This window comes from Streptomyces sp. NPDC053432, assembly GCF_055585365.1.
On the sequence record NZ_JBVJKF010000030.1, the window covers coordinates 1 to 55,155 of the forward strand.

At 73.6% G+C, this 55,155-nt stretch carries 53 protein-coding genes (1 of these 53 only partly in view); 32 read left to right on the forward strand and 21 right to left on the reverse strand.

Annotation, left to right across the window (positions count from 1 at the left end):
• Positions 1–102: 102 nt before the first annotated feature.
• Positions 103–1,191: an enoyl-CoA hydratase/isomerase family protein gene (locus ACZ6Y1_RS33800; RefSeq protein ID WP_469639056.1), complete on the reverse strand. Its 1,089-nt coding sequence runs from the start codon at positions 1,189–1,191 to the stop codon at positions 103–105.
• A gap of 27 nt (positions 1,192–1,218) precedes the next feature.
• Between ACZ6Y1_RS33800 and ACZ6Y1_RS33805 the strand changes: the two genes are divergently transcribed.
• Complete coding sequence (locus tag ACZ6Y1_RS33805) at positions 1,219–1,791, forward strand: dihydrofolate reductase family protein (RefSeq protein WP_469639060.1); 573 nt, start codon at positions 1,219–1,221, stop codon at positions 1,789–1,791.
• A gap of 56 nt (positions 1,792–1,847) precedes the next feature.
• Here the strand turns inward: ACZ6Y1_RS33805 and ACZ6Y1_RS33810 are convergent, their stop codons facing one another.
• Entirely contained in the window at positions 1,848–2,420 is a 573-nt protein-coding gene (locus tag ACZ6Y1_RS33810) for a DUF6434 domain-containing protein (protein WP_469639063.1), read from the reverse strand.
• A 105-nt stretch (positions 2,421–2,525) separates the two neighbouring features.
• Here ACZ6Y1_RS33810 and ACZ6Y1_RS33815 point away from each other — a divergent pair, with 105 nt between their 5' ends.
• The 3 genes from ACZ6Y1_RS33815 (at position 2,526) to ACZ6Y1_RS33825 (ending at position 3,966) form a co-directional block, all read left to right on the forward strand.
• Entirely contained in the window at positions 2,526–2,984 is a 459-nt protein-coding gene (locus ACZ6Y1_RS33815) for a MarR family winged helix-turn-helix transcriptional regulator (RefSeq protein WP_469639066.1), read from the forward strand.
• Between the two features lie 92 nt (positions 2,985–3,076).
• The gene (locus ACZ6Y1_RS33820) at positions 3,077–3,661 is read left to right on the forward strand and encodes a hydrolase (protein WP_469639069.1); all 585 of its coding nucleotides are present in this window, start codon (positions 3,077–3,079) and stop codon (positions 3,659–3,661) included.
• Positions 3,662–3,771: 110 nt separating this feature from the next.
• Positions 3,772–3,966, forward strand: coding sequence for a DUF6126 family protein (locus tag ACZ6Y1_RS33825; RefSeq protein WP_469639072.1), 195 nt, complete (start codon positions 3,772–3,774; stop codon positions 3,964–3,966).
• Between the two features lie 10 nt (positions 3,967–3,976).
• Here the strand turns inward: ACZ6Y1_RS33825 and ACZ6Y1_RS33830 are convergent, their stop codons facing one another.
• From ACZ6Y1_RS33830 to ACZ6Y1_RS33860, 7 genes are all read right to left on the reverse strand, one after another.
• Positions 3,977–4,234 carry a hypothetical protein gene (locus tag ACZ6Y1_RS33830; protein WP_469639075.1) on the reverse strand — a complete coding sequence of 86 codons (258 nt, stop codon included), beginning with the start codon at positions 4,232–4,234 and terminating at the stop codon, positions 3,977–3,979.
• Between the two features lie 126 nt (positions 4,235–4,360).
• Entirely contained in the window at positions 4,361–6,181 is a 1,821-nt protein-coding gene (locus tag ACZ6Y1_RS33835; protein ID WP_469639078.1) for an ABC transporter ATP-binding protein, read from the reverse strand.
• Positions 6,182–6,262: 81 nt separating this feature from the next.
• Positions 6,263–7,585: a cytochrome P450 gene (locus ACZ6Y1_RS33840; protein ID WP_469639082.1), complete on the reverse strand. Its 1,323-nt coding sequence runs from the start codon at positions 7,583–7,585 to the stop codon at positions 6,263–6,265.
• A gap of 90 nt (positions 7,586–7,675) precedes the next feature.
• Positions 7,676–9,022: a TfuA-like protein gene (locus ACZ6Y1_RS33845; RefSeq protein ID WP_469639085.1), complete on the reverse strand. Its 1,347-nt coding sequence runs from the start codon at positions 9,020–9,022 to the stop codon at positions 7,676–7,678.
• Positions 9,022–10,197, reverse strand: a complete 1,176-nt coding sequence (locus ACZ6Y1_RS33850; RefSeq protein ID WP_469639088.1) for a YcaO-like family protein — start codon at positions 10,195–10,197, stop codon at positions 9,022–9,024. Before ACZ6Y1_RS33850 ends, ACZ6Y1_RS33845 begins: the two co-directional genes overlap by 1 nt.
• A gap of 20 nt (positions 10,198–10,217) precedes the next feature.
• Complete coding sequence (locus tag ACZ6Y1_RS33855) at positions 10,218–11,027, reverse strand: ABC transporter permease (protein WP_469639091.1); 810 nt, start codon at positions 11,025–11,027, stop codon at positions 10,218–10,220.
• A gap of 4 nt (positions 11,028–11,031) precedes the next feature.
• Positions 11,032–11,973, reverse strand: a complete 942-nt coding sequence (locus ACZ6Y1_RS33860) for an ABC transporter ATP-binding protein (RefSeq protein ID WP_469639094.1) — start codon at positions 11,971–11,973, stop codon at positions 11,032–11,034.
• Positions 11,974–12,149: 176 nt separating this feature from the next.
• Between ACZ6Y1_RS33860 and ACZ6Y1_RS33865 the strand changes: the two genes are divergently transcribed.
• The 6 genes from ACZ6Y1_RS33865 to ACZ6Y1_RS33890 all read left to right on the forward strand — a co-directional run bounded on the left by ACZ6Y1_RS33865 (position 12,150) and on the right by ACZ6Y1_RS33890 (position 19,484).
• Positions 12,150–13,118, forward strand: a complete 969-nt coding sequence (locus tag ACZ6Y1_RS33865) for an MvdC/MvdD family ATP grasp protein (RefSeq protein WP_469639097.1) — start codon at positions 12,150–12,152, stop codon at positions 13,116–13,118.
• A gap of 13 nt (positions 13,119–13,131) precedes the next feature.
• Positions 13,132–13,581: an aroma-sacti cluster domain-containing protein gene (locus ACZ6Y1_RS33870; protein WP_469639100.1), complete on the forward strand. Its 450-nt coding sequence runs from the start codon at positions 13,132–13,134 to the stop codon at positions 13,579–13,581.
• Positions 13,582–13,633: 52 nt separating this feature from the next.
• On the forward strand, positions 13,634–16,570 hold the full coding sequence (locus ACZ6Y1_RS33875; RefSeq protein WP_469639103.1) for an AAA family ATPase: 2,937 nt from the start codon (positions 13,634–13,636) through the stop codon (positions 16,568–16,570).
• Positions 16,561–17,430: a S8 family serine peptidase gene (locus ACZ6Y1_RS33880; protein WP_469639106.1), complete on the forward strand. Its 870-nt coding sequence runs from the start codon at positions 16,561–16,563 to the stop codon at positions 17,428–17,430. The genes ACZ6Y1_RS33875 and ACZ6Y1_RS33880 overlap by 10 nt, the downstream gene beginning before the upstream one ends.
• Positions 17,427–18,065, forward strand: a complete 639-nt coding sequence (locus tag ACZ6Y1_RS33885; protein WP_469639109.1) for a GAF domain-containing protein — start codon at positions 17,427–17,429, stop codon at positions 18,063–18,065. Before ACZ6Y1_RS33880 ends, ACZ6Y1_RS33885 begins: the two co-directional genes overlap by 4 nt.
• An 81-nt stretch (positions 18,066–18,146) precedes the next feature.
• The gene (locus tag ACZ6Y1_RS33890) at positions 18,147–19,484 is read left to right on the forward strand and encodes a helix-turn-helix domain-containing protein (RefSeq protein WP_469639112.1); all 1,338 of its coding nucleotides are present in this window, start codon (positions 18,147–18,149) and stop codon (positions 19,482–19,484) included.
• 22 nt (positions 19,485–19,506) lie between these two features.
• On the opposite strand, the gene ACZ6Y1_RS33895 is transcribed toward ACZ6Y1_RS33890, so the two are convergent.
• The 5 genes from ACZ6Y1_RS33895 to ACZ6Y1_RS33915 form a co-directional block, all read right to left on the reverse strand.
• Entirely contained in the window at positions 19,507–21,354 is a 1,848-nt protein-coding gene (locus ACZ6Y1_RS33895; RefSeq protein WP_469639117.1) for a S9 family peptidase, read from the reverse strand.
• A complete protein-coding gene (locus ACZ6Y1_RS33900; RefSeq protein WP_469639120.1) occupies positions 21,344–22,807 on the reverse strand; it encodes an NAD(P)/FAD-dependent oxidoreductase in 1,464 nt (487 codons plus the stop codon). The genes ACZ6Y1_RS33895 and ACZ6Y1_RS33900 overlap by 11 nt, the downstream gene beginning before the upstream one ends.
• Positions 22,804–23,097, reverse strand: coding sequence for a PqqD family protein (locus ACZ6Y1_RS33905; RefSeq protein WP_469639123.1), 294 nt, complete (start codon positions 23,095–23,097; stop codon positions 22,804–22,806). Before ACZ6Y1_RS33905 ends, ACZ6Y1_RS33900 begins: the two co-directional genes overlap by 4 nt.
• Positions 23,078–24,571: a StsB family radical SAM/SPASM domain sactipeptide maturase gene (stsB, locus tag ACZ6Y1_RS33910; RefSeq protein WP_469639127.1), complete on the reverse strand. Its 1,494-nt coding sequence runs from the start codon at positions 24,569–24,571 to the stop codon at positions 23,078–23,080. Before stsB ends, ACZ6Y1_RS33905 begins: the two co-directional genes overlap by 20 nt.
• A 75-nt stretch (positions 24,572–24,646) precedes the next feature.
• The gene (locus ACZ6Y1_RS33915) at positions 24,647–24,913 is read right to left on the reverse strand and encodes a StsA-related sactipeptide RiPP (protein WP_469639130.1); all 267 of its coding nucleotides are present in this window, start codon (positions 24,911–24,913) and stop codon (positions 24,647–24,649) included.
• Positions 24,914–25,248: 335 nt separating this feature from the next.
• Between ACZ6Y1_RS33915 and ACZ6Y1_RS33920 the strand changes: the two genes are divergently transcribed.
• Together ACZ6Y1_RS33920 and ACZ6Y1_RS33925 are read left to right on the forward strand one after the other, a co-directional pair.
• Positions 25,249–26,001: an AfsR/SARP family transcriptional regulator gene (locus ACZ6Y1_RS33920; RefSeq protein WP_469639133.1), complete on the forward strand. Its 753-nt coding sequence runs from the start codon at positions 25,249–25,251 to the stop codon at positions 25,999–26,001.
• 238 nt (positions 26,002–26,239) lie between these two features.
• Positions 26,240–27,727, forward strand: a complete 1,488-nt coding sequence (locus tag ACZ6Y1_RS33925) for a phosphatase PAP2 family protein (protein WP_469639137.1) — start codon at positions 26,240–26,242, stop codon at positions 27,725–27,727.
• A 59-nt stretch (positions 27,728–27,786) separates the two neighbouring features.
• Here the strand turns inward: ACZ6Y1_RS33925 and ACZ6Y1_RS33930 are convergent, their stop codons facing one another.
• Positions 27,787–27,942, reverse strand: coding sequence for a DUF6131 family protein (locus ACZ6Y1_RS33930; RefSeq protein ID WP_469639140.1), 156 nt, complete (start codon positions 27,940–27,942; stop codon positions 27,787–27,789).
• A 204-nt stretch (positions 27,943–28,146) separates the two neighbouring features.
• Between ACZ6Y1_RS33930 and ACZ6Y1_RS33935 the strand changes: the two genes are divergently transcribed.
• The 15 genes from ACZ6Y1_RS33935 (at position 28,147) to hypE (ending at position 43,276) form a co-directional block, all read left to right on the forward strand.
• Positions 28,147–29,916 (forward strand): enoyl-CoA hydratase-related protein, encoded by a 1,770-nt coding sequence (locus ACZ6Y1_RS33935; RefSeq protein WP_469639143.1) that lies wholly within the window; start codon positions 28,147–28,149, stop codon positions 29,914–29,916.
• Between the two features lie 91 nt (positions 29,917–30,007).
• On the forward strand, positions 30,008–31,063 hold the full coding sequence (locus tag ACZ6Y1_RS33940) for an NADH-quinone oxidoreductase subunit B family protein (protein ID WP_469639146.1): 1,056 nt from the start codon (positions 30,008–30,010) through the stop codon (positions 31,061–31,063).
• Between the two features lie 74 nt (positions 31,064–31,137).
• Positions 31,138–32,922, forward strand: a complete 1,785-nt coding sequence (locus tag ACZ6Y1_RS33945) for a nickel-dependent hydrogenase large subunit (protein ID WP_469639149.1) — start codon at positions 31,138–31,140, stop codon at positions 32,920–32,922.
• Entirely contained in the window at positions 32,919–33,458 is a 540-nt protein-coding gene (locus tag ACZ6Y1_RS33950) for a hypothetical protein (protein ID WP_469639152.1), read from the forward strand. The genes ACZ6Y1_RS33945 and ACZ6Y1_RS33950 overlap by 4 nt, the downstream gene beginning before the upstream one ends.
• Complete coding sequence (locus ACZ6Y1_RS33955) at positions 33,455–34,111, forward strand: DUF5947 family protein (protein WP_469639155.1); 657 nt, start codon at positions 33,455–33,457, stop codon at positions 34,109–34,111. Before ACZ6Y1_RS33950 ends, ACZ6Y1_RS33955 begins: the two co-directional genes overlap by 4 nt.
• On the forward strand, positions 34,108–34,836 hold the full coding sequence (locus ACZ6Y1_RS33960; protein WP_469639160.1) for a DUF6084 family protein: 729 nt from the start codon (positions 34,108–34,110) through the stop codon (positions 34,834–34,836). Before ACZ6Y1_RS33955 ends, ACZ6Y1_RS33960 begins: the two co-directional genes overlap by 4 nt.
• Positions 34,833–36,302: a hypothetical protein gene (locus tag ACZ6Y1_RS33965; RefSeq protein ID WP_469639163.1), complete on the forward strand. Its 1,470-nt coding sequence runs from the start codon at positions 34,833–34,835 to the stop codon at positions 36,300–36,302. Before ACZ6Y1_RS33960 ends, ACZ6Y1_RS33965 begins: the two co-directional genes overlap by 4 nt.
• Positions 36,299–36,805 (forward strand): hydrogenase maturation protease, encoded by a 507-nt coding sequence (locus ACZ6Y1_RS33970; RefSeq protein ID WP_469639166.1) that lies wholly within the window; start codon positions 36,299–36,301, stop codon positions 36,803–36,805. Before ACZ6Y1_RS33965 ends, ACZ6Y1_RS33970 begins: the two co-directional genes overlap by 4 nt.
• Before the next feature lie 10 nt (positions 36,806–36,815).
• Positions 36,816–36,917, forward strand: coding sequence for a DUF6893 family small protein (locus ACZ6Y1_RS33975; RefSeq protein WP_469639171.1), 102 nt, complete (start codon positions 36,816–36,818; stop codon positions 36,915–36,917).
• Between the two features lie 185 nt (positions 36,918–37,102).
• Positions 37,103–37,516 carry a hydrogenase maturation nickel metallochaperone HypA/HybF gene (locus ACZ6Y1_RS33980; RefSeq protein WP_469639173.1) on the forward strand — a complete coding sequence of 138 codons (414 nt, stop codon included), beginning with the start codon at positions 37,103–37,105 and terminating at the stop codon, positions 37,514–37,516.
• Between the two features lie 3 nt (positions 37,517–37,519).
• On the forward strand, positions 37,520–38,368 hold the full coding sequence (hypB, locus tag ACZ6Y1_RS33985) for a hydrogenase nickel incorporation protein HypB (protein ID WP_469639176.1): 849 nt from the start codon (positions 37,520–37,522) through the stop codon (positions 38,366–38,368).
• A complete protein-coding gene (gene hypF / locus ACZ6Y1_RS33990; RefSeq protein ID WP_469639181.1) occupies positions 38,368–40,788 on the forward strand; it encodes a carbamoyltransferase HypF in 2,421 nt (806 codons plus the stop codon). Before hypB ends, hypF begins: the two co-directional genes overlap by 1 nt.
• Positions 40,757–41,092 carry a HypC/HybG/HupF family hydrogenase formation chaperone gene (locus ACZ6Y1_RS33995; RefSeq protein ID WP_469639184.1) on the forward strand — a complete coding sequence of 112 codons (336 nt, stop codon included), beginning with the start codon at positions 40,757–40,759 and terminating at the stop codon, positions 41,090–41,092. Before hypF ends, ACZ6Y1_RS33995 begins: the two co-directional genes overlap by 32 nt.
• Positions 41,089–42,222: a hydrogenase formation protein HypD gene (hypD, locus tag ACZ6Y1_RS34000; RefSeq protein WP_469639187.1), complete on the forward strand. Its 1,134-nt coding sequence runs from the start codon at positions 41,089–41,091 to the stop codon at positions 42,220–42,222. Before ACZ6Y1_RS33995 ends, hypD begins: the two co-directional genes overlap by 4 nt.
• Positions 42,215–43,276 carry a hydrogenase expression/formation protein HypE gene (gene hypE / locus ACZ6Y1_RS34005; protein ID WP_469639189.1) on the forward strand — a complete coding sequence of 354 codons (1,062 nt, stop codon included), beginning with the start codon at positions 42,215–42,217 and terminating at the stop codon, positions 43,274–43,276. The genes hypD and hypE overlap by 8 nt, the downstream gene beginning before the upstream one ends.
• A gap of 355 nt (positions 43,277–43,631) precedes the next feature.
• Here hypE and ACZ6Y1_RS34010 read toward each other — a convergent pair whose 3' ends face one another.
• From ACZ6Y1_RS34010 to ACZ6Y1_RS34020, 3 genes are read right to left on the reverse strand one after another with little or no spacing between them, the layout of a single operon-like run.
• The gene (locus ACZ6Y1_RS34010; protein WP_469639192.1) at positions 43,632–44,831 is read right to left on the reverse strand and encodes an NAD(P)/FAD-dependent oxidoreductase; all 1,200 of its coding nucleotides are present in this window, start codon (positions 44,829–44,831) and stop codon (positions 43,632–43,634) included.
• Positions 44,828–46,228 carry an FAD-dependent oxidoreductase gene (locus ACZ6Y1_RS34015; protein ID WP_469639195.1) on the reverse strand — a complete coding sequence of 467 codons (1,401 nt, stop codon included), beginning with the start codon at positions 46,226–46,228 and terminating at the stop codon, positions 44,828–44,830. Before ACZ6Y1_RS34015 ends, ACZ6Y1_RS34010 begins: the two co-directional genes overlap by 4 nt.
• Positions 46,225–47,661, reverse strand: a complete 1,437-nt coding sequence (locus ACZ6Y1_RS34020) for an FGGY family carbohydrate kinase (protein WP_469639198.1) — start codon at positions 47,659–47,661, stop codon at positions 46,225–46,227. Before ACZ6Y1_RS34020 ends, ACZ6Y1_RS34015 begins: the two co-directional genes overlap by 4 nt.
• Positions 47,662–47,975: 314 nt before the next feature.
• Here ACZ6Y1_RS34020 and ACZ6Y1_RS34025 point away from each other — a divergent pair, with 314 nt between their 5' ends.
• From ACZ6Y1_RS34025 to ACZ6Y1_RS34035, 3 genes are all read left to right on the forward strand, one after another.
• Positions 47,976–48,956 (forward strand): hypothetical protein, encoded by a 981-nt coding sequence (locus tag ACZ6Y1_RS34025; RefSeq protein ID WP_469639200.1) that lies wholly within the window; start codon positions 47,976–47,978, stop codon positions 48,954–48,956.
• A 105-nt stretch (positions 48,957–49,061) separates the two neighbouring features.
• Positions 49,062–50,594: an amino acid permease gene (locus ACZ6Y1_RS34030; protein ID WP_469639202.1), complete on the forward strand. Its 1,533-nt coding sequence runs from the start codon at positions 49,062–49,064 to the stop codon at positions 50,592–50,594.
• Positions 50,595–50,758: 164 nt separating this feature from the next.
• Positions 50,759–51,097, forward strand: coding sequence for a carboxymuconolactone decarboxylase family protein (locus ACZ6Y1_RS34035; RefSeq protein ID WP_469639205.1), 339 nt, complete (start codon positions 50,759–50,761; stop codon positions 51,095–51,097).
• A gap of 13 nt (positions 51,098–51,110) precedes the next feature.
• On the opposite strand, the gene ACZ6Y1_RS34040 is transcribed toward ACZ6Y1_RS34035, so the two are convergent.
• The 3 genes from ACZ6Y1_RS34040 to ACZ6Y1_RS34050 form a co-directional block, all read right to left on the reverse strand.
• Positions 51,111–52,388, reverse strand: a complete 1,278-nt coding sequence (locus ACZ6Y1_RS34040) for a SpoIIE family protein phosphatase (protein WP_469639208.1) — start codon at positions 52,386–52,388, stop codon at positions 51,111–51,113.
• 155 nt (positions 52,389–52,543) lie between these two features.
• Positions 52,544–53,374 carry a siderophore-interacting protein gene (locus tag ACZ6Y1_RS34045; RefSeq protein ID WP_469639211.1) on the reverse strand — a complete coding sequence of 277 codons (831 nt, stop codon included), beginning with the start codon at positions 53,372–53,374 and terminating at the stop codon, positions 52,544–52,546.
• A gap of 61 nt (positions 53,375–53,435) precedes the next feature.
• The gene (locus tag ACZ6Y1_RS34050) at positions 53,436–53,594 is read right to left on the reverse strand and encodes a hypothetical protein (protein ID WP_469639214.1); all 159 of its coding nucleotides are present in this window, start codon (positions 53,592–53,594) and stop codon (positions 53,436–53,438) included.
• 401 nt (positions 53,595–53,995) lie between these two features.
• On the opposite strand from ACZ6Y1_RS34050, the gene ACZ6Y1_RS34055 reads away from it, so the two are divergent.
• The gene (locus tag ACZ6Y1_RS34055; RefSeq protein ID WP_469639217.1) at positions 53,996–54,811 is read left to right on the forward strand and encodes a DUF6202 family protein; all 816 of its coding nucleotides are present in this window, start codon (positions 53,996–53,998) and stop codon (positions 54,809–54,811) included.
• Positions 54,808–55,155, forward strand: partial view of a DUF6421 family protein gene (locus ACZ6Y1_RS34060; RefSeq protein ID WP_469639220.1) — the beginning only. 825 nt of this gene lie beyond the right edge of the window; the window shows 348 of its 1,173 coding nt (coding positions 1–348); the start codon lies at positions 54,808–54,810; its stop codon lies off the right edge, out of view. The genes ACZ6Y1_RS34055 and ACZ6Y1_RS34060 overlap by 4 nt, the downstream gene beginning before the upstream one ends.

Below are 55,155 nucleotides of genomic sequence, written 5' to 3' on the forward strand. Positions count from 1 at the left end.
GACCCGAAGCCCTACGTCTGGACGAAGACCGCGGACGAGATCCTTGAACGCCTCGCCTCATATCTGAACAGAATTCCTGACTCAGAAGACTAGGGCCCGTCGTCAAACTCCCGTCCGGCCCGGGAAGGTGAGCTCGCGGCCGGCGCCGAGCGGGGCGAAGAAGCGCTCGACGTCGGCCGCGGCGACCTCCTCCAGCCGGGCCGGAGACCAGCGGGGGTCGCGGTCCTTGTCGACGACCTGGGCCCGGATGCCCTCCACCAGGTCGGGTGAGGCCAGCGCGTTGCAGGACACGCGGAACTCCTGCGCCAGCACCTGGGGCAGGGTCGTCAGGCCGGCGGCCCGGCGCAGTGCGGCGAGGGTGGCCTTGAGCGCGGTCGGGGACTTGGCGAGGATCGTCTCGGCGGTCTCCTTGGCGGCCGGGTCCCCTTCGGCGTACAGCCGCTCGACGATTTCCTCGACGGTGTCCGCCGCGTAGCAGCGGTCGATCCAGGCGCGCCGCCCGGCGAGTTCGCCGGGCGGGGCCGCGGCCGCGTGGCGCCGGAGGACCTCGGCGGCCGGGGCCCCGGCGAGGCCGTCCGTCAGCTCCGCCAGCGCGGCGGCCGGTACGAAGTGGTCGGCGAGCCCGCACAGGATCGCGTCGGCGGCGCCCACCGCGGCTCCGGTGAGGGCGAGATGGGTGCCGAGCAGGCCGGGGGCGCGGCCGAGCAGCCAGGTGCCGCCGACGTCCGGCACGAAGCCGATGCCGGTCTCGGGCATGGCGACGCGGGAGCGTTCGGTGACGACCCGGACGGAGCCGTGCGCCGAGACGCCGACACCGCCGCCCATGACGATGCCGTCCATGAGGGCCACGTACGGCTTCGGGTAGCGGGCGATGTGCGCGTTGAGCCGGTACTCGTCGCGCCAGAAGCCGGCGGAGGCGGCGGTCCCGGCCTTGGCGTCGTCGTGGATGGCGCGGATGTCCCCGCCCGCGCACAGCCCGCGGTCGCCGGCCCCGCGGATCAGCACCTGTTGGACGGCGGGGTCGTCCTCCCAGGCGGTGAGTGCCTCGTCGATCCGCAGCACCATGGGGTGGGTGAGGGCGTTGAGCGCCCTGGGGCGGTTGAGGGTGACCACCCCCGTCCGGCCGCGGACGTCGAACAGGACGGTGTCGCCGGTGTTCCCGGTGTTCCCGGTGTCGTCTGAGCTCTTCACACCGGAAAGTATGTAGCGTGGAGCGGTATGCGGAAGATCATTCTGATGGGCGGCGTCTCCCTCGAAGGTTTCTTCGAAGGGCCCGAGCGGCAGATCGACTGGCACTGCGTCGACGAAGAGCTGCACCAGCACATGAACGACGTGATCCGCCCGATGGGCGGCCTGCTCAGCGGCCGGGTCACGCACGAGCTGATGACCGGCTTCTGGCCCACGGCCGACGCCGACCCCGCCAACGCGGGGGCGGTGGCCGAGTTCGCCGGGATCTGGCGGTCCATCCCGAAGTACGTGTACTCGCGCACCCTCCCGGCGGGCGAGGCCGACTGGAACACCACCGTCCTGCGTGACGTGGTCCCGGAGGAGGTCGCCGCGCTCAAGGCGGCGCCCGGGGGCGACCTGATCCTGGGCGGGGCCGACCTCGCCGCCACCTTCCTGCGGCTCGGCCTCGTGGACGCGTACCGGATCTACGTGCACCCGGTACGCATCGGCCGCGGCCGGCCGTTCTTCCGGCCCGCCGACGCCGACGCCCGCGTGCCGCTGCGTCTGACGGGCACGCACGCTTTCGGCAACGGCGTGGTGCTGCTGACCTACGAACGGCAGTAGGTGCCACCGGCCGTGCCCGCCGCCGGGCCGGATCCGGCCCGGCGAGGTCGCCGCGGTCAGTCCCGCGGGCGGGCCCGGTGCGCCTTCCAGGCCTCCAGGGCCCCGGCGCGGGTGCCGCCGGGGTGGTCGGCGTGCCAGGTGCGCAGGAAGCGGTTGAACTCGAACTGGGCCGCCACTTCCCGGGGTTCGGCCGCCCGGGCCCGCGTGGCGTGCCAGTGGGCGACGGCCTCGGCCAGCGTGTGTCCCGCGTGCTGGGCGACGTACTCGCGCATGAAGGCGTCGAAGTGGAAACCGGGGCCGATCTCCCGCGTGAAGTACTCCCTGAGCACCTGGCTGCACCGCTGCCCCGGCGGGATCACGGTCGTGCCGTCGACGGGGGCGGCGAGCTGGCGTGCCGCCCGGCGTGCGGAGGGCCGGGCGGGCGCGGCCGGGGCGGCCGCCGGTCCGGGCAGGCCGTCGAGTGCGGCGGCGAGCCGGGTGGTGACGGCGGCCTTGCCGCCCCCGGCCGACAGCCCCATCTCCCGCGCCAGCGCGCTCAGCTCGGCCAGCGTCCAGTACCACCGCAGGAGTTCGGCTCCGGTCAGCCGCGGCGTCAGGGCCGGACGGCATTCTTCCTTATTCGTACTCACGTTCGTATCGTAGCCAGGGGCGAGGATCCCCGGAGACCGGGACGGACCGGCCCCACTAGTAAGTCTGACTTGTAAGTTTAACTGTATGGCCCCTAGGTTCTGATCATGCCCGCAGAACTCCCGCCGCCTCCCCACTCGCCTCCGCCTCCGCCGCGCGACCTCGCGGAGGAGCTCCAGCTGACGATCGGCATGCTGGTCCGGCAGATACGGGCCGCCACGGGCGGCGGCGTGAGTCTGTCGCAGATGTCCGTACTCAAACGGCTCGACCGGCTCGGGCCCTCCACCGCCACCGACCTGGCCCAGGCCGAGAGGATCCGGCCGCAGTCGGTGATCGCCACGGTGAACAGCCTCCAGGCCGACGGCTACGTCACCCGGAGCCCCCACCCCACCGACGGCCGCCGGCTGGTCATCGCCCTCACCCCGGAGGGCGAGGCCCTCGTCCGCGAACGCCGCGAGGCCGGACAGGGGCGGATCGCCGAGCTGATCGCCGAGCGGCTGAGCCCCGCCGAACAGCGCCTGCTCGCCGAGGCCGTACCGCTGCTGCGCCGCCTCGCCGGGGAGTGAACCGGTCCCGGGACGACCCGGGCCACCGGCCGCCCACCCACCGCCCGCCATGCGCCGCCCGACCCCCCCGCCACCCGTTCGAAGGAGCCCGTATGACCGCCACCGACCCGAACCGTCTCGCCCTCGGCGACGACACCGCCCTGGTCCTCATCGACCTCCAGACCGGGATCCTCGGCCTGCCCACCGCCAGGCCCTCCGCCGAGATCCTCGCGAAGGGCGTCGAGCTCGCCGGGGCGTTCCGGGCCCGCAAGCTGCCCGTGGTCCTGGTCAGGGTGGCCTGGTCCCCCGACGGCGGCGACCTGCCCACCGCCAACGTGGACCGGCCGGGCCCGGCCACCGCCCCGCCCGCCGCGTTCTCCGAGATCCCCGCCGACCTCGCCGCCCTCGGCGACGTGGTCGTGACCAAGCGGCACTGGGGCGCCTTCACCGGCACCGAGCTCGACCTCCAGCTGCGCCGGCGCGGCATCCACCGCATCGTGCTGGCCGGGATCTCCACCAGCGTCGGCGTCGAGTCCACCGCCCGTACGGCCTGGGAGCTCAGCTACGAGCTGGTCTTCGCCGAGGACGCGACCGCCGACCTGGACGCCGAATCCCACGCCCACACCTTCGGCAAGATCTTCCCGCGCATCGGCAAGGTCAGCAGCACCGCCGAGATCCTCGCGGCGCTGGATTCCTGAGGACCCCGAGGGGGACGGCCCGGGGTCGGGGGGCGGCGGCTACAATTGCAGAGTTATGCAATTCATCAGGTGCTGCGAGGCCGCGCCGGACCGCCCTTGGAGACTTCACGATGACCGACCCCGCACCCGACCCCGCCCCCGACTCGGCCGCACGGGACCGCGCGGGCGGGTCCGGGGCCCGGACCGAGGCCAGGTGGCTGGAGCGCGGCGTGGCGCTGCGGGCCTTCTTCTACATCTTCGGCACCCACGTGTTCGCGGGCTTCGTCTACCTGCTGTTCTTCCTCGGGGAACACGCCAAGAAGTAGCCCGCCCGTTTCAGCCGCCCACGGCGTCGTCGCAGGCCGGGCAGACCAGGCCCGCGTACCGCTCGCCGTACCACGCGGCCCCCGGATGGTCGGCGGGCTTCCACGGGGACACCGTCATGGCGAAGGTGTCGTGGCCGCAAAAGGTACGGGGGCCGGCGACGCCCGCCGTCCCGGGGGCGGCGGGCACCGCGTGCACGCGGCGCACGGACGGTTCGGCGTCGGCCGCAGTCGCCTTGTCGAGTTCGTACACGACGACAATCTCGCTCATACCTCGACCGTAGGCCGCCCCGGGCGGACCCGCGCCCCCGCTCGGCCGGTCAGCCGGTCGGCCGGTCAGCCGGTCAGCCGGTCAGCCGGGTGACCGCTGCGCGGCCACGGGCCGGACACCGGGGTGTCAGTGCACGTCGGCTCCGGCGGGGGTCTCGTCGAGGAAGCCGCCGGACTGGTGCTGCCAGAGCTTCGCATAGGCGCCCTCCGCGGCCAGCAGTTGCTGGTGGGTGCCCTGTTCGACGATCCGTCCGCGGTCGAGGACGACGAGCCGGTCCATGCCCGCGACCGTGCTCAGCCGGTGCGCCACCACGAGCGCGGTCCGGCCCTCCATGAGGCGCCACAGGGCGTCCTGGACGAGGATCTCGCTCTCCGAGTCCAGGGCGCTGGTCGCCTCGTCGAGCAGCAGGATCGGCGCGTCGCGCAGGATCGCCCGGGCGAGGGCCACCCGCTGGCGCTGGCCGCCGGAGAGCTTCACCCCGCGCTCGCCGACCATGGTGTCGAAGCCCTCCGGGAGCCCGTCGGCGAACTCGGTGACGTGCGCCGCCTCGGCGGCACGGCGGATCTCGGCCTCGGTGGCGTCGGGCCGGGCGAAGGCGATGTTCTCGCGCAGGGTGCGGTGGAACATGGCCGGGTCCTGGGGCACGTACGCGATCAGGCTGCGCAGGTCGGCCTGGGACATCCGGGTGATGTCCTGCCCGCCGATGAGGATCCGGCCGGCGTGGATGTCCGTCATGCGCAGCAGCAAGCGGGTCAGGGTGGTCTTGCCGCCGCCGGACCGGCCGACGAGGCCGATCTTCGTCCCGCTGGGCACGGCCAGGTCGATGCCCTCGAAGAGCGGGCCTCCGTTCGCGCCCGCGTGGGCGAAGGTCACCTGCTCGAAGCGGACGTCGGACCCCTCGCAGCGGAGCGGCTCCGGCGCGACCGGGTCGAGCACGGTCGACGGGGTCAGCAGCAGCTCCGTGAACTGCGCCGCCTCCGTCATGGAGCTTTCCAGGCGCCGGTAGATCTGGTTGAACTCGAACATGATGCGGGTCGCGCTCGCGTAGTAGGTGAAGGCGACGATGACCGCTTCCACACCGTGCTCCCGCGCCCCGAGCGAGACGGCGAGCACCAGGCCCAGCGCGTTGGTGAGCACGGACATCGGTGCGACCACCGTGTCGATGCGCAGGTTGCCGTAGTCCCACGAGCGCAATGTGAGCCGCCGCGACTCGGCGACCCGGGAACGGTGTTCGGCGGCCTCGCGGCCCTCCGCCGCGAAGGCCCGTACGGTGTCCATGTTCATCAGGCTGTCGGCGACGTGGCCCGACACCCTGGCGATGGCCTCCTCGCGCTGGGCGACGAGCACCTGGCGGCGCCGGATGAGCGGGGCGACGCACAGGGCCGTCACCAGGATCATCACCAACAGGCCTACCACCAGCTGCGGTTCGTACTGCCACAGGACCACCGACGCGAACACCAGCGGCACGAGGCTGCCCATGACCGAGAAGGTCAGCGTGTCGACGAACTCCTCGAAGCGGGAGGCGAAGCTCAGGACCCGCTTGGTGAGCGATCCGGCGAAGTTGTCGTGGAAGAACGCGGCGTCCTTGGCGAACAGTTCGTCCATGCCGATGACGTAGAGGTTCTCGATGCCGCGGGCGTCGAGCCGGTTCAGGCAGTGCAGCCCGACGCGCCACAGGCCCTCCCCGACCAGCAGGACGCCGGTGAAGGCGAGGAGGTAGGGCAGCATCGTGTCCATGCCGGTGCCGCCGCCCCCGGTCAGGTGACCGACCAGCTTCGCGACGATCAGCGGCGCCATGTAGTTGATGCCGATGTTGCCCAGCGCCGGGCACAGCATCGCGGGTAACGTCACCCGGCGCAGCCGGGCCAACTCCCGTCCGTAGTAGCGAAGTGCGAGGAGCACCGGACCGCTGCCCGGCGAACCTTTGCTCGATTCAGGCGAATCCATGCCAACCCTGCTTTGTCGGACCTCCGAGGACAAGGCTCGCAGTGTCCCGTGACGGCACCCGCGGCGTCCAAGCGTTTTTCGTCAGCCCTCCAGCGTCGCGGGGGTCGGCCCGTCGGGGCGGACGGTGATGCTGTAGGCGGCCCCGGCCGGAAGCGAGTGGAAGCGCGGGGTGTGGGCCGGCAGGAGGAGTTCGAGGAGGGCGGTCGACTCCCGGAGGGCGAACTGGAGGCCCAGACAGGCCCGGGGCCCGATACCGAAGGGGTAGTAGCTCCCGGGGTGGGCGGGCCTGCGGCCGGGAGTGGTGAAGCGGCCCGGATCGAAGCGTCCGGGCTCCTCCCAGAGTCCGGCGTCCCGGTGGGTGAGGTAGGGGCAGACCAGCACGTCGGTGCCGGCCTCGATCCGGTATCCGGCGAGGTCGTCGTCCTCGGCCGCGCAGCGCGGCAGGATCCAGGCGGACGGGTAGAGGCGCAGCGTTTCCTGGACGAGCGCCTGGACGGCCCGCCTGCGCTCCGCGGAGCCTTCGGGCCCCGCGGCGAGGGCCTGGCGGCGCGCGTCGGGGTTGCGGTCCAGCAGCAGGTACAGCCAGGTCAGCGTGGACGCGGTCGTCTCGTGGCCGGCGACGAGCAGCGTCACCAGCTCGTCGCGGATCAGCCGGTCGGTGTACTCGGGGCGGGTGGCGGCCGCCTCGGTGAGGACGTGCAGCAGCCCGGGCCCGTCGGGTCCGGCCGCGCCGTCCCGGGCGGCGGCGACTGCGCGGTCCGCCACGGCGTCGATCCTGGCCAGGTCCGCGGCGACGGCTCCCCGGGCGGCGCTCCCGTCGGCGGGGAGGCTGGGCAGGGCGGCCACCACGGCGGGGACGGAGGCCAGTTCGCGTTCCGTGCCGGGGTCGAGCGGGTGCCCGGTCAGGGAGCGCCAGATGGTGTCCAGCGCGAAGCGGCGCATCTCCGCGCCGACGTCGAAGACCTCCCCGGTCCGGGCGTACGAGGCCCAGCGCGCGGCCGCGGTCCGGGCGGCCCCGGCGATCCGCTGTTCGTGGCGGCGCATGCCCGTCCCGGTGAACCGGGACTGCAGCAGCCGTCGTTGCCGCTGCCATGCCTCGCCCGTGGCGGCCAGGAGCCCGTCGCCGATGAGCAGCCGGGCGCGGTGGGAGCGCTTGACGTACCGGTCGGGGTGGTGCGCGAGCACGTGCTGCACGGCCGTGGGGTCGGTGACCAGCACGGTGGGGCGGGGGCCGAGCCGGAACGCGGCGATCCCGCCGAGCCGTTGACGGGCCAGGGCGAAGAGCTCGACGGGTTCCCCTCCCCCGCCCCGCCACGGTTCGACGAGGGCGGGGTCCAGCTCGGGGACCGGGCGGCCGGCCGGGGCCGGGCTCGGGAGGGGGCCGGGGCGGGCGTGGGTGGCCACAGGCGTGCTCCTGTACGGGGTGAGCGACCGGGCGTGCAGTCGTCACGCACTGTAGGCGAGCGGCGGCCGTGTGCGACACCCCGCCCGGCGTCAGCCCCCGGGGGTGGTGCGGCGTTCCCGTCCGCGGCGGATGTCGTAGGCGAAGAACCTGCGGACCGCCGCGCCGAGTTCGTCGGGGCCGGTGAAGCCCCGTCGGGCCATCTCGACGAGGGGGGAGGTTGCGCTGCCGTGCCAGTGGCGCAGGAAGAGGTTCGCGCACATCGCGGGCGGGGGGACGGCGAGCCGGGGGCCGGCCTCCTCCGTGGCCTCGTCGGCGCGGGCGACGAGGGCGCACCATTCGTCCCAGCGGTCGGACGCGCGCAGCCGGTCCAGGACCGCCGGCCTCCAGTCCGCGGACTGCCACACCGGCCACACCCGCACCATGAGGAGTCGGGTCCGGTCCGGGGCGGTGAGCCCGCCGGCCGGCTCCGGCTCCCGCTCCGCCTCCGTGAACCAGGGGGCGAGGGAGGGCGGCAGCGGCGCCGCGTCGTCCAGCCCGAGCCTGGCCGTGCCGTACTGCTCCGGGGTCATGCCCCGCGCGGCCGCGAACTCCCGCAGCAGGCCGGTCAGGACGGCCTCGTGCAGCGCCGGGTAGCCGGCGTCGAACAGCCGGGCCGCGTCCAGGACGTCGAGGTCGGACATCCACCGGCCGGGGGCGTACTCCCGGCGGGTCCTGCGGACCAGCGACCGGGTGCGGCTGATCCCGGTGACGGGGACGTCGGGGGCGGAGGGGGCGGGTGTCACCGCGGGGCGGTCCGCGACCGCCCGGAGGGCCGCCGTCGCGTCGAGCCGTTTGAGGTCCCAGACACCGGCGCCGATCATCTCCTCCAGCGTCCGCAGGGCCTCGTGGTCGGTCTCGTCCAGGGCCCGCTCGATGTCCTTCCAGCCCCGGTGGGTGAAGGGCATGGCCGCTGCCGCCGCCACGATCCGCCGTCCGGCCTCCTCGGGGACCAGGTCCTGCTCGGCCCCCTCCTTGCAGCCGTGGCGCAGGTTCACCAGGGCGACGGTCTGTGCGGGGTACCCCATCTCGGCGGGACCGTGCAGGACGCCGACCTCATCGTCTCCGTCGATCTCGCCCGAGACGTACATCCCGTAGACGGTTCCGAGGCCCCGCATGCCGCACGGGGCGAGTTCCGCGGCGCGCAGTGCCCCCATGCTCGCGGCGCCGACGACGTCCACGCCTTCGGTGAGCAGCTGGAGGATCTCCTTGTGGCCGACGGACCGCCGTTCCCGGAAGTAGCCGTCGATGACGACGGCGACGTCGCCGGGGTTCCACGTGTCCGCGAGGAGATCGCCGCGGCCGGCGGGCGGCCGGACCTCGGCGTCGGGGAGGACCGCCCGGACGTCGGCCTCGGACAGCGTCGGCCCCGCGTAGACGACCACCTTGGGCGTGCTCACTACAACACCTCCGGACATACACGGCTCCCCGGTGCGACGACCTTGACGACGGGGACTCCGATCTCGTCCCGCGTCAGGTCGACCACGACGGGCGGGTGGGAAAAGGCGTCGGCCGCCTGCCGGACCACGTGGGCGAGGTCTTCGACCAGGCTGTCGTGGCGGGCGGGCTGCGGCACCAGGGTGGCGATGTCGGCGGCCGGGGCGGACCGTGCCTCCTTCAGCCGGCCGACGTCCGCCCGGCCGAAGTCGTCGCGGAGGTCGTCCCGCGCCCCCGAGATGTACGCGAGTCTGGCCTGCGCCGCTTCGGAGACGGCCCGGGTGAGGGCGATCTCCGTGCTGAGGTGGCAGCCGAACCCGAACATCGGGGCCGGGTAGTCGTGGCAGGCGACCCAGGCCAGGAAGCAGGGCAGGCCGGTGGGCGAGGGCACGAAGCGCACTTCGAGGGTGACGTCGGCCCGCTCGATCAGGGTGCACATGTCGTCGGCGACGGCCGACCCGGCGGTCCGCGGGTCGACGCGCACGCCCATCTCCCCGCCGCGCCTGACGGCCGCGGTCGTCGCGTCCCGCTCGATGATCTCGCAGAGCGCGTGCAGGGTGGCCTCGACCAGGGTGTTGCCGCCGGCCAGTCCGTTCGTCGACTCGAAGAAGACCGGCGGGTTCCAGCCGGTCTTCTCCTCCAGCGAGAGCCGGGCGAGGTTCACGGGGACGAACGTCCGCGCGCCGTCGACGAGCGATCTGGCCTCCACCCAGTCCAGTGGCAGCCCGTCGTGCAGGAGGCTCGGCGCGCAGGGCGCCAGGGCGCTCACGTCGTAGCCCAGGTCCGCGCCGAGGTCGCGGGGGGCGGCGGTCATTGCGGGGGTGACGGGCTGCTCCACGTGCCAGGTCTCGACCGACTCCATGACCGCGGAGAGTTTCGCCAGCTCGGGGGTCATCCCCTTGCCCTGGGAGACGGCCAGGGTCCGGGAGAGCGGCCGGACGGCCTGGTAGGTCGGTATGCCGATGGTGTCGAGCCGGGTGATGTCGGCGACCCGGGTGACACCCACCTTCGCCGCCGCACGGCTCACCATCTCCCAGGTGGCCCCGGGGTGCCGGGCTCTGTTCGTCCCCGGCAGGCGGAGCACGGAGCGGTCCTGGGGCGAGGCGAGCCAGGACAGGGTCTGGTCTTCGGTCTGCACGGTGAGGGACTCCCTGGGGGTCAGAGGTTCCGGGTGCGCCGCAGCAGCGCGCGGCCGGCGACGAAGTTGGCGACGAGCGCGACGGCGGCCAGGACCAGCAGAGAGGGCCACGCCTCCTCCAGGCCGAAGATCGCGGCGTCGCGCATCCCCGTGACCGCGTACGACACCGGGTTCACCGTCGAGATCCAGCGCAGCACGGTGGGGAGCTGCTGCGAGGTGGACAGCGACGGCGCGGCGAAGACGAGGACGGGCACCGAGATGCTGGTGAGCACCATGAAGGTGCGGTAGTCCTTGATCAGGACCGCGGCGGCGAGGTAGAGCCCGTTGAAGGCGACCGACGACAGCACCAGGGTGAGCAGCAGCCAGATCCAGTGCGACGCCTCGAAGGGGTAGTCGAAGATGACGGCGGCGACGGCCATGGCCAGCAGGCTCTGGGCCAGGACGAGCGTCACCCCGGCGAGGAGCTTGCCCGCCAGGAAGCGGGACCTGCGCAGCGGCCAGCTCCACAGCTGGGTCGAGACCCCGCTCATCTCCTCCTGGAACATCGCCATGCCGGTCGTCCCCGAGGCGCTGACCACGGACATCGAGAGCACCATGGGAAGGAGGAAGACCGAGAACGGCAGGGTCTCGCCCCGGTAGACGATGTTCCCGACGACGTTGCCGAGGGAGGTGTTGACCAGCAGCAGGTACACGAGCATGGGGGTCAGACCGAGGATGAGGTTGACCCTGTTGCGGGCGAGGAGCGCGTACTCGCGGTAGAACACGGCGGTGAAGTCGGCCGGTTTGCCCGTGCCGACCGGCGCCTTCGTCCTGAAGTCCAGCTCGGCCACGGTGTCAGCCCCCGTTCCCGGTCATGCGCAGGAAGACCTGCTCCAGCGAGTCGGTGACGGTGGAGATGTCCGAGATCGCGACTCCGGCGTCGTGGCAGTGCCGTGACAGCTGCGGCAGCACGTCGCGGACGGCCGCGTTCTCGATGCGCACCTCGGTGTCCTGGACGCTCGCGGCGAGTCCCGCGGTGGCCGCCCACTCCTTGACGACCTTGGCCGCGACCGCGTCGTCCACCTTCACCAGCAGATGGGCGCCGCCGAACTCCTTGAGCAGCTCGCTCGGCTGGGCGAAGCGGACCACCTTGCCCTTGTTGATGACGAGGACCCGCTGGGCGTTGCGTTCCAGTTCCTGGATGATGTGGCTGGTCCAGATCACGGTCATGCCGTTCTCCTCGCGCAGCCAGCGCACGAACCGTTCGATCTGGTGGCGGCCGGCGACGTCCAGGCCGGCCGAGGGCTCGTCGAGGATGAGGAGTTCGGGGATGGTCAGGAGTGCCCGGACGAGCTGCAGACGCTGGCGCTGACCGCCGGAGAGCTGGAAGACGAGCTGCGACAGGGCGTCCTTCAGGCCGAGGTACTCGGCGACCTCCAGCGCCCAGGGCCGGGTGGTCCGCCAGGACAGGCCCTTGAAGCGGGTGGCGATCAGCAGGTTGTCGAGGGCCGAGAGCATCTCGTCGTACGGGGCGGACTGGTGCATGGCGCCGATGCCGGTCTTGGCGGCGACCGGGTCGCGGGCCGGGTCGGCGCCGAACACCCTGATCCTCCCGGTGGTGGGAGGGGTGACGCCGCAGATCATCTTCATCAGGGTCGTCTTTCCGGCACCATTGGGGCCCAGCAGCCCGATGGTCTCGCCTCTGGCGATGTCGAATGAAATACCGTCGACCGCCGGCGTCTCTTTTCCGCGGTAGCGCTTTGTCAGTTCCTCCGCGTTCACCACGTGATTCGCCACGATCCCTCCTTCCACAATGCGCTTGATGGTTCATCAGGAATCAGGAATGCCGATCGAGTCGTTGCGGGTGGACGTTACGCCTGTTGGCCACTGGGGAAGCGGCAGCTGCCCAAGCTGCCTTCGAACTGCCTCTGTTCTTCCGCCCCGTTCGCGGTGGCGTTGCTAGCATTCGCTGCATGAGCCGTTCGGGAATTACCGAGGACCACGAGGGAAAACCCGTCGTGGTTCTCGTCAATTGTGCGGGCGGCCCTGAATTGGAGATCGTCCGCAATGCGCTGACCGGGCCGCTCGGAACTCCGACGGTGCTGATCCGGCCGGGCGAACTCGCCTCGACGCCCATGGCGCTGGACGTGGACACCGGTCTGCTGGACATCGCGGGGCGCCGGGTCAGGCCGGCGGTGGTGTGGGTGCGGCACGCCTCGGCCTGTGCGCTGCTGGCGCAGGCGCGGCCGGCGGGCTCGGTGACCCCGCTGCAGGCGCAGTCGTGGTCCGGGTTCCTGCGTCAGGTGGCGTCGACGGCCTCCGCGGCCCTGCCCGGCGGCACGGTCGTCGGTCCGGGCCAGCTCGCCACGGCCCGGAGCCTGGGCATACGGACGCCCCGGACGGTGATCACCACCGACGTGGCGGCGGCGGCGCGCACGGTGGCGGCGCCGGCCCTGCTGGTCAAGACCCCGGACTTCCGGCTGTTCGAGCCGGACCGGGCCGACTGGGCGCGGTGCGGGCCCGTGGTGGTCGGCCGGGAGGAGGCCGGCGCCGTCCCGGCGGGCGACGGGCGTCCCGTCGTCGTCCAGGAGTACGTGGGCCACGCCCGTGAGCTGCGCGTCTACCACCTCGACCGCGGGATCTGCGCCTTCGAGGTCCGCAAGCCGGATCCGTCGAGCACGGTGACGGATCCCGGCAGTGTCACGGTGACACGGGTCGAGTGCCCGCCGCGCGCGGCCGACGCGGTGCGGAGCCTCTGCGCCGCGTGGGACCTGCGCTACGGGGCGTTCGACCTGCTCGTGCCGGACACCGGGGAACCGGTGTTCCTGGAGGCAAACCCGGACGGCGACTGGCTCTGGTTCGAACGCAAGGCGCGCTGGCACGGCGTCTCGTTCATGGCCGCCGTCATGGTCCGTGAGTTGTTCGTACGGAGTACGTCGTGAGGAGCTCGCGTTGATGACGTCGTTACGGGGCCCCGAGATCTCCACTCGGGGCCTGGTGCTCGTGGCCATGGTCGCTCAGGGTCATACGACCGACCGCGTGGCCCGTGCGCTGGGCCTGAGCAGACACACGGTGGGCGAGGAGATCAGCGTCCTCCTCGACCGGTTCAACTGCAGGAACCGGGCGGAGCTGGTGGCGTACTGCTACGTCCACCGGATCCTTCCGGTCGGTATCTGGCCGCCGCCGTGCGGCCCCGTGAAAGAGGTGAGTGACGTGTTCGACCCTCTGACCGCCCTGCGTGAAGCGGGACTTCCCGTCGACCAGCTGAGCACCGCGCAGCGCGACGTGCTGGCGCGCCTGACCGAGGAGGAGACGGCTGTCGTCGTATCGGTCCAGCACCGGCTGAACGAGGCGGACACCGGGCCGGAGGCCGAGGTGTGGGCCCACAACCTGAAACTGCTCTGACCACACCCCGCTTGTCCGTACGAGGACCGCAACCCCCGGAGGAGGACCGCGCGTGAGCCGCAGACTGGTGGTCGTCCTGTTCCTGGACCTCGTCGGCTGGACCCGGCTCGCCGAGCGGGTCGACCCGGAGCCCCTGCAGCAGCTCCTGGAGGAGTACTACGAGATCTGCTCGGCCACGGTGGAGGAACACGGCGGGGTGGTCGAGAAGTTCATCGGCGACGCCGTGATGGCGGTCTTCGGCGCGGACACCTCGCAGGAGGACGACGCCCTGCGGGCGCTGCGGGCCGCCACGCACATCCGCACCGCAGTACGCGAACTGCGCACCCCGGCCGCGGACGCCGCGCCGGTCGAGATCCACTGCGGGATCGCGGCCGGCGAGGCCCTGGTGACGCGTTCGGCGCGGGCCGGCATCCGGGTCGTCGGCGACGTCGTCAACCTGGCCGCGCGCCTGCAGTCGGTGGCGGTCGCCGGGGAGATCGTCGTCAACGAGACCGTGGCGCACCTGGCCCGCCCGCACTTCACCATGACCCCGGTGCTGCCCGTGATGCTGAAGGGCAAGGCCGAACCGGTGCCCGTCTGGGTGGTGACCGGTGAGGCCGACGACGACCCGGCCGCCGACGGCTCGCCCATGGTGGACCGCCGGGCCGAACGCCACCGGCTGCGCCAGACCTACCACCGGGTGGCCCGAGAACGGCGGCCGGAACTGGTCACCGTGCTCGGGCCGCCCGGCATCGGCAAGACCCGCCTGGTCAAGGAGGCCGTCGACGACCTGGTGGCGGCCGGGGCCGGGCCGGTCGCCGTCTTCGGCAGCTGCCCCTCGTACGGGACGAACGGGAACTACGCGGCGCTCGTCGAGGTGCTGGACGCGCTCGTCCGGCAGGTGCCCGCGGGCGCGGAGCTGCTGCGGGCCGACGAACGCGTCGCCGCGGTGCTGGCCGGCCTGCGCGACGGCTCGCTCGGCCGCCCGGACGAGTCCGTCCCGGGCCCGGGTGTGGAGGAGGTGTCCTGGGCCGCGCGCGAGCTGTTCGCCGCCGCGGCCTCCCGGCCGCTGGTCGTGGTGTGGGACAACCTCGCCTGGGCGGGGCAGTCCCTGCTGCGGCTCATCGGTGAGCTGATGGAGGGCCTGCGGGACGTGCCGCTGCTGATGGTCTGCGTCTCCCGGCCGGAGCTCGCGGGACCGGACGGCCCCTGGTCCGCGGACGACGGGGTGATCGACGTCGGCGCGCTGGTCCCGATCGACAGCGCGCGCCTGGCGATGTCACTGGCCGGGCGCAGTCACGGGGACGAGGTCGAGCTGCACGACCTGGACCTGGTGGACCGGGTCGCGCTCTACAGCGCGGGCAACCCGCTCTACATCCGCCTGATGATGGACTGGCTGCGGGACGGCAGGACCCTCGACGAGGTTCCGCCGACGATCACGGCCATGGTGGGCGCGATGATCGACCGGCTGCCCGCGCCCGCCCGGCGGCTGCTGGGCGCGGCCTCCGTGATCGGGCCGGCGTTCACGCTGGAGCAGCTCGCGCTGCTGGGCGAGGAGGTGCCGGCGGCGAACGTGAACGCCCTGGCGGGGCACCGGCTGTTCCACGCGACGGCGGAGGAGGGCGGGTACCGCTTCGTGCAGCAGCCCGTGCACGAGGTCGCCTACGGCAGGCTGGAGAAGGAGCAGCGCATCACCTGGCACCGGCGTCTGGCCGAGCGCGGTTTCAACCCCGGCTTCCACCTGGAGGCCGCGACCCGGCTGCTCGGGGGGCTGCGCCCGGACGACACGGAGCTGCCCGAGCTGGCCCGGCAGGCGGCCGAGGCGCTGCTGGGCGAGGGCACGGTGGCGCTCCGGCAGCGTGACGTACCGACGGCGATCGGGCTGCTGGAGCGGGCGCTGATGCTGGCGCCGAACGGGCCGGACCGGTGCCGGCCGGTCGCGGCGATCCGGCTCAGCGACGCGCTGATGCTCTCCGGGGACACCCGGCGGGCGCTGGACGTGGCCGCGGACGGCGCCCGGGAGGGCCCCGACGGCGACGGTCAGTTGCCCTGCCTCGTCCAGCGGTACCTGCTGGCGGCGCGGCTGGGCCGGGTCACCGGGGAGGACGTCGGGAAGCTGCGGGCGCAGTTGGCGGCCGGTGAGGCCGACCGGTTCGCCTGGTGCCGGTTCGAGCAGGTGCGGATGCTGCTCCACCTGGACCGGGGCCGGTTCGGGGCGGCCGAGGAGGCGGCGTGCGCCGCGCTCGGACACGCCCGGCTGATCGGTGACGCGTACGAGGAGGACCGTCTGCTCGTCGCCCTGTGCGAGATCCGCCAGTGGTCCCCGACGCCGATGGCGCAGAAGCTGGCGGGCTCCGCGGAGCTCCTCGAACGGTTCGCCGCCGACCGGTTCCTGGCGCTGCCCGCGCTGGCCGCCCGCGCCCGCTGCCTGGCGCTGACGGGGGACCGGCCGGGCGCGCGCTCGGCACTGGCCGAGGCGGAGTCCGTCGTGGAGCAGCTCCGGTTGACGATGGGCCGGGTCCTGGTCGACCAGGTGGCGGGGCTGGCCGCCTCGCTGGAGGGCGCGCACGAGGAGGCCGAGGGGCGCTTCTGCCGCGCGGCCGACTCCCTCGAACGGGCCGGATACGTACCGGTCGCTCTGACCATGCGGGTGCAGGCGGCCCGTGAGCTCGCCCGGTGCGGCCGGGCCGCGGAGTCCGCGGAGCGGATCTCCCGGCTCCTGGAACGGCGCGAGGAGATGGACGTCCGGGGGCGGATCCTGTGCCTGTCGGCCGCCGTGCTCGCCGCCGCCGGGGAGGGCCGCGCCGACCCGGCGCGGGCCGAGGTGCTGACCTTGCTGAAGGACATCGACGACCCCTGTCTGCGCGGCGAGGTCTGCTTCGACCTGGCCCGGGCCCACCGGTGTCTGGGCGAGACGTCCGAGGCCGGGGTCCTGGCCGGGCTCGCCGCCGACGGCTACCTCGCCGTCGGCGCGACGAAGCCTCTGGAGGCGGTGCGCGAATGGATGTGAACGACGTCCCCTGGCGGCGCGAGCGGATGCCGCATCTGTTGGGGATGCCCGCGTGGAGCATGTCGCCCGACGGCGATCCCGGCGAGCCGGTGCCCACGGCCCTGTTCGAGGGGATCGACGCACGCTGGGCCTGGGAGGGCGCGGACGGCGAGGGCGTACGGGTCTGTGTGCTCGACAGCGGTGTCGACCCGACGCACCCGCTGGTCGGGTCCGTGGACCGGGCGTGGCAGGTGGTGACGGCCGAGGGCCGGGTGCCGCGGGTGGAGGAGTGCGAGCCCGTCGACGGCGCCGGTCACGGGACGGCGTGCGCGGGGATCATCCGCGGCATCGCCCCCGGGGTCTCGCTCAGTTCGCTGAAGGTCCTCGGCGACGGGAGGTCCGGCAGCGCCTCCGCGCTGATCTCGGGGCTCGCCTTCGCGATCGAGGAGGGGTTCGACGTGATCAGCATGAGCCTGTCGACGACCCGGGTCGAGTTCCGCGACCGGCTGACCGAACTGTGCGACCGCGCCTACTTCCGCCGTACGACGGTCGTGGCGGCGGCGCACAACCTGCCCATCGAGAGCTTCCCGTGGAACTTCTCCTCGGTGATCTCGGTCGCCAGCCATGCCGAGCCGGACGGCATGCGCTTCTACTACAACCCCGCGCCGCCGGTGGAGTTCCGGGCCCGGGGGGTGCGCGTGCCGGTAGCGGCCCGCGGCGGCGGAACCGTGCTCAACACCGGCAACAGTTTCGCCGCACCGCACATGGCCGGGATCGCCGCGCTCGTCCTGAGCAAGCATCCGTGGCTCACGCCGTTCCAGCTCAAGAGCGTCCTCTATCACTGCGCCGCGAACATACCGGTCCAAGGAGGCCGAGAATGAAACCCTGGTCGCACGAGCTCATGGCCACCGAGCGCCAACTGCTGCAGTCCGTGGTGGCGGTGGCCCGGTACATCTACGGGGCCGCCGCGTCCTCGGTCTTCATGGTGAGCCCCGACACCGGTGAGCTGATCTTCGCGGCGGTCGCCGGCGAGGGCGAGGAGGGCCTGGTCGGCAAGCGCTTCGAGCCCGGCACCGGCATCGCCGGCTGGGTCGCGGCCAGCGGCCAGCCGCTGATCACGGACAACGTGGCCGGGACGGAGCAGTTCGCCGGCGACGCGGCAGCCTCCACCGGTTACGTGCCCGCGAGCATCATGGCCGCCCCGCTCATCGCGGACGGCGAGTGCATCGGCGTGATCGAGGTGCTGGACCGGCACGTCCACGACACGGGCTCCCCCGGCCGGGAACTCGACGACATCGAACTGCTGGGGCTGCTCGCGACGCAGGCCGCGCTCAGCCTGGCCCTGCTGCGGCGCAGCGAACAGGCCGCCGGCGCGGTGCCGCGCATGGGCGACCTGGTGGCCCGGCTGTCGGAGCACGCGGTGCTGGACTCCTCCGATCCGCTGGCCCTGTCGCTGCTGGGCATCTCGCTGGAGCTGCTGGACCGGCGGGCCCACCCCGCCCCGAAGCCGGTCTGACGGCCGCCGGAGACGGATCGCAGACGTCCCGGCGACGCGGCGGAGACGCTTGCGGAACGGGGCCCGCCTACGCTCCCGCGCATGGTCCCCACAGCCGAGGTCGAAGCGCCGTCGTTCCCCGAACTGCTGCGCCACAAGCGCGTGCAGGCCGGGCTGACCCAGCGGACGCTCGCAGACCTGTCGACGATCAGTCCGCGCACCATCCGGGCCCTGGAGTCGGGGAGGGTGAACGCGCGCATGCAGACGGTCCGCCTGCTCGCGGACGCCCTGCGGCTGGAGGGGCTGTCCCGGGAGCTGTTCGTCAACGCGGGCCTGGGCAGCGGGCGGCAGGCTCCGGCCGGGACCGATCCGTGGCTCGCGGTGCCGCGTTCGGTGAACGCCCTGCTGGGGCGGGACGTCGAGGTACGGGCGATGGTGGGCGCGCTGGCGTCGGACCACCGCCGGATGATCTCCATGTCCGGGCTGCCGGGGGTGGGCAAGTCGAGGGTGGCGACGGAGGTCGCGGTCCGGCTGAGCGCGCGCCGCGGCTGGCCCGTGCTGTGGATCGGTTCCCGCCCGGTGGACGCCGACGGTCCCGGTGCGGCGCCCGGCTCCCTGCTGAAGTCGTTGCGCCTGCTCGTCGAATCGCGTGCGCAGGACGTTTCCGCGGTGTGCCGGCTCATCGGCCGCAGCGAGGTGCTGCTCGTGCTCGACGGGGTCGCCGACGCGGGCTGCCCGGTCGCCGGCGTGCAGGACCTGCTGGCCTACTGTCCGGGGTTGCGCGTGATCAGCACCTCCCGTACGCCGTGGCACGTGGCGGGCGTCCAGGGGACGGTGGTCCCGCCGCTGGCCGTGCCGGGGCCGGACTGGGAGGCGGCCCGGTCGCTGGACGTCCTGGCCGGGGTGCCCGCCGTACGGCTCCTCGTGGACCGGCTCTCGGAGGTCCGGCCGGGGTTCGCGCTCGGCCGGGCCGAGGCCGAGGCGGTGGTGCGGCTGTGCCGGAGGCTCGACGGACTGCCGGCCGCGCTGGAGGCGGTGGCCGCGGGTTCCCGGGTGCTGAGTCTGCGGCAGCTCGCGGAGCTGCCGGACGCGGAGCTGCTCGGTCTGCCGGCGGCGCCGCGGTCCGCGGCCGCCCCCGGGACGACCGGAGCCGGGACGACCGGAGCCGGGACGACCGGAGCCGGGACGGTCGGCGGCCTGGTCCTGGCCGGCTTCGACCGGCTGGACCCGGCCTGCCGCACGGTCCTGCGGGAACTCGTGGCCCGCGAGGGGGCGCCCACGGTCGCCGAGGCCGCCGAGGCGCTGCGCCGACCGCTGAACCGGGTGGTGGAGGACCTGGGCACGCTGATGGGCTGCGGGTTCGTCCGGGCCTCCCACGAGGAGGCGGAGACCCGCCTGCACCTGCCGGACCTGTTACGGGCGGCCCTGGCCCGGCGGTGACGGCCCGGCCGGCGCGGGCGCGTCACCCCAGGTGGGCGGCGAGGAACCGTTCGACCGCGGTGTAGTAGGCCTGGCGGTTGGCGGGCCTGGCCAGCCCGTGCCCCTCGTCGGGGAACAGCAGGTACTCGTGCGCGAGCCCCTTCGCGGCGAGCGCGGCGACGATCTGCTCGGCCTCCGACCGCGGCACCCGTACGTCGTTCGCGCCCTGGACCACCAGGACGGGGATGCGGATGTCGTCGACCCGTGACAGGGGCGAGCGCTCCCACAGCATGTCGCGCTCGGTCTCCGGATCACCGACGTGGGCGTGCATGAAGGCCTGCAGCGGGGTGCGCGTGGGCGCCCCGGCCGCCAGCATGGTCAGCAGGTTCGACGGAGCGCACAGGGCTATGGCGCACGTGAACACATCGGGGGTGAAGGCCGCCCCGGCGAGGGCGGCGTACCCTCCGTACGAGCAGCCCATGATCGCGACGCGGGCGGGGTCGATCCCGCCCTCCGCCACGAGGTGGCCGAGCGCGTCGAGCAGGTCGGTCTGCATCGCGGCGCCCCACTGCTTGGCGCCCAGGTTGCGGAAGTGCTTGCCGTAGCCCGTCGAGCCGCGGAAGTTGACCTGGACGCAGGCGTATCCGCGGTTGGCCAGCAGCTGCGCCTCCTCGTCGAAGGCGAAGGTGTGGCGGGCCCAGGGTCCGCCGTGCACGTTCAGCACCGCGGGCAGGCCGCGCCGCTCGGCGCCGGGCGGCCAGGTCACGTAGCCGTGCACCCTGACCCCGTCGCGCGCGGTGAACTCGAAGGGCTCCATCGGGGAGAGGCGGTACCGCTCCAGTTCCGGCTGGTGGCTGAAGAGCCGGCGCAGCCGTCCCGCCTCGCGGTCGTACACGTAGTAGAGGACGGGGCCCGCGCCGGTCACCACCGAGACGGTCCACAGCCGTCCGGAGCGGTCGGTCCGGTCGACGTAGATCTCGCCGTCGATCCCCCGCAGCTCGAGGTCGGCGCGGATCCGGCCGAGGTCCTTGCCGAACTCCTCGTCGAGGAAGACCCGTTCGTCCCGGTCCTTGGCGAACAGCACCGCCTGCGGCCTGCGGGTCAGCGGGTCCATCTCGACCTGTTTGACGTCGTGGACCGGATCCTCCGCGAGCAGGGTCCGCTCGCCCGTCGCGACGTCCACCTCGAAGAGGCGGCAGGCGTTGGCCCCGATGGAGGACAGCAGGTAGCAGGTCGCGCCGTCGCGCGCGAAGCCGATGACGCGCGTGCCCATGGCGTCCTCGTAGGGCACGTCGAGCCAGGGCGGCGAGGCGTCGGGCCCGCCGGGCGGGTCCAGGAAGACGGCCGTGCCGCCGTCGGGCTTCATCCTCGTACCGCCGCGGATCCGCAGGTCGGTGTCGATGAGCCAGCTGAGGTAGCCCGGGTTCTCCGCGACCTTGGTGAGCCCGCCGGTGACCAGGTCCAGGCGGTACACGTCGTGCAGGGCGGGCCGGTCCTTGTTCAGCCCGATCAGCATGGCCGTCGGGTGCCACCGGTTGTGCGCGAGCACGCGGGCCTGCACCCCGTCGAAGGGGGTGGCGCAGCGCTCCTCGCCGGTCACGAGGTCGACGAGGTGCACCCGCCAGCTCTCGTCACCGTTCTCGTCGCGCAGGTAGAACAGCGTGCGGTCGTCGTGGCAGAGGCCGTACGTGCGGATGCCGCGGCCCCGGTCGTGCGTGACGGCCACGGCCTCCTCGGGCCGGTCCACCGGCGCCGCCCAGACGTTCAGCACGCCGTCCTCCGGCGCCAGGTGGAGCAGGCGGGTCCCGTCCGGGGAGATCTCGGGCACGAGGCGGGACGGGTTGCCGAAGAGGACGGAGTGCGGGATCAGCGGTACGGCTTCAGTCGTCACGGTTCTCTTCCCAGGTGGCTTGCCGGTTTCGGCGCCCCGAGAACCACCACTCGGAAAGCGCGGGGAACTGCGCGACCGCCTCGTCGGTGTCGAGGGGCGGGTGCGGATGGGCGGGCCGCTCCAGGGGGGCGGGCGGGCCCGCGGCGCCCTCGGCGGGGACCAGCGTCTGGGTGCGGAAGAGCCTGCTCATCAGCGGCGGACTGGTCAGCAGGGCCCGTGCCATCCTGGCCCGCATCCGCTGCCCGGCCGCGGACGCGTCTGATCCACCGGCCGCGGCGGACGCGGCGGATCCACCCGACCGGCCGGCCCCGGCCGGCGCGGGGGCGGCGGCGCGCGGGCGGTCCTGCTCGGTCGCCATCCGCCACGAGGTGTCCGCCACTTCCGCGACGGCGGCCTGGAGCGCGGGCAGGCCGGAGGGCTTCGCCCCGTGCCCGGCCCATGCGCCGTCCAGCAGCAGGGCGCTGAGCAGGGCGATGGACATGCCGTGCGAGTGGACGGGGTTCACGGCCGTCAGCGCGTCGCCGACCACCAGGAACCCCTCGGTCCGCGGCCGCCGTTCGTAGAACCGTCTGCGGTTGGCGGTCGCGCGGAACGGCCGTACCCCGCCGAGGGGTTCGGCCGCGGCGAGCAGCTCCGCCACGACCGGTGAACGCAGCGCGCGGACGCAGTCGGTGAACCCTCGCTCGTCGGCCGGCGGTGTCGCCTCGCGCGTGCCGGTCAGCGTGACGATCCACCGGCCGTCCTCGACGGGGAAGAGCGTCGCGCCGTGGGCCGGTCCGCCGCCCTCGGGGCTCGGGTGCAGCATGACCGCCGGGATCGCGGCGGCGAGGCCGGCCGGCGCCCGGTAGATCCGGGTGGAATAGGCGAGTCCCGGGTCGACCACCTCTTCCTCGACGCCGGGCCCGCCGAGCGCGGCCAGCCACCGGCCGGCCCGTGAGCGCCGGCCCGTGGCGTCGACGACGATGTCGGCGTCGACGCGCTCGGGGCCGCCGTCCCCGCCCGCGACCACGACCCCGGTCACGTGCGAGGCGTCCCCGGCGAGTCCGAGGACCCGGGTGCCCTCGCGCACCCGCACCGCGCCGTCGGCCAGCGCCCGTTGCCGGACGACGTGGTCCATGAGCCACCGGCTGCACGAGACGAGGTAGGCGCCGGTCCCGTGCCGCCGGAACCAGCCGTCCGCGCTCAGGATCAGCGCGCCGTCCGGCAGCCCGCGCCGGTGCGCGCCGCGGTCCCGCAGCTCCTCCAGGGTGCCGGGGAGCAGGGTCTCCAGGGCCTCGGCGCCGGCCGTGACCAGGACGTGGCTGTGGTGCGCCTGCGGCACCCCCGTCCGTACCTCCGGGCGCTGCGGGTACCGGCCGCCTTCGATCACGGTGACCTCGTCGGCGTGTGCGGAGAGCACCTTGGCCATGAGGACGCCGGCGAAGCCTCCGCCGAGGACGACCGCCTTGGTCATGGCCGCGCGGCCGGCTGGTCCGTCTCCAGGAGCAGTTCGGCCTCGACCATGGAGGTGATGAAGGCGTCGACCTCGGCACGGATCCGGGCCGTCATGACGGCGTTGTTCCCGGCGAAGACGAGCGACAGCTTCTCGCCGACCTCCGCGCGGTCGCAGTCGTCCTCCACGAGCGCCCAGATCTGGGCGGCGGTCGCGTTCAGCGTGCGGAACTCGCCGGACTCCGTGTGGTAGAGCGAGACCCCGTCCGCGGTCTCCTGCCAGATGACCGCGTCACTGATGTGCAGGGACATCGCCCAGCCTCCTGTTCACCGGCATGATGGGAATGAGTTCGCCGACCGTGATCGCGGGCCGGGGGGTGGGGACGTAGGTCTTCCACTGATCGTGGACCGCGTGCACCTCTCCGGTGGAGACCAGGCGGGGGACCGTCATCGCGATGTCGTTGCGGGCGAGCTGTTCGCGGGTCACTCCGGTCTCCTGCCACAGCTGCGTGGTGACGCCGTGCCGCAGGATCCGGCACAGGTGGCGGCTGTTGCGCCGCAGGTCGCCGGATTCCGACATGTGCGCGGCCCGGCAGCCGCCGCCGCAGTTGGCCTTGATGTAGCACTTCTCGCAGTCGGCGTGGAACTCGCCGCCGAAGACCGTGCTGCGGCGCATCGTGGAGAGGACCGGGCCGGCGAAGATCTCGGCGAGCCGCTGTTTCCTGATGTTGCCCGCGTACTCGCCCTTGCCGGTGGTGAGCTTGCACGGGTAGACGTCACCGAGGGAGTTGACGTAGATCTCGTTGCCGCCCATCCCGCAGTTGCCCTTGACCGAGCACGGGGTGACGGGCCTCGGGCCGTCCGGCCTGAACTTGCCCGCGACCGGCGAGGTCCAGACGAGCTGCTGCACCCTCAGGTGGTCGGCCCAGCCGAAGCCGTCGTCGTCGCCGGCGCCCCGGCCCAGGTCGTTGTGGTTCATCAGGCGGACGCTGTGGATCTCGATCCCGTCGAGGAAGGACGCGAAGTCCTCCAGCTCGTCGATGTTGTCCGAGGTGACGATGTGGTTGATGGCCGGGGTCACGCCTTCGGCGTTGAGCAGCTCGATCGCCCGGCGGGTCCTGGCGAACGAGCCCTTGCCGCGGGTGCGGTCGTGGGTCTCGGCCGTGCCGCCGTCGAGGCTGATGGTGACGACGTTGAACAGCTCGGCGAAGCGCTTCGCCGTCGCCTCGTTCCGGATCATCGTGGCATTGGTGATGATGTTGGACTTCAGCCCGCTGTCGTTGGCGTGCTCCACGATCCGGAAGAGGTCCTTGCGCAGCATCGGTTCGCCGCCGGTGAAGACGAGGACCTTGGTGCCGAGTTCGGCGATCTGCGAGACCAGGTCCATCGATTCGGCGGTGTCGAGCTCACCCGGAAGGCACTTCTCGGACGATGCGTAGCAGTACGGGCAGCGGAGGTTGCAGCCGTCGGTGATGGCGTAGTACGCGAAGCTCAGCGGCGGTTCGCCGAGCTGGATCCTCGGCTTGTTGCCGTTGAAGTAGACGATCCAGTTCAGGATGAGTTTGGCGAGGGCGCGCTCCGTCTCATCGTCCGGCTCCAGCGTCGCCCGCTCCCCGCGGGCCTGCGCGGCGGACAGGGCCTGCAGCACCCGGAATTCACGCCCGTTCAGGACGCACCGGGCGGCCGCCTCCGGGTTGACCACGAGGTGGTCCTCTTCGTTCACGAAGTAGGTCAGATCCTTCGGCACGTCGAAAAGCGCCAGGCTCCGGACCAGTTTCCCTCGCATCCCGCCTCCTCTCTGAGCCGGCACAGGCGTGGCCCGACGCCAGTGGCCGCCGGGCCACGCCTGTGAACTGTCGGACTATTCGGCCGCGTGACCGGAGCCGGACCAGACGCCGCAGGCACACAGCATCGTGGCGTCCCAGCCCTCCTTCGAGGCCTCGGGCGAGGACCACTCCTGGGAGTGGGCCACCACGTCGGGCAGGATCGCCGCGAGGCGGTTCTTGGTCGAGATGAGGACGGTGGTCTCCTCCTGGGTCAGGCTGGAGTAGAACTCCTCGAGTGCGGGGGCCATCGTGCCGCCGATGACACCGGCGGAACGGAGCGCCTCCAGGGAGTTGAAGCTCATGTTTCCCACCCTTCGCTGTGACGTTCGGTACGGGGACGCCACCGAGACTGCGCGTGGCGGTGCGGTGAAACAACCCCACGAATGTGGGTTGTGTCAGAGGCATGAACGGGGACATACGCGCGAGGGCCGATCCGCTTCCGGCGGCGCGTCGGGGGGCTGGATCCGGGCCTATGGAACCGGCCACGCGGGGGTGTTGACGATCTCCATGCCGTGCCTCACGCTCATACCACAGCTGTTGTGAAGCTCATGTGAAGCGAACGTGGAAGTCGGCACCGGAGATCACTGACACGCCCATTCGGCGGGCCAACGGTCCGTCGGACGACCCGAGAGGTGCGATGAACCCCACAGGCTTCGGCATCGTGCACGTATCGCTGCTGCCAGGCTTCGTCTGCCGCACGGATCGGGGGGTCGCCGACCTCAGCGACATCCAGCAGCGGCTCGTCGCGGCCCTGGTGCTCGGGGACCGCCCGGTACGGCGCGCGGACCTGGCCGCGCGCCTGTGGCCCGACGCCCCTCCGGCCCGGGCGGCGGCGCGATTACGGCAGACCGTGTGGCGGCTGAATCAAGCCACGTGCGGGGCACTGCTGCGGACCACGCACACCACCATCTCCCTGGCCGAAGAAGTGGAGGTGGACTACTGGACGGCCGCACGGCTCGTCTCGGCGGTGTCGGGAGCCGGTGGAGCCCCGCTCGAGGAGGAGTGGCAGCCGCAGCGGTGGAGCGTGCTGCGGCACCCCCTGCTGTACGGATGGGACCACGACTGGCTCGTGCCGTTCCAGGAGAAGTGGAAGCTGCAGCGCGTCCAGACGCTCGAACGGCTGGCAGAGACGTTCCTGCAGCGCCGGCAGCACGACGCCGTGCTCGAACTGGCCGACGCCGCGGCCCAGGCCGACCCGCTGCGGGAGGGCCCCCGGCGCATCGCGGTCCAGTCGTGCCTGCACATGGGCGAAGTCGCCGACGCGCACCGGCGCTACCGCCTCTACCGGGAGCTCCTCTTCTCCGAACTGGGCGTGGCCCCGAGCGGCGCGATCCCGCGGCTGCTGAAGCAGGACCGCGAACGCCAGCTCGCCCTGACCGCGGAGTACTGACCCGGCGCGCACCTACCCGGCGCACCGGCCCGGCGTGCCCACCCGGCGGCCGCCTACCCGGGCCGCCCACCCGGGCCGCCCACCCGGCGGCCCACCCGCCGGGCGGCCGCGCCGATCGCGGAGCACCCTGGAGCCAGTGACCCCTGGCCGGTCATCGATTCGCCGTCGCGGGGTAGACGGGGACCCGACGACAGGACCCAGGGGACTCGTCACCCCTGTCCGCGAGTAGGGACGAGAGATGACCGAGCAGGATCTGACCTGGCGGGGCGCCGCCGCGCGATGGGACCGGCAGCTGTTCGACCTGGTGGCCCGGCGGCACTGGCCCGGGGCCGACCGGGTGCTGCCGAGACTCGGGCGGGCCGCGAACCACGGGGTGCTGTGGGGCGCCTCCGCCGCCGTCATCGCCACGGTCGGCTCGCACCGGGCCCGCAGGGCCGCACTGCGCGGAGCCGCCTCGCTGGCACTGGCCTCGGCGACCATCAACAGCGTCGGCAAGTGGACCGTGCGCCGGCCCCGCCCACTGCTGGAGGGCGTGCCCCTCGCACGGCAGCTGGCGACCCAGCCCCGGACCACCTCGTTCCCGTCCGGGCACTCGGCGTCCGCGTTCGCGTTCACGGCCGGACTGGCGCTGGAGTCCCCCTTCTGGGGCGCCGTGCTCGCCCCCGTCGCCGTGTCCGTCGCGTTCTCCCGCGTGTACACCGGGGTGCACTACCCCTCCGACGTGGCCGCCGGGGCCGCCCTGGGCGTGGCGTCGGCCCTCCTCGTACGACGCCTCGCGCGCGACGCGGAGGGGGCCCGCATCGTTCCGGGCGACGAGCGGCCCGCCGCCGACGCGCCCGCGCTGCCGGACGGGGCCGGACTCACGGTGGTGGTCAACGCCGGGTCGGGAAGCGCCGCGGAGGCGGGGCTCGACGTGGTGCGCGCCCGGCTCCCGAAGGCGGAAGTCGTCGAGTGCGAGGGCACGGAGCTGCCCGCGGCGCTGGCGGAGGCGGCATCCCGCTCCACGGTGCTCGGGGTCTGCGGCGGCGACGGAACCATCGGTGCGGCCGCTGCCGCCGCGCTGCGGGCGGGGGTTCCGCTGGCGGTGTTCCCCGGCGGCACGCTCAACCACTTCGTCCAGGACTTCGGCCTCGCCGGCGCCGAGGACACCTGCCGCGCCCTGGCGGCCGGCGAGGCGGTGCGGGTGAGCGTGGGTCGTTTCACCCCCGGCCCGGGCGCTTCGCGGGGCGCGCCGGGGTACTTCGTCAACACCTTCAGCATCGGCTCGTACCCGGCCCTGCTGAAGCACCGTCTGACGTGGGCGCCGCGCATCGGGAGCGTGCTCGCCGGGCTGCTGGCGGCCTGGCGTGTGCTGCGCGAGGAACGCCCGGTCCGGCTCCGGCTCGCCGGGCGGCCCCGGAGCGTGTGGCTGCTGTTCGCGGGCAACGGCACCTACCACGGCACCGGTCCGGCCCCGCGCCGGCGTGACGGTCTGGGCGAGGGCCTGCTCGACCTGCGGCTCGCCTTCGGAGGCGGCCGTCCCGGGCCCCGGCTGCTCGCCGCCGCCCTGGCGGGCCCGCTGACCCGCTCCCCCGTCCACACGGCCACCCGGCTGCGGACCCTGCGGATCACGGAGATCCCGGAGGGCACCGCATTCGCCTATGACGGCGAGTACGCGGAGGCCCCCCGGGAGCTGGTGCTCGAATCCCTGCCGGACGCCCTGACGGTCTACCGCCCGAGTTCGTGACCCCGCGCACGCGGACGAGCCGGCGGAGGACCGCCGGCTCGGCTCCGTGCATCGTGCGGCTAATAGTAGTGGCGGCGACCGCCCACCGAGTGTCCGACGGCACCGAGGACCCAGAGGATGAGCCCGATCACCACGAGGATGATTCCGATCGTCCAAAGGATCGAGATGCCGAGGAGCCAGCCCACGATCAACAGGATGATTCCAAGGATGATCATGATGTTCTCCCGTCTCGCATCCCGCTCCTGCCCCGTTTCGCCGAGGGGATGCGCGCCGCGTGTCCACCATCTGGCGGCGGATGCGCTCCCGTCCGGGGGACACCTCCTGCAGGCCTCTCCGGCCTGCGGGCCCGCGGGGTCGACGATCGCCAGCGGCCGTGCTTCGGCTGCCGGTCGCCGGGGTCCGGACGTAGGGGAGATCACGTGCACATCCTGCTCGCCGCCAGTGCCTTCAACAGCCTCACGCAGCGTGTCCACGCCGAACTGAGGGACCACGGCCACTGCGTCACGGTCGAGCTCGTGCTCCCCGGTTCCTCCCTGTCCGACGCGGTGCACCGGCACCGGCCGGACCTCGTCCTGGCTCCGATGCTCAAGACGGCCGTCCCCCGCGACGTGTGGTCCGCGTACACCTGCCTGATCGTCCATCCGGGTCCCGTGGGCGACCGGGGGCCCTCCTCGCTGGACCGGGCCGTCGCCGGGGGCGCGGAGCGGTGGGGCGTGACCGTCCTGCAGGCCGTCGAGGAGATGGACGCCGGCGACGTCTGGGCGTCCGTCGACTGCCCGCTCCCGCCCGTCGCCAAGAGCGACGCCTATCGCGGTGAGATCGCCGACGCCGCACTGGCCGCCGTCCTGCTGGCCGTCGAGCGCTTCGCCTCCGGCACGTATGTCCCGCGGCAACAGACAACGGGCCGGGCGCGGCCCTACCTGCGCCAGGAGCAGCGCCGGATCGACTGGGCCCGCGACACCACGGAGCAGGTGCTCCGCGCCCTGCGCGCCGCCGACTCGCAGCCCGGCGTCCTCGACGACCTGCTGGGCGGCCGGTGGTTCCTGCACGGCGGCCACGCGGAGTCCGGGCTCCGCGGCCGTCCCGGGGAGCTGCTGGCGACCAGGGCGGGGGCCGTCTGCCGGGCGACGGCCGACGGCGCCGTCTGGATCCCGGAACTGCGGGCCCGCCGCACGCCCGAAGGGCCCGCCCCGGTGAAGCTGCCCGCCGTCCTCGCCCTGGGCGACGCCCTGCCGCCGCTGCCGGAGCTCCCCGCGCCCGCGGACGCGGGCCCGCAGGAGCGCGCGTGGTCGGACATCGGCTACCGGGAGCAGGGCGGGGCCGGATTCCTGTCGTTCTCCTTCCCCGGCGGCGCGATGAGCACCGGGCAGTGCCGCCGGCTGCTGGCCGCCTACCGGGAGGCCTGTTCCCGCCCGACCTCCGTGCTCGTCCTCGGGGGCGGCCGGGGCTTCTTCTCCAACGGCATCCACCTCGGCGTCATCGAGGCGGCCGCCGATCCGGCCGCGGAGTCCTGGGCCAACATCACGGCCATGGACGACCTGGTGGAGGCGGTGCTGACCACCACCGACCGGCTCGTGGTGGCCGCGCTCGGCGGCAACGCGGCCGCCGGCGGGGCGATGCTCGCCCTGGCCGCCGACGAGGTCTGGTGCCGGGCGGGGGTGGTGCTCAATCCGCACTACCGGCTGATGGGCCTGTACGGCTCCGAGTACTGGACGTACACCCTGCCCCGCCGGGTCGGCGACGCCGCCGCGGAGCGCCTGACGGCCGAGGCGCTGCCACTGAGCGCCGACGCCGCCCTGCGGATCGGGCTGGTGGACCGGACGGTCCCCTGCGGCCCGGAGGAGTTCACGCAGGAGACGGTCCGGCTCGCGGTCCGCCTGGCGGCCTCCCCCGCCACCCAGTCCGCCGTCGCCGGGAAGAAGGCGCGGCGCGACCGGGACGAGGCCGTACGGCCGCTCGCCGCCTACCGGGAGGCGGAGCTGGCCCGGATGCGGGAGACGTTCTTCGACCCGCGGGCGCCGTACCACGCGCTGCGCCGCGCCTTCGCCCGCAAGGAGGCCCCGGAGGGCACCCCCGCGCACCTGGCCCGGCCCGTGGCCGGCCGGCACACGGCCCCGCGGCCCGCGCGGGGCGGGCGCGTCACCGGACCGGCCCTGCACAACAGGGCACCGGGAGCCGCGGACTGTTAGCAAGAAGGGTGGGCCCACCGTGCGTGCCTCCCCCAGCCGCCCGGCCCGGGGCCCCGACCATCCCCGCATCCGTCCCCAAGGAGCGCTCCTCATGGATGCAACAACCCCGAGCACGGTAGAGGACCCGCCGATCCACATCCTCTGGATCAACGCCGGACTGAGCTGCGACGGCGACTCGGTGTCCCTGACGGCAGCGATGCAGCCCAGCATCGAGGAGATCGTCACGGGCACGCTCCCGGGCCTGCCCAAGATCGCCGTGCACTGGCCGCTGATCGACTTCGAATGCGGCCCGGTGGGCGGCGCGGACACCTTCATCGAGTGGTTCTTCAAGGGCGAACGCGGGGAGATCGACCCCTTCGTGCTCGTCGTGGAGGGGTCCATCCCCAACGAGAAGATCAAGCCCGAGGGCTACTGGTGCGGGTTCGGCGACGACCCGGAGACCGGCCAGCCCATCACCACCAGCGAGTGGATCGACCGGCTGGCGCCCAAGGCCCTCGCCGTGGTGGCGATCGGCACGTGCGCCACGTACGGCGGCATCCACGCGATGGAGGGCAACCCCACCGGCGCCATGGGCGTGCCCGACTACCTCGGCTGGGACTGGAAGTCGCACGCCGGCATCCCGATCGTGTGCGTGCCGGGCTGCCCGATCCAGCCGGACAACTTCTCGGAGACCCTCACCTACCTGCTCTACCAGGCGGCCGGCTCCGCGCCGATGATCCCGCTGGACGACAAGCTGCGCCCGACCTGGCTGTTCGGTGCCACCGTGCACGAGGGCTGCGACCGCGCCGGCTACTACGAGCAGGGCCAGTTCGCCCACACCTACGACTCGCCCAAGTGCCTGGTCAAGCTGGGCTGCTGGGGCCCCGTCGTCAAGTGCAACGTCCCCAAGCGGGGCTGGATGAACGGCATCGGCGGCTGCCCCAACGTCGGCGGCATCTGCATCGCCTGCACCATGCCCGGCTTCCCCGACAAGTTCATGCCGTTCATGGACGAGCCCCCCGGCGCCAAGGTGTCCAGCGTGGCCAGCGGCACGTACGGGGCGGTGATCCGCAGGCTCCGCTCGATCACGGCACACACCGTGGACCGGGAGCCGAAGTGGCGCCGCACCGGCCGGAAGCTCACGACGGGCTACCGCCCGCCCTGGTGACCGGCCCGGCCCGTCCCCCCACCCCGCCCACGAACTCGCGCAGCACAGCAGCAAGAAGGGTCACGGCAGACAAGATGGCACCGAAGACGAACGCCGGCGGCGACGGCAGCGGCCTGGTGGAGATGGCCTGGGATCCGATCACCCGGATCGTGGGCAGTCTCGGCATCCACACGAAGATCGACTTCAAGCAGAAGCGGGTCGCGGAGTGCTACAGCACTTCCTCCGTCTTCCGTGGCTACAGCGTCTTCATGCGCGGCAAGGACCCCCGCGACGCGCACTTCATCACCAGCCGCATCTGCGGCATCTGCGGCGACAACCACGCCACGTGCTCCGTGTACGCGCAGAACATGGCCTACGGGGTGAAGCCTCCCCACCTCGCCGAGTGGATCATCAACCTCGGCGAGGCGGCGGAGTACATGTTCGACCACAACATCTTCCAGGAGAACCTGGTCGGAGTCGACTACTGCGAGAAGATGGTCCGCGAGACCAACCCGGGCGTCCTCGAACTGGCCGAGCGCACCGAGGCACCGCACGCCGGCGACCACGGCTACCGCACCATCGCCGACATCATGCGCTCCCTCAACCCCATCGAGGGCGAGTTCTACCGCGAGGCCCTGCAGGTCAGCCGCTACACGCGGGAGATGTTCTGCCTGATGGAGGGCCGCCACGTGCACCCCTCCACCCTCTACGCGGGCGGCGTCGGCACCATCGCCTCCGTCCAGCTCTTCACGGACTACACGAGCCGCCTCATGCGGTACGTGGAGTTCATGAAGCGGGTCGTCCCGCTGCACGACGACCTCTTCGACTTCTTCTACGAGGCGCTGCCCGGCTACGAGGAGGTCGGCCGGCGGCGTGTGCTGCTCGGCTGCTGGGGCGCGCTCAACGACCCGGAGTACTGCGACTTCACGTACGCCAACATGAGCAGCTGGGGCCGGAGGATGTTCGTCACCCCGGGTGTCGTCGTGGACGGCAAGCTGGTCACCAACGACCTCACCGACATCAACCTCGGCATCCGCATCCTGCTGGGCAGTTCGTACTACGACGACTGGGCGGGCCAGGAGAAGTTCGTCACCCACGACCCGCTGGGCAACCCCGTCGACGCCCGCCACCCGTGGAACCAGCACACCATCCCCGCGCCGCAGAAGCGCAACTTCGACGACAAGTACAGCTGGGTGATGTCGCCGCGCTGGTTCGACGGCAAGGACCACCTGGCCCTCGACACCGGCGGCGGCCCCATCGCCCGCCTGTGGTCCACCGCCCTGTCCGGGCTGGTGGACATCGGCTACGTCAAGGCCACCGGGCACAGCGTGGTCATCAACCTGCCGCGCACCATGACCAAGCCGGAGACCACCTTCGAGTGGAAGATCCCGCGGTGGAGCAACGCGCTGGAGCGCAACCGCGCCCGCACGTACTTCCAGGCGTACGCGGCCGCCGTCGCCCTGCACTGCGCCGAGAAGGGGCTGGCCGAGGTCCGGGCCGGACGCACGCAGACCTGGGAGAAGTTCGAGGTGCCGAGCGAGTCGATCGGTGTCGGCTTCACCGAGGCCGTACGGGGCGTCCTGTCGCACCACATGGTCATCCGGGACGGGAAGATCGCCAACTACCACCCGTACCCGCCGACTCCGTGGAACGCCAGCACCCGCGACACCTTCGGCACGCCCGGACCGTACGAGGACGCCGTCCAGAACACCCCTATCTTCGAGGAGAACTCCCCGGAGAACTTCAAGGGCATCGACATCATGCGCGCCGTGCGCAGCTTCGACCCCTGTCTGCCCTGCGGCGTCCACATGTACGTGGGCGGCGGCAAGACGGTGAAGTCGCTGCACGTGCCCACCGGCCTGAGCGGACTGGGCGGATGAGCGCGGCGACGGCGGGCGCCCGGGAGACGGGCCTGCGGGTGGAGGAGGTCCTGGACCGGCTGGCCGGCTCCGGCGACCGGGAGGCCGCCGCGGCGGCCGAGGAACTGGTGCGCGTGCTCATGGAGTTCTACGGATCCGGGCTCGCCCGGATCGTGGGGCGCCTCGGCGAGGACCCGGGCGGCTCGGCCGCGCTGGCCGGGCTGCTGGACGACGAACTCGTCGCCGGTCTGCTGACCCTGCACGACCTGCACCCCGAGGACGTGCACACCCGCATCGCCCGGGCGCTGGAGGCCGTACGGGAACCGGTGGAGCAGGCCGGTTTCGAGGAGGCCACGGGCCTCCTGCGGCTGCGGTCCACGGCGGCGCCCGGGGGCTGCGGCTGCGGCGGCACCACCGACGCGGTGCGGCAGCGGATCGAGGACGCCCTGGCCGCCTTCGCACCCGAGGTGACCTCGGTGGAGCTGGCGCCCGCCGCCGCGCAGCCCGCCCTGCTGCAGATCGGCACCCGCCCGCCGGCCCCGGCGCGCGTTCCGTGAGCCCGGTCCGCCCGCAGGCCGCACCCGGGCGCGGCCTGCGGCGCTTCACCGCACCCCGGGCGCCGCGCCCGGAAACCTGCGAACTGTGCGGGGTGGCGGTGGCGGAGGAAGCCCACCGCCACCTGGTGCAGACCGAGCAGCGGGCCCTGGTCTGCGCCTGCACGGCGTGCGCCCTGCTGTTCGACCGGCCGGGTACCGCCACCGGGCGGTACCGGGCCGTCCCGGACCGCTACCTGGCCGACCCCGGCCACCGGCTGGACGAGGGCGCGTGGGAGGCGCTGCAGATCCCGGTCGGCGTCGCGTTCTTCTTCCGCAACGCCGCCCTCGACCGGCTCGTCGCCCTCTATCCGAGTCCGGCCGGGGCCACCGAGAGCGAGCTCGATCCGGAGACCTGGCAGCGGGTCCTCGGCTCCGGCCGGCTGGCCGCACTCCTCGAACCCGACGTGGAGGCCCTGCTGCTGCGCCGCTCGGAGGGCCGCACCGAGTGCTACCTCGTACCGATCGACGTCTGCTACGAACTGGTGGGCCGGATGAGGCTGCTGTGGCAGGGCTTCGACGGCGGGGCCGAGGCCCGCGCCGCACTGGCCGCCTTCTTCGCGCAGGTGGAACTCCGGGCCAAGGCCCCGGCCGGGGCGGGGGAGGAACGGCCGTGACCGACTTCGCCTTCACCTGCACCGGGGTGCGCGCCGACCCGTACGCGGCCGGTCCCACCCTCGTGTTCCGGCTCCGCGTCACCGCCTCCCCCGACACCCGGGTCCACGCCCTGGCGCTGCGCTGCCAGGTGCGCATCGAACCGGCGCGGCGCGACTACGGGCCCGGCGAGGCCGCCGCGCTGCACGACCTGTTCGGCGAGCGCTCCCGCTGGGGCAGCTCGCTCCAGCCGGTCCAGTTCGCACACGTTCCGGTCATGGTCCCGAGCTTCACCGGGGAGACCGAGACCGAGGTGTCCGTGCCCTGCACGTACGACATGGACATCGCGGCCACCCGCTACTTCGACGCCCTGGAGGACGGCGAGGCGCCGCTGCTGATGCTGTTCTCCGGTACGGCGTTCACCGGCGCCGGGGGCTTCCGCGTCGAGCCGGTGCCCTGGGACCTCGAAGCCCCCTTCCGGATGCCCGTGGCCGTGTGGCGGGAGATGGTCGAGCAGCACTTCCCCGGCTGCGGCTGGCTGCGGCTGCCCCGCGACACGATGGCGGACCTGCTCGCCTTCCGCTCGCGCCACGCGCTGGCCTCCTGGGAGGCGACCGTACGGGCGTTGCTGGACTCGGCGGAGGCCGTGCGGCCGCCCGCCGGAGCGGCCCCGGATCCCGCCGCCGCGCCGGACCCGGTCCGGGGCGGCGGCGTCCTGCAGCGCGTCATCGGGAGGCCCGCGCCATGACCACCACGTCCGCCTCCTCGTCCGCCTCCTCTTCCTCGTCCGCGCCCTCGTCCGCGGATCTGCCCGGGTCGCTCTTCGCCACCGCCCGGCAGGTCGCCGACGCGGTCCTGTTCGAGGGGTACGTGCTGTACCCGTACCGGGCCTCGGCGGCCAAGAACCGGATGCGCTGGCAGTTCGGGGTGCTGGTCCCGCCCGCGTGGGGTCCGGCGCACGACGAGCACTCCTTCCAACGCACCGAGCTGATCATGGAACCGCGCGGGGCGGCGACCCTCTCCGTCGAGATGCGCTTCCTGCACGCGCAGCGGCGCACGGTCGAAGAGGCTCTCGGCGACGGCTCGTTCGCGGCCGTGGCCGAGCTGCACCTGCCCGACCGGGTCCTGGTCCCCTGGGACGAGGGCACCGAGGAGCGCGTCGAGATGACCGTGTCCGTCGCCGAGCTGACGGCGGGGGAGGTCACCCTCGCCTTCACCCGGCCCGCCCGCACGGAGACCGAGCCGGTCCTCGGCGCCGACGGCCGCGAACGCGGCCGCCTCGTCCGGCGGACCGAACCGGTCGAGGGGGTGGTGCGGCTGCGCGCGACGGAACTCGACGGCCCCTACCGGGCGATGAAGCTCACCGCCGTGGTGGAGAACACCAGCTCCTGGGCTCCCGGGGCGGCCGGCGCCGACCGCGACTGCGCCCTGCCCCGGTCGCTGGTGGCGTCCCACCTGCTGCTGGGGCTGAGCGCCGGCTCCTTCCTGTCGATGACCGACCCGCCCGAGTGGGCCGAGGAGGCCGTCGCGGCCTGCGGAAACCGGCACACCTGGCCGGTGCTCGCGGGGCGGGCCGGCCGCGCCGACGTGGTCCTCTCCTCTCCGATCATCCTGGAGGACCATCCCGCGATCGCCCCCGAGAGCGCCGGGGCCATGTACGACGCCACCGAGATCGACGAGATCCTGGCCCTGCGCACCTCCGCCCTGACCGATCAGGAGAAGCGCGAGGCGCGCGGCACGGACCCCCGGGCCGCCGCCGTGATCGACCTGGCCGACAGCATGCCCGCCGAGGTGCTGGAGCGGCTGCACGGCGCGGTCCGGGCGCTGCGGGAGATCACCGGCCCGCAGCCGTCCCGGGCGCCCTCCCTCCCCGGACCCTTCGAGGACGACGCGGTGTTCAGGCCGGAAACCCCCTGGTGGGACCCGGAACACGCCGACGCCGCCGGGCCCGCCCCCGACCGGGTCCTGGTCGACGGCACGCCGGTGGGCCCGGGCAGCCGCGTGATCCTGCGGCCCGGGCTGCGGCGCACCGACGCCCAGGACCTGTTCCTCCAGGGCCGCGGCGCCCGGGTGGAGGCCGTCCTGCACGACGTCGACGGAGGCGTGCACCTCGCGGTCACCGTCGAGGACGACCCGGGCGCCGACATCCGCCGGGAGCAGGGCCGGTTCCTGTACTTCCAGCCCGACGAGGTCACCCCCCTGGAGGACGCGTGAGCGCCCGGATCCTGGTGGCGGGCATCGGCAACGTCTTCCTCGGCGACGACGGCTTCGGCGTCGAGACCGTGCGGCGGCTGTCCGTGCCCGGGAGCCGGCTGCCGGAGCACGTGGAGGTGGTGGACATCGGCGTGCGCGGTGTCCACCTGGCCTACCAGCTGCTGGACGGCTACGACACGCTGGTCCTGGTGGACGCGACCTCCCGCGGCGGCGCCCCCGGGACGCTGTACCTGATCGAGGCCGCCGAGCCCGGCTCGATCGCCCCCGGCGCCCCGGCGCTGGACGGGCACCAGATGTCGCCCGACGCGGTGCTGGCCCTGCTCGACACCCTGTGCGAGGGCACCGGCGGGACCCGGCCGCGGCGCATCCTGGTCGTCGGCTGCGAGCCCTCCTGCCTGGAGGAGGGGATCGGGCTGAGCGGCCCGGTGGCCGCCGCGGTGCCGGAGGCCGTACGGATGGTGCTGGACCTGCTGGAGGACGACCGCAATCCCGTCGCCAACTGAGGAGAACCCCATGAAGAAGGTCATCGTCTTCGGCGTGGCCGCGGCCCTGGCCGCGGTGCTCGTCTCGCTCCTGCCCGACCTCAAGCGGTACATCGACATCAGCCGGATGTGACCCGCCCCGGCCCGGTGCCCCGCCCGCGCCCGCCCGTGCCCGCCCGCGCCCGCCCGTGCCCGCCCGGGCGGGCACCGGGGACCCGGGCGCACCCGAACGGCGTACGGGCCGCGCGGCGCGTCGGCGTGCCCGTCCGGTCCGTACGCCGCCCGCCGGTCTAATGAGGCCCGGCAGGACGGAGTCCCATGCACGAGATGTCGATCGCCATGGCCGTGGTCGGCCAGGTCGAGGAAGCCGCGCGGGCCGGCGGTGCGAGCGCGGTCACGTCGGTCCGCCTCCAGGTCGGTGAACTGGCCGGAGTGGTGCCCGACGCGCTCGCCTTCTGTTTCGCACTGGCCTGCGACGGCACGCTCCTGGAGGGCGCCGAGCTGGTGACGGTGCCCGTGGCGGCCCGCGCGCGCTGCGGCTCCTGTGCGGGCGAGTGGGCCGTCGGCATGCCGCCGCGGCTGCTGTGCCCCGGCTGCGGCCTGGCCACGGACGTCGAACTCCGCGCCGGGCGCGAGCTGCAGATCCTCGACGTCCGCTGGGAGGACTGCCCCACCGGCCCCCCGGGGCGGCCCGTCCCGCCCGTCCGCGAACCGATCTCCGAGGAGCGCTGAACCATGTGCCGTGTGGTCGACCTGAAGACGGCGGTCCTCGCCAAGAACGACTCCGCCGCGCAGACCCTGCGCACCGCGCTCGGCGCCCGCGGCACGACGGTGGTCAACCTGTTGTCCAGCCCGGGCAGCGGCAAGACGGCCCTGCTGGAGAGCGAACTGTGCATCGCCCGCGAGCGCGGGGTGCGGGTCGCCGCGCTCACGGCCGACCTGGCGACGGAGAACGACGCGGTCCGGCTCGCGCGTTCGGGCGTACCGGTCAAGCAGGTGCTCACCGACGGGCTGTGCCACCTGGAGGCGGGGATGCTGGGGCGGCACGTGGACGGGTGGCTGCCGGCCGGGACCAGGCTGCTGTTCGTGGAGAACGTCGGCAACCTCGTCTGCCCGGCCTCGTACGACCTGGGGGAATCCCTGCGCGTCGTACTGGCCTCGGTGACGGAGGGCGAGGACAAGCCGCTCAAGTACCCGACGGCGTTCGGGACGGCCCACCTGGTGGTGGTGACGAAGACGGACATCGCCGGGGCCGTGGAGTTCGACGAGGCGGCCTTCCGCGCGAACGTGCAGCAGGTGAACCCCGGCGTGGAGGTCGTGCTGACGTCCGCCAAGGCGGGCGGGGGCGCGGGGCTGCTGCTGGACCGGGCGCTCGCGGTCGCCGAAGGACACCCGGTGCACGCACCGGTCCTGGCACAGCAGCCCCATGTGCACCACCACCACGACAACGAGCACCACCAGCACCACGAGCACCACGCGCACCACGGACACGGTCATGATCACGACGGCCATGACCACCACCACGGCCACGGGGCCGGCCCCGGAGACCTCCACCCCCGTCCGGCCTCGGCGCCGACCCGCTGATGGAGGCCGTGCAGCGGCGCCGGATCCTGGTGCGCGGGGTGGTGCAGGGCGTCGGCTTCCGGCCGTACGTGTACACCCGCGCGACCGGACTCGGCCTGGCCGGGCACGTCACCAACACCCCCGAAGGCGTCGTCGCGGAGGTCGAGGGCGCTCCCGCCGCCGTCTCCGCGTTCTGCGACCGGCTCGCCGCGGACGCCCCGCCGCTGGCCGTCGTCGATGCCGTCGACCACTGCGAGCTGCCCGTCGCGGGCGGCTCCGGCTTCACCATCGTCGCCTCCCGCTCCGGCGGGCCCGCGCGCACCCTGGTCTCCCCCGACACGGCCACCTGCGCCGACTGCCTGGCCGAGCTGGCGGATCCCGCCGACCGGCGTCACCGGCACCCCTTCATCACCTGCACCCACTGCGGCCCCCGCTTCACCATCGTCACCGGGCTGCCGTACGACCGGGCGCACACCACCATGGCCGGTTTCCCGATGTGCCCCGACTGCGCGGCGGAGTACGCCGATCCCGCCGACCGGCGGTTCCACGCCCAGCCCGTGGCCTGCCCCGCCTGCGGGCCGCGGCTGCGCCTGCTCGCCGGGTCGCCGCCGCGCGAGGTGGAGGCGGCCGACCCGGTGGCCGGGGCCCGCCGCCTGCTGGCCGAGGGGGCGGTCGTCGCGGTCAAGGGCCTCGGCGGCTACCACCTCGCCTGCGACGCCGGCCTGCCCGGCGCGGTGGCGGAGCTGCGGCGGCGCAAGGCCCGCGGGGACAAGCCGTTCGCCCTGATGGTCCGCGCCCTCGACGACATCGAGCCGCTGGTGGAACTCGGCCCGGCCGAGCGGGCCCTGCTCACCGGTCCCGTCCGGCCCATCGTGCTGCTGCGCCGCCGTCCGGCGGCGGACGGCCCGACGGCGTACCCGGTCGCGGACGCCGTCGCCCCCCGCTCCCCCGACCTCGGGGTGATGCTGCCGTACACGCCCGTGCACCACCTGCTGCTCGGGCTCCCCGGCGACCCGCCCGGCCCCCGCCTGCTGGTGATGACCAGTGGCAACCTCTCGGGCGAGCCCATCGTCACCGACGACGCCGAGGCCCTGGAGCGCCTCGGGCACCTCGCCGACGCCTGGCTCACGCACGACCGTCCGATCCACGTGCCGTGCGACGACTCCGTCGTGCGGGTCTGCGACGGGGAGCCGCTGACCGTACGCCGCTCCCGCGGCCACGCGCCCCTCCCGCTCGCGCTGCCCTCGCCCGTCCCGGCGGCGCTCGCCACCGGAGGGGACCTCAAGAACGCCTTCTGTCTCGGCGAGGGCCGCAGGGCGTGGCTGTCCGCGCACATCGGGGACATGGACGACCTGGCCACCCAGCAGGCCTTCGAACGGGCCGAGCGGCAGCTGGAGTCGGTCACGGGAGTGGCCCCCGGGCTGATCGCCGCCGACCGGCACCCCGGCTACCGCTCCGCGCAGTGGGCCGTGCGGAACGCGGGGGTCCGGCCCCTGGTCCGCGTCCAGCACCACCACGCGCACATCGCGTCGGCGATGGCCGAGCACGGGCAGGACGGCGGCCGGCGGGTAATCGGGATCGCCTTCGACGGCACGGGCTACGGCGACGACGGCGCGGTGTGGGGCGGCGAGACCCTGCTCGCCGACTACACCGGGTACGCCCGCTTCGCGCACCTCGCGTACGTCCCCCTGCCGGGCGGCGACGCCGCCGTGCGGCGCCCGTACCGGATGGCGCTGGCCCACCTGTGGGCGGCGGGCATCGACTGGTCCCCGGACCTGCCGCCCGTGCGGGCCTGTCCGCCCGAGGAACTGCGGGTGCTGCGCCGCCAGTTGGAACGGAACCTGAACTGCGTGCCCACCTCCGGCATGGGCCGTCTCTTCGACGCCGTGTCCTCACTGGCGGGGGTCTGCCACCACGCCGGGTACGAGGCCCAGGCCGCGATCGAGCTGGAGGCGGCCGCGACGGGGGCGGCGGAGGACTCCGGCGCCGCCTACCGGTTCGCGCTCGGGGCCCCGAAAGGGGGCACGGCCGGCCCGGACGCCGCTCCCCCGCTGACCGCCGACCCGGGGCCGGTCCTGGCCGCCGTCGTGGCCGATCTGCGGGCGGGCACCCCGCGGCCGGTGATCGCGGCCCGGTTCCACGCCGCGGTCGCCGCCCTCGTCGGTGACCTCTGCCTCGCGGCGCGCGGGCGGCACGGCCTGGACACCGTCGCCCTGTCCGGCGGGGTCTTCGCGAACTCCACCCTTTCGTCCGCCTGTTCCCGCCTGCTGCGGGAACACGGCTTCACCGTGCTGCGCCACCACCGGGTCCCCCCGAACGACGGGGGGCTGGCGCTCGGCCAGCTCATGGTGGCGGCCGCGACCGCGACCGCCGGCTGCGCCGGCGGACACCCACAGCGAGGAGGAACCCATGTGCCTGGCGGTGCCCGGCAGAGTGATTGACATCGGGGAGCAGGACGGCACCCGGATGGCCACCGTCGACTTCGGGGGCGTGGTCAAGGAGGTGTGCCTGGAATACCTGCCGGACCTGCAGGTCGGCGAGTACGCCATCGTCCACGTCGGCTTCGCCCTGCAGCGCCTGGACGAGGAGTCGGCCAGGCAGACCCTCGACCTGTTCGCCCGGCTCGGCATGCTCCAGGAGGAGTTCGGCGACCCGTGGGAGCGGGCCGCCGCGGAGGCGGGCGAAGCTCCCTGGCCCTTCACCGACGACCCGGACGACGTCCCGCAGGAGGCGGCGCAGCAGTGAAGTACATCGACGAGTTCCAGGACCCCGCCCTCGCCCGGCGGCTGCTCGACGAGATCCACGCCACCGTGACCCGCCCCTGGGCGCTGATGGAGGTCTGCGGCGGGCAGACGCACACCATCATCCGGCACGGGATCGACCAACTACTGCCCGACCAGGTCGAGTTGATCCACGGCCCGGGCTGTCCGGTGTGCGTGACCCCGCTGGAGGTCATCGACAAGGCCCTGGAGATCGCCTCCCGCCCCGAGGTGGTCTTCTGCTCGTTCGGCGACATGCTCCGCGTGCCGGGGACCGGACGCGACCTCTTCCAGGTGCGCAGCGAGGGCGGCGACGTACGGGTCGTCTACTCCCCGCTCGACGCGCTGCGCATCGCCCGGCAGAACCCGGACCGCGAGGTGGTGTTCTTCGGCATCGGCTTCGAGACGACGGCGCCGCCCAACGCGATGACCGTGTACCAGGCCAAGAAGCTCGGCATCCGCAACTTCAGCCTGCTGGTGTCGCACGTCCGGGTGCCCCCGGCGATCGAGGCGATCATGGACTCGCCGAGCTGCCGGGTCCAGGGCTTCCTCGCCGCCGGTCACGTGTGCAGTGTGATGGGCACCGGCGAGTACCCCGGTCTGGCGGCGAGGTACCGGGTCCCGATCGTGGTGACCGGTTTCGAGCCGCTGGACATCCTGGAGGGCGTACGCCGGGCCGTGCTCCAGCTCGAACGCGGCGAGCACACCGTCGACAACGCGTACGCGCGCGCCGTCCGCCCGGAGGGCAACCCGGCCGCGCTGGCGATGCTGGAGGACGTCTTCGAGGTCACCGACCGGGCCTGGCGCGGCATCGGCGTCATCCCCTCCAGCGGCTGGCGGCTGTCCTCCCGCTACCGGGAGTTCGACGCCGAACACCGCTTCGCGGTGGGCGACATCGCCACGCGGGAACCGGCCGAATGCCGCAGCGGCGAGGTGCTCCAGGGGCTGCTCAAGCCGCACGAGTGCGAGGCCTTCGGCACCACCTGCACCCCGCGCACCCCGCTCGGCGCCACGATGGTCTCCAGCGAGGGCGCGTGCGCCGCGTACTACCTCTACCGGCGCCTGGAGATCCCGAACGCCGCGAAGGCCCCGCTGGAGGCGAACCCCGTTGTCTGAGACCGCACTCGACGTCACCGGCTGGACCTGTCCGGCCCCCCTGCGCGACCGGCCCCGCGTGGTGATGGGCCACGGGGGCGGTGGCGCGCTCTCCGCCGAGCTCGTCGAGCACGTCTTCGCCCCCGCATACGGAGGGGAGGTGCTCGGGCGGCTCGGGGACGCGGCCGCACTGACCCTCGGCGGGGCCCGGCTGGCCTTCTCGACCGATTCCTACGTGGTGCGCCCGCTGTTCTTCCCCGGCGGGAGCATCGGCGACCTCGCGGTCAACGGCACGGTCAACGACCTGGCCATGAGCGGGGCCCGGGCCGCCTACCTGTCCTGCGGGTTCATCCTGGAGGAGGGCGTGGAGATCTCCACGGTGGCGCGCGTGGCCGGGGCCCTGGGAGCCGCGGCCCGCGCCGCGGGCGTCGAGGTGGCGACCGGCGACACCAAGGTCGTGGAGGCGGGCCACGGCGACGGCGTCTACGTCAACACCGCGGGCATCGGCCTGATCCCGGACGGGGTGGACCTGCGCCCGCAGCGCGTCGTGCCGGGGGACGTCGTCATCGTCAGCGGTGAGATCGGCCTGCACGGCGTGGCGATCATGAGCGTCCGCGAGGGCCTCGGCTTCGGGGTGGAGATCGAGAGCGACTGCGCGCCGCTGGGCGGCCTCGTCCAGGCGATGCTCGCGGTCACTCCCGACCTCCACGTGCTGCGCGACCCCACCCGCGGGGGGCTGGCCGCCTCCCTGTGCGAGATCGCGGCGGCCTCGGGGGCCGGGGTCGTCGTCCAGGAGGGCCGGGTCCCGGTCCCGGAGGCCGTGCGCAACGCCTGCGCGATCCTCGGCCTGGATCCGTTCTACGTGGCGAACGAGGGCAAGCTCGTGGCCTTCGTCCCGCGGGAGCACGCCGACGCCGTCCTCGACGCGATGCGCGCCCACCCGCTGGGCCGGCACGCGGCCGTGATCGGCGAGGCGGTCGAGGCCCACCCCGGCATGGTGGTGGCGCGGACGGGACTCGGCGGTACGCGCGTGGTCGACCTGCCGATCGGGGAGCAGCTGCCGCGGATCTGCTGACGCCGGGACGTACGCCGGTCCGCCCCGGCGGCGGGCTGACCGGCGGCGGGCTGACCGGCGGCGGGCTGACCGGCGGCGGGCTGACCGGCGGCGGGCTGACCGGGGGGCGGCGGGCTGACCGGGGGGCGGCGGGCTGACCGGGGGGCGGCGGGCTGACCGGGGGGCGGCGGGCTGACCGGCGGGGCGGCGGGCTGACCGGCGGGGCGGCCGCGAGGCGGCACCCTGCGGGGCTGGTCCCCACCCGCCCTTCCTCCCCCGGCTACCGCTGGAAGGTGCCCCGGTTCCCCGTGGCTGCGCTCCGGACCCGCGCCTCGAATGCCGCCGGAGGCGGAACGGCCCGTCGTCGTCCGACGACTCAGCCGGCGGCCAGTACGACCGGGCCGCCGGCCGGGTCGACGAGGGCCGTCCACCCCGGTGCCAGGCGCAGGGAGCGGGACGGGGACAGGTGCCCCACGGCCCGCCGCCGCCACAGGAGCCGACCGTCCTGGTGCGCCGTCACGACCGGGGCGGTCAGGGGCTCCCCGGAGCGCAGCAGCAGCGGCCGCCCGGTCGCGGCGGTGACCCGGTTCGGAGTCACCCACACGAGCGGGGTCCGGACCTCCAGCCGTGGGCCGGGCGGCGGCCAGGGGGCCCCGGCCAGGTGGGCCAGGACCGGATCGGCCGCGGCGGCGCCCTCGGCCGCCGCGGTGGTCGCGCTCTCGATGCCGTGGAGGGCGTTGCCGACGGCGAAGACGCCGGGCCGCGCCGTGCGGAAGGAGGCGTCCACGCCGGGGCCCCGGGTGCCGGGGTCCAGGGGGACGCCACCGCGGCGGGCCAGCTCGTGGTCGGGGATCCAGTCGCCGGTGAAGACCACGGTGTCGCAGGCGAGGACCCCGGACCGGCCGTCCCGGTGGTGGACGGCGACCCCGGTCAGCCGGCCCCGGCCGCGCAGTTCGCCCACGGTGGTCGCGGTGAGCAACGGGATGCCCGGCACGGCGGTGGCGCGCGGCTGCTCGGTGACCATCGCCACCACGTCCGTACCCGCCCGGCGCAGCGTCGCCACCGCGTGGCGGGCGACCGGCTCGGCGCCGACCACCACGGCCCGCCGTCCGACGGGCAGGCCGAAGCGGTGGACCGACTGCAGGAGCTCGCCCGTGGTCAGCACACCCTGCGGGCGGGAGCCCGGGACCAGCCGGGCGCTGCGGGGGCGCTCGCGGGCGCCGGTGGCGAGGACGACGGCCCGGGCCGCGATCCGCTCCAGGCCCTGCGGAGCCGTGGTCTCCAGCGCGAGCGGGCCGGCCCAGCCGGTGGCGGTGACCCCGGTGCGCAGCGCCGCCCCGGCGGCGAGGGCGGCCCGGGCGCACCGGGATGCGTAGTCGGGGCCCCGGAGCCAGGGGCGGGGCGGCCGGCCGAAGCCGCCGTGGTGGAGGTGGCGGGGCATGCCGCCCGCGTCCGGCTCGCGTTCCAGGACCTCGACGCGTCCGGCACCGGCCTGCGCCAGGCGGGCCGCGAGGGCGAGTCCGGCGGGGCCGGCTCCGACGACGAGCACGTCGACGGTCCGGTCCGTACGGTTCACGCGCGTCCCTTCCCGAAGAGGGCGCGGACGGCGGCTCCGCAGTGGAAGCCCTGGCAGCGGCCGCCCCGGGCGCGGGTGCGCCGTCGCAGGCCGTCCAGTGAGCCGGGCGGGACGGTCGAGGCGAGCGCGTCGCGGATCTCCCCGCGGGTCACGCGCTCGCAGTGGCAGACGATGCGGCCGTACTCCGGGTCCGCGGCGATCATCGCGGCGTCCTGGTAGGGCCGGGGGAACGCCTCGCCGAGGTTCGGCATCCGCACCGGCTCCAGCTCCCGTGCGCCGTCCACCGGCAGGCCGCCGTCGGCGAGCAGTTCCACCACGTGGGCGGCGATCGCCATCGAGGCGGTCAGCCCGGTGGAGCGGATCCCGCCCACGGTCACGTACCGCTGCCCGGGGTGCGCCCGGACGGCGTAGTCCTCCTGGCCGGTGGCCGCGCGCAGTCCCGCGTACACGGCGGTGACCTCCTCGTCCAGGAGCGCCGGCAGGATCCGCCGGCCCTTCTCGCGCAGCAGCGCGAGGCCGTCGGCGGTCGACCCGGTGGCCGTCTTGTCCTCCAGGTCCTCGGCGGTCGGGCCGAGCATCACGTTTCCGTACACGGTCGGCGAGACCAGCACTCCCTTGCCGCGCTCGTCCGGCACGGGCAGCAGGATGTGGCGTACGAGGCCGCGGGCGAGATCGTCGAAGACGATCAGCTGGCCGCGCCGGGGCGTGACGGTGAAGTCCGTGTGGCCGAGGAGCCGGTCGATCTCGTCGGCGTACAGGCCCGCCGCGTTGACCAGGTGCCGGGTGCGCAGGGGGCCCCGGCCGGTGGCCAGTACGTGCGGATCGCCGGCCCTGACCGACCGCACCGGGCAGCGCAGGTGCAGGTCGGCCCCGGCCCGCACGGCCTGCGTCGCGTAGGCGAGGGTGGTCGTCCAGGGGCAGATGACGGACTCGTCCGGCACGTGCAGGGCTCCCAGGACGCCGGGCCCGAGTTCCGGCTCGCGGGCGCGCGCCTCGTCGGCCGGGAGGATGCGGGCCGACCGGTAGCCGTTGGCCAGCGCCTTGCGGGCCAGCCCCGGCAGGGCGGCGAGCTGCTGCGCGTTCCAGGCGACGAGCAGGGCGCCGAGCGGCTCGACCGGGATGCCGCTGTCGGCCGCGTACGAGGCGAGCAGCCGCTGCCCCTCGCGGACCAGCCGGGACTCCAGGGAGCCGGGCACCGCGTCGAAACCGGTGTGCAGGATGGCGGTGTTGGCCTTGGAGGTGCCGTTGCCGACGTCGTCGGAGGCATCGACCAGGGCGATCCGCAGGGGCAGACGGGCCAGTTCGCGGGCGATGGCCGAGCCGACCACGCCGGCGCCGACGACCGTGACGTCGTAGGCGGGGCCGTCGGGCAGCGGACCCCGGGTGGTGACGGTCATGCGGGGCCGTCGAGCAGGGCGGACACGGCCGTCCGGAACCGGGCGCGGCGCTCCGCGGCCTGGCCGGAACCGGCGCGCGGCTCGTACACGGCGGAGGGCTTCCACTCCGGGACGGCCTCGGCGACGGTGAGCGAGGGGTCGAGCCCGAGCCGGGCGACCGCGCCGACGCCGAGGGCGGTGGCGTCCGGCAGGGCCGACACCTCGACGGGGATCTGCAGCAGGTCGGCTTGTGCCTGCATGAGCAGGGCGGAGCGGGTGAGCCCGCCGTCGACGCGCAGGGCGGCCAGGGGCGCGCCCAGGTCGGCGGCGACGGCGTCCGCGAGCTCGGCGACCTGGGCGGCGATGCCGTCGCACAGGGCGCGCACCAGGTGCCCGGCGGTGGTGTCGAGGCCGAGGCCGGTGACCGAGCCGCGCAGGTCGCCCCGCCACCAGGGGGCGGCGAGGCCGGCGAGCGCGGGGACGAAGGTGACTCCGCCGGCGTCCGGGGCGGTCCCTCCCACGGCGTCGAGGTCGTGGGCCCCGGAGATCACGCCGAGGTCGGTGAGCCAGCGGACGGCGGAGGCGGCCGTGTAGACCTGCCCGTCCAGGCAGTAGCTGGTCTCCCCGCCGAGCCGCCAGGCGACGCAGCCGACCAGTCCGGTGGTGCTGCGGCGGGGACGCGGGCCGGTCTGTGCGAGGAGGAACGCCCCCGTGCCGTAGGTGCACTTGGCGGTGCCGGGCTCGGTGACGCGCTGGGCGAGCAGTGCGGCCTGCTGGTCGACGAGGAGTCCGGTCAGCGGGAGCGGGGGGCCGAACGCGGTCGTGGTGCCGATGTGCGCGTCGGCGTCGACGACTTCGGGCAGCCGCTCGCCGGTGAGGCCGAAGACGTCGAGGGCGGCGGGCGACCAGTCGACGGTGTCGAGGTCGAGCAGCTGGGTGCGCCCGGCCGTCGCCGCGTCGGTGACGAAGGCGCCGGTGAGCCGGTGCACCAGCCATGCGTCGCTGGTCGTCACGACTCCCTGCCGGGTCAGGGCACGGCGTATCCAGGCCATCTTCGGAGCGGCGAAATACGGGTCGAGGGGCAGTCCCGTCCGTTCCTGCAGCAGTGCGGCGTGCGGGGCCAGTTCCGCGCACAGACCCTCGGCCCGGCGGTCCTGCCAGACGATCGCGTCGGTCAGCGGTTCGCCGCTCGCCGGGTCCCAGGCGAGCACGGTCTCGCCCTGGTTGGCCAGGCCCACCGCCGCCACCGGCTCGCCGGCCGCCGCCAGGGCGGCGCGGCCCGCGTCGACGACCGAGTCCAGCAGCTCACGGGGGTCGACCTCGACGCGGCCGCCCGGCAGGTGGCTGGGCCGCACGGGGGCGGAGGCGGAGCCGATGACCCCGCGTACGGGACAGACGACGAGGGCCTTCGTTCCCGAGGTCCCCTGGTCCACAGCGAGCACCGGGCCCGTCATCCCGACTCCGTCCCTCGTGTCCGCCGGCCGGGCCGTCGTCCGGTCCGCCGTCCTGTCGTCGGTCGGAAGACTTCACCAGGGGACGCCGCACGTCAAGATCGGCAAGGACCGTCCACCAGTCGACTGACGCAATCTCATATGTTGGATGTGGCTTGATAGTTGCATTCCGAAAAGAACCGTGATGCCAACGCGCAATGTCGCTCTATAGTGATCGCCGATTACCCGGCGCGACGGCCCTTTGCGATGCGAGGACTCATGACCACCACCGACGCGAGACGCGCCCGCCCCCGGCACCCGTCGACCGGGACGAGGTGATGGCGGGCAGCGACTTCCGGCCCGTCTACCATCCCGCGGGCCACGACGACGAGCTGCGCGTCGCCGTCCAGGACCTGCGCACCGGCCGCTGGGTGTCGATGGCGCAGTTACTGGACCGGACGGACGGATGGGGTCTGTGGACCCAGCGCACCCAGGTGCTCGCCGCCGTCGCCGCCGGTTCGGACGTGGTCCAGGCATGGCGCGCCGAGGAGCCCCGCAGCGTCGCCGCCTCCGTCATGCACACCCGTGTCGTCGTCGAACGCGCCGTCCGGGCCCACCGCGCCCGTCACCCCCGCACCCACCAGCTGTGGCAGGAGGCCTGGCTGGCGTGCCGGGACGCGGCCGAGCTCGACCCCGACGACCCCGTGCCGTGGGTGTGCCTGCTCGCGCTCGCCCTCCTCGACGACCAGCGGTCGATGGACGAGCACCGGCTCGCGCCGCCCGTCCTGATGCTGCCACCCGGCCCCTGGGGCATCCTCGCGCAGGCCGACAAGCGCGACCCGCACAACCGCGAGGCGTACCACCGGATGCTCCAGTTCGTGATCGCGGGAACCCCCGGCCCGCTCACGGAGGCCGCCAACTTCGTCCAGTGGGCGGCCGGTTCCGCACCGGACGGGTCCCCCGTGCACGCCCTGCCGCTCTATCTGAACGTGGAGCGCTACCGCCGTGAACGCGGCCAGGAGAAGGCGCTCGACCTGCACTGGGTGAGCGACGGGGCACTCCGCGACGCCGGGCACGCCCTGGACACCTGGTTCCGGCACGCCGACCCGCGCCGCTCCTCCCCGCTCGATCTGAACCATCTCGCCCACGCCCTGTGGGGAGCCCACCGGTTCGGCGAGGCGGCCGAGGTCTTCGGCGCGGTCGGCCGGTACTGGACCACGCTGCCGTGGGCCTACCGGACCCGCGACCCGGCCGACCAGGAGCTGGCCGTGGAGGTCTTCCTGCGGGCCAGGTCCCGCAGCCTGGCCGACCGGGGCTGATCCTCACTTCCCGCAGCCCGTCCGCTCGCTCGCTGCGGCCCGACACCCCCCGCTCCCCCCGCTCGTCGTCCCCCGTGCTCCACGAACCCCCGGAGGTACCCCGCCATGTCCCGAACCGCGCCGACCGTCCGCCCGGACAGCGTGGCCCCACCCCGGCACGACGAGGAGGAACGGCTCCGGGAGCTCGGCTACCAGCCCGTCCTCGCCCGCCGGATGGGCGGCTTCGGCAACTTCGCCATCAGCTTCTCCGTCATATCCGTCCTGTCCGGCTGCATGACCCTGTACGGCTTCGGCCTGGGCACCGGCGGTCCGGCCGTGATGCTGTGGGGCTGGGCCGGCGTCGGCCTCTTCGTGCTCTGCGTGGGCCTCGCCCTGGCCGAGGTGACCAGCGCCTACCCCACCTCCGGGGCCCTCTACTACATGGCCGACCGGCTCGGCGGGCGCCGCTGGGGCTGGTACACGGGCTGGCTCAACCTGCTCGGCCTGCTCGGCGCCATCGCGGGCATCGACTACGGCGCCGCCCTGTTCACCGGCGCCTTCCTGAACCTCCAGTTCGGCTTCGTGCCCACTCCCGGTTCGACCTTCCTGATCTTCCTCGTCATCCTGCTGCTGCACGCCGTGCTCAACCTCTTCGGCGTCCGCCTCGTCAGCGTCCTGAACTCGGTCAGCGTCTGGTGGCACCTGGGCGGCGTCGCCCTGATCGTCGGCGCCCTGGCCTTCGTCCCCGACCACCACCAGTCGGCCTCGTTCGTCTTCACCGAGTTCGTCAACGACACCGGCTGGGCCAACCCGTTCTACGTCGCCGCGATCGGCCTGCTGCTCGCGCAGTACACCTTCTCCGGCTACGACGCCTCCGCCCACCTGTCGGAGGAGACCTCGAACGCCTCCGTCGCCGCCGCCAAGGGCATCGTCCGCTCCATCTGGGCCTCGTGGCTGGCCGGGTTCGCGCTGCTCGCGGGCCTCACCTTCGCCATCCAGGACTACGCCGCCGTCGCGGGCACCGCCACCGGTGTCCCGCCCGCCCAGATCTTCCTCGACGCCCTGGGCGCCGGGGGCGCCAAGGCCCTGCTGCTCGTGGTGATCGTCGCGCAGTTGTTCTGCGGCAACGCCGAGGTCGCCGCCGCCAGCCGCATGGTCTTCGCCTTCAGCCGTGACAACGCGCTGCCCGGCTCCGCGCTGTGGCGCAAGGTCAGCAGCCGAACCCAGACCCCGGTACCGGCCGTGTGGCTCTCGGTCGCCGTCGCGGGCGTGCTGGCGCTGCCCTCGCTGTACTCCGCGACCGCCTACGGGGCCGTGACCGCCATCAACGTCATCGGCATCACCCCGGCCTACGCCATCCCGATCTACCTGCGCCTGCGCGCCGGCGACCGCTTCCGGCCCGGGCCGTGGAGCCTGGGCCGCTGGAGCAGGCCGATCGGCTGGACCGCCGTCGTCTGGGTCGCCGTCGTCACCGTCCTGTTCTGCCTGCCGCAGAAGTCGCCGGTCACCATCGACTCCATGAACTACGCGGTGATCGCCCTCGCGGTGGTCCTGGTCCTGGCCAGTGGATGGTGGTACGCCGCCCGGCGCTCGTACGGCACCCCGGCCGCCTACGGCAACGCCCGCGAGCAGGCCGAGATCGCCGAGGGCATCGTCTAGGAGCACTCCGCGCGCGCACCGGTCCGCCGGTGCGCGCGCGGGGTCGCGCAGTGGAGATGCAGCCCGGTGGGAATGTCCCTACGGTCGATACAGGAGTTCGACGCGAGGGTTCTGCGTCCCCTCTCCGACGCGTCGGCGCCCAGACCCCCGGGAGATGGCTCACCATGACGACTGCATCCGACCACCCCGTCCTCGACACCCTGGCCGCCATGACCATGGACTCGCTCGAACGGTGCGGGCTTCCCGCGGACACCCTGATACTCACGCGCCTGGCCGCGCTCGCCGCCATGGACGCGCCCGCGATGTCCTACGTCGCCCACATCGACCCGGCCGTCAAGACCAACCTGACGCCCGCCCAGGTGCAGGACGTCCTGGTCGCGATCGCCCCCATCGTGGGCACCGCCCGCGTGATGTCCGCGGCCACCCACATCGCGGAGGCCCTGGGGTTCGTCATCGCCGTGGCCGAGGCGGAGGCGGAGGCGGAAGCCGGAAGCGGAATGTAGCCGGCCCCGTGCTTCACGCCGAGGCGCTCAGCGCGAGGACGGCCAGGTCGTCGCGGCCGTCGCCCAGGCGCGCGTCGGCCAGAGCGCGGCACAGGTCCTCGAGAGGCCGTCCGGCGTGGACGGCGGCCAGCCGGGCGAGGGAGCCCAGGCTGCTGTCCACCGTCCGGCTGGAGTGCTCGACCAGCCCGTCCGTGAACAGCACCAGGGTCGCGCCGCCGGGGAAGGGGTTCCTGTGGTCGGGGCGGGGAACCGCCGCGTCCACACCGAGCGGCAGACCCGGCTCGGCCAGCAGGAACCGGGCGCCGCCGCCGGGCGTCAGCAGGAGCGGAGGCGGGTGTCCGGCGCTGCTCCAGTGCAGCGTCCAGCCGTCGGCGCCCGGCTCGACGCGCATCAGACAGGCCGTGGTGATCGGGTTGTCGGTGATGGCTTCCAGGGTCCGGTCGAGCCGGGTCAGTACGGCGCTGGGCGGGGTGCGGCGGTCGTACAGCAGGGCCCTCAGCATGCTGCGGGTCTGGGCCATGGTGGCGGCGGCCTGGAGGTCGTGCCCGACGACGTCGCCGATGACCAGGGCGCAGGCCCCGTCGGGGAGCATCAGGGCGTCGTACCAGTCGCCGCCCACGTGGTCGGGGGCGGCGGCGGCCCGGTAGACGGCGGCGGCGCGGAACGGGGTCAGGTCCGGCAGCCGCGGCAGCAGGAGCCGCTGGAAGTACTCGGCGTTGGTGCGCACCTGCCGGTAGAGGCGGGCGTTCTCGATCGCGAGGCCGGCCGCTCCGGCGAGCGCCAGGACGACCTCCTGGTCGTACCGGTCGAAGGGCCGTCCGTCGCGCCGCTCGGTGAGGTAGAGGTTGCCGTAGACGCGTCCTCGGGAGCTGATCGCCACCCCGAGCAGTGTGCTCATGGGCGGGTGGCCCGGGGGGAAGCCCACCGAGTCCGGGTGGGCGCCGATGTCCGCGACGCGCAGCGGCTCGGGGTGCCGGATCAGGTGCCCGAGGAGTCCGCGGCCGTGCGGGAGGGCGACCCCGGCGAGCTCGGCGGCCTGCTGCTCGCTGAGGCCGACGGGGATGAACTCCTCCAGCTCTTCGCCGTCCTCGCTCAGCACACCGAGCGCGCCGAACCGGGCGTCGACCAGGCCCATGGCGGTGGTGATCACGCGCCGGAGCACGATCGGGAGCTCCAGCTCCCTGCCGACCGCCATCACGGCGTCCAGCAGGTCCTGGAACCGTCGCTGTGAATGGGCCAGGTCGCGCGGAAGCCCGGTGACCTGGTCCGTCTGCCCGTCCGCCGGAGCCATCACAGCCGCCTTCGATTGCCCTGCCGGACGCGGGCCGCCGCTCGCGGCGCGTCCTCGACTTCCACGGTAGGCACTGCCGGCGTCCGTTGCACGGGATCCGCCCGGCCGGACACGTACGGTGAAGGAGCGTGTGCCCTGCATGACCTCGGGGAGGGTCAGCCCACCGGCTGCTCGACGTCCTGGTTCCACTCCGACTTGGTGGCCTGCCAGGTGTCCTCGTCCGCACCGCGCCGCCAGTAGCCGGAGACCGACAGCCGCTCGGGCGGGAGTCCGCGCTCGCCGCGCAGGTGCCGTCGGAGCTCCCGCACGAAGTGGGCCTCGCCGTGGACGAAGACCTGGGCCGTCCCGGTGGGGAAGTCCAGCGCGCGCACCGCCTCGACGAGGGCCTCGCCGACCGGACGGGGGCCCCGGTGCAGCCAGGTCAGGTCCAGGTCCGCGGCCGACTCGATCCGCTGCTCCTCCGCCGGTCCGGCCACCTCGACCAGGGCCCGGACCCGGGCCCCGGCGGGCATCGCCTCCAGGGAGGCCGCGATGGCGGGCAGGGCACTCTCGTCCCCGGCCAGCAGGTGCCAGTCCGCCCCGGCCGCCGGGGCGTAGCCCCCGCCCGGACCCGTGAGGAGCAGGACGTCACCGGGTTCGGCGGCAGCGGCCCACGGGCCGGCCACGCCGGCGGGGCCGTGGTGCACGAAGTCGATGGTCAGCTCCCCGGCCTCGGCGTCCCAGGCGCGGACGGTGTAGGTCCGGGTGCGCGGCCACTGGTCCCGGGGGAGGTCGCGGCGCATCGCGCCGATGTCCGTGGGGTCCGGGTGGTCCACGCCCGGCAGCGGGAAGTGCAGTTTGACGTAGTGGTCCGTGAAGGAGCCGGTGCGGAAGCCGCGCAGTCCGTCGCCGCCGAGCACGACCCGGACCATGTGCGGCGACACCCGTTCCTTGCGTACGACCCGGCCCAGGTGGGCGGCCGACGTCCTTCTGCCGGCGTCCGGCATGTCCCTCGTCCTCTCGGTAACGGTGCGGTGCGCTGACGGGCCGGCGGCCCGCTGGGCTGTGTCAGTCCCAGCCCGTGGAGTTGGTGTCGTCGCCGCCGGCGACGGCGGTCACCGCGGCGCCGCGGGCGCCGTCATATGCCGCGGCGGTACCGGAAAGGAGGAGAACACTGCCGATGAAGGTGAGGGAAGCGGCGAGAGCGGCGGATCCAAATCGGGTCATCGGAAAGTCCGGCCTTTCGGTCGATGCGTTTACGGCCCCACCCCGGTGCCGTCGGCTGCCTCATTCTTGGCCAGCCGGAGGAGTGATCACAATCGTGTGACCCGACATCAAGCTGCACGTCCTTTTCCGCCCCCCACCGGGCCTCCGCCGCACCCCCGCCCAGCCCTCGCCGACGCCGGCGGCGGACTCCGGCAAGGCCCCCCTGACCAGGCACGCAAGGGCTCAAGGGGCGGGGCGTTGACTGCCATGCACGTTGATGACACGCGCCGCGGATTGCGGATCCCCGCGCTCGCCGCACACGGTGTACCGACCAGGCCACATAGGAGCGGCCCCGGGCATTCGAGTCGCCCCATACCCACCAAGCGGCAGGAGTTTCTGTGCCCCTCGACGAACGTGAAATCGTGTCAGAAGCGGCCCTGGAGGACCATATTTCGCGCATAATCAACGAGGCGGGTCTGCGCAGGCCGCGAAACAGGTTCTTCCAGGACGCGCGGACCGTCGACCCGGTCACACCGCCGGCCGCCCTGCGGGTGGGACTGCAGTGGCAGGCGATCACCAAGGCCTTCATGTTCACGACCGTGGCGAGCCTCGGTCTGCTGGCCGCCCGTTTCAACGCCGAGAGCTCCCCGGACCGGGAGGTGCTCGGTGCGTTCCAGACCGCCTACCGGGTCATCGGCGACGATCTCGCCAACTCCGCGCCGGAGTTCGCCGCCGTCGCCCCGCGCGGGGTCGCCGGCGTGCACTACGTCTGGTGGGCGGACGCGATCGTGGCCCCGCTGCTGTCGGCGGTCGACGAGGACGAGGCGGCCGCGGCCGCCGGACTCCCCCCGGGCGTCACCGCGCTGCTCGCCCACATGGACCGGCTCGCGTCCTCCCCGCTGGGCGCCGCGGTCCAGCTGCGCGTGGTGGAGGACATCGCGCTGGACATCGCCGTCGCCTTCCGCCGGATGTACTCCCGCGTCCGGGTGGACGGGGACAAGCTGTACGCGGCGGCCGGAGCCCTGGACTGGGTGGATTCCCACATCAAGGCGGAGACCGTGCACGCCAAGTCGGTGAGCGACGACGAGACCGGGATGACGGCGATGGCCGGCACCGAGGCCGAGCGCATCGAGATGCTGCGGCTCGCCGAGGAGTACGCGGCCAACTGGGCGCTCGCCCTGGACGACTTCGCGGACGCGCTGGCGGTCCTGCCCGTCCCGGTCGGGTCCGCGCGGTGACCGCCGAACTCGTCGCGCCGCCGACGCCCGGCACGGCGCCGCGGCCGCTGCCGCCCGCGCACGAGGTGTCCGAGGTGATCGCGGAGATCGACCGGCTGCGCGGGGAGCTGGGCCCGCGCGACGCCTTCCGCAAGCCCGACTTCCTCGGGGAACTCGCCGACCGCCTCGCGGCCTCGCCGGTGCTCAGCCGGCAGCCGGTGGTGCGCGCCCTGGTGGAGGACCTGCGCGGCTACGCGGAGGTGCCGCGGCTGGAGCGGACGAAGCTCCACGTGAACTCGGCCGCCGACAACACCATCTTCTCGCTGTTCGACGCCTCGTACTTCCCGTCGCTGTCACTGGACTAC

What these genes read in the sequence shown, in the direction of transcription:
- ACZ6Y1_RS33925 (WP_469639137.1), top strand. Translation starts at nt 26,240, where the DNA reads ATGACCGAGCAGGATCTGACCTGGCGGGGCGCCGCCGCGCGATGGGAC.
- hypF (WP_469639181.1), top strand. Translation starts at nt 38,368, where the DNA reads ATGGAGGCCGTGCAGCGGCGCCGGATCCTGGTGCGCGGGGTGGTGCAG.
- ACZ6Y1_RS33830 (WP_469639075.1), bottom strand. Translation starts at nt 4,234, where the DNA reads ATGAGCGAGATTGTCGTCGTGTACGAACTCGACAAGGCGACTGCGGCC.
- ACZ6Y1_RS33965 (WP_469639163.1), top strand. Translation starts at nt 34,833, where the DNA reads ATGACCACCACGTCCGCCTCCTCGTCCGCCTCCTCTTCCTCGTCCGCG.
- ACZ6Y1_RS33945 (WP_469639149.1), top strand. Translation starts at nt 31,138, where the DNA reads ATGGCACCGAAGACGAACGCCGGCGGCGACGGCAGCGGCCTGGTGGAG.
- ACZ6Y1_RS33920 (WP_469639133.1), top strand. Translation starts at nt 25,249, where the DNA reads ATGAACCCCACAGGCTTCGGCATCGTGCACGTATCGCTGCTGCCAGGC.
- ACZ6Y1_RS34035 (WP_469639205.1), top strand. Translation starts at nt 50,759, where the DNA reads ATGACGACTGCATCCGACCACCCCGTCCTCGACACCCTGGCCGCCATG.
- ACZ6Y1_RS33940 (WP_469639146.1), top strand. Translation starts at nt 30,008, where the DNA reads ATGGATGCAACAACCCCGAGCACGGTAGAGGACCCGCCGATCCACATC.
- ACZ6Y1_RS33995 (WP_469639184.1), top strand. Translation starts at nt 40,757, where the DNA reads ATGTGCCTGGCGGTGCCCGGCAGAGTGATTGACATCGGGGAGCAGGAC.
- ACZ6Y1_RS33890 (WP_469639112.1), top strand. Translation starts at nt 18,147, where the DNA reads ATGGTCCCCACAGCCGAGGTCGAAGCGCCGTCGTTCCCCGAACTGCTG.
- ACZ6Y1_RS34025 (WP_469639200.1), top strand. Translation starts at nt 47,976, where the DNA reads ATGGCGGGCAGCGACTTCCGGCCCGTCTACCATCCCGCGGGCCACGAC.
- stsB (WP_469639127.1), bottom strand. Translation starts at nt 24,571, where the DNA reads ATGCGAGGGAAACTGGTCCGGAGCCTGGCGCTTTTCGACGTGCCGAAG.
- ACZ6Y1_RS33900 (WP_469639120.1), bottom strand. Translation starts at nt 22,807, where the DNA reads ATGACCAAGGCGGTCGTCCTCGGCGGAGGCTTCGCCGGCGTCCTCATG.
- ACZ6Y1_RS34040 (WP_469639208.1), bottom strand. Translation starts at nt 52,388, where the DNA reads ATGGCTCCGGCGGACGGGCAGACGGACCAGGTCACCGGGCTTCCGCGC.
- ACZ6Y1_RS33820 (WP_469639069.1), top strand. Translation starts at nt 3,077, where the DNA reads ATGACCGCCACCGACCCGAACCGTCTCGCCCTCGGCGACGACACCGCC.
- ACZ6Y1_RS34015 (WP_469639195.1), bottom strand. Translation starts at nt 46,228, where the DNA reads ATGACCGTCACCACCCGGGGTCCGCTGCCCGACGGCCCCGCCTACGAC.
- ACZ6Y1_RS33835 (WP_469639078.1), bottom strand. Translation starts at nt 6,181, where the DNA reads ATGGATTCGCCTGAATCGAGCAAAGGTTCGCCGGGCAGCGGTCCGGTG.
- ACZ6Y1_RS33930 (WP_469639140.1), bottom strand. Translation starts at nt 27,942, where the DNA reads ATGATCATCCTTGGAATCATCCTGTTGATCGTGGGCTGGCTCCTCGGC.
- ACZ6Y1_RS33885 (WP_469639109.1), top strand. Translation starts at nt 17,427, where the DNA reads ATGAAACCCTGGTCGCACGAGCTCATGGCCACCGAGCGCCAACTGCTG.
- ACZ6Y1_RS33915 (WP_469639130.1), bottom strand. Translation starts at nt 24,913, where the DNA reads ATGAGCTTCAACTCCCTGGAGGCGCTCCGTTCCGCCGGTGTCATCGGC.
- ACZ6Y1_RS33950 (WP_469639152.1), top strand. Translation starts at nt 32,919, where the DNA reads ATGAGCGCGGCGACGGCGGGCGCCCGGGAGACGGGCCTGCGGGTGGAG.
- ACZ6Y1_RS34030 (WP_469639202.1), top strand. Translation starts at nt 49,062, where the DNA reads ATGTCCCGAACCGCGCCGACCGTCCGCCCGGACAGCGTGGCCCCACCC.
- ACZ6Y1_RS33980 (WP_469639173.1), top strand. Translation starts at nt 37,103, where the DNA reads ATGCACGAGATGTCGATCGCCATGGCCGTGGTCGGCCAGGTCGAGGAA.
- ACZ6Y1_RS33905 (WP_469639123.1), bottom strand. Translation starts at nt 23,097, where the DNA reads ATGTCCCTGCACATCAGTGACGCGGTCATCTGGCAGGAGACCGCGGAC.
- ACZ6Y1_RS33870 (WP_469639100.1), top strand. Translation starts at nt 13,132, where the DNA reads ATGACGTCGTTACGGGGCCCCGAGATCTCCACTCGGGGCCTGGTGCTC.
- ACZ6Y1_RS34020 (WP_469639198.1), bottom strand. Translation starts at nt 47,661, where the DNA reads ATGACGGGCCCGGTGCTCGCTGTGGACCAGGGGACCTCGGGAACGAAG.
- ACZ6Y1_RS33975 (WP_469639171.1), top strand. Translation starts at nt 36,816, where the DNA reads ATGAAGAAGGTCATCGTCTTCGGCGTGGCCGCGGCCCTGGCCGCGGTG.
- ACZ6Y1_RS34045 (WP_469639211.1), bottom strand. Translation starts at nt 53,374, where the DNA reads ATGCCGGACGCCGGCAGAAGGACGTCGGCCGCCCACCTGGGCCGGGTC.
- ACZ6Y1_RS33865 (WP_469639097.1), top strand. Translation starts at nt 12,150, where the DNA reads ATGAGCCGTTCGGGAATTACCGAGGACCACGAGGGAAAACCCGTCGTG.
- ACZ6Y1_RS33880 (WP_469639106.1), top strand. Translation starts at nt 16,561, where the DNA reads ATGGATGTGAACGACGTCCCCTGGCGGCGCGAGCGGATGCCGCATCTG.
- ACZ6Y1_RS33815 (WP_469639066.1), top strand. Translation starts at nt 2,526, where the DNA reads ATGCCCGCAGAACTCCCGCCGCCTCCCCACTCGCCTCCGCCTCCGCCG.
- ACZ6Y1_RS33825 (WP_469639072.1), top strand. Translation starts at nt 3,772, where the DNA reads ATGACCGACCCCGCACCCGACCCCGCCCCCGACTCGGCCGCACGGGAC.
- ACZ6Y1_RS34050 (WP_469639214.1), bottom strand. Translation starts at nt 53,594, where the DNA reads ATGACCCGATTTGGATCCGCCGCTCTCGCCGCTTCCCTCACCTTCATC.
- ACZ6Y1_RS33805 (WP_469639060.1), top strand. Translation starts at nt 1,219, where the DNA reads ATGCGGAAGATCATTCTGATGGGCGGCGTCTCCCTCGAAGGTTTCTTC.
- hypB (WP_469639176.1), top strand. Translation starts at nt 37,520, where the DNA reads ATGTGCCGTGTGGTCGACCTGAAGACGGCGGTCCTCGCCAAGAACGAC.